43 protein-coding genes are annotated in these 40,718 nt (G+C 67.8%); 23 read left to right on the forward strand and 20 right to left on the reverse strand.

The genetic code is table 11. The features are described from left to right. From A5733_RS03250 to egtE, 12 genes are all read left to right on the forward strand, one after another. Window positions 1-754, forward strand: a 754-nt coding sequence (locus A5733_RS03250) for an aspartate kinase (protein ID WP_142253784.1), incomplete at its 5' end; no start/stop codon positions are given. 33 nt (window positions 755-787) lie between these two features. After that, window positions 788-1,822, forward strand: a complete 1,035-nt coding sequence (locus A5733_RS03255; RefSeq protein WP_076239063.1) for an aspartate-semialdehyde dehydrogenase — start codon at window positions 788-790, stop codon at window positions 1,820-1,822. 5 nt (window positions 1,823-1,827) lie between these two features. Next, entirely contained in the window at window positions 1,828-2,946 is a 1,119-nt protein-coding gene (locus A5733_RS03260) for a DUF4185 domain-containing protein (RefSeq protein WP_142253785.1), read from the forward strand. Between the two features lie 166 nt (window positions 2,947-3,112). Further along, window positions 3,113-3,577 carry a hypothetical protein gene (locus A5733_RS03265; protein ID WP_067766186.1) on the forward strand — a complete coding sequence of 155 codons (465 nt, stop codon included), beginning with the start codon at window positions 3,113-3,115 and terminating at the stop codon, window positions 3,575-3,577. A 50-nt stretch (window positions 3,578-3,627) separates the two neighbouring features. Then, on the forward strand, window positions 3,628-4,068 hold the full coding sequence (locus A5733_RS03270) for a Fur family transcriptional regulator (protein WP_067766190.1): 441 nt from the start codon (window positions 3,628-3,630) through the stop codon (window positions 4,066-4,068). A gap of 121 nt (window positions 4,069-4,189) precedes the next feature. After that, entirely contained in the window at window positions 4,190-4,711 is a 522-nt protein-coding gene (locus tag A5733_RS03275) for a hypothetical protein (protein WP_076239064.1), read from the forward strand. Between the two features lie 5 nt (window positions 4,712-4,716). Then, window positions 4,717-5,370: a sensor domain-containing protein gene (locus tag A5733_RS03280; RefSeq protein WP_076239065.1), complete on the forward strand. Its 654-nt coding sequence runs from the start codon at window positions 4,717-4,719 to the stop codon at window positions 5,368-5,370. Window positions 5,371-5,443: 73 nt separating this feature from the next. Next, on the forward strand, window positions 5,444-6,715 hold the full coding sequence (gene egtA, locus A5733_RS03285) for an ergothioneine biosynthesis glutamate--cysteine ligase EgtA (RefSeq protein WP_076239066.1): 1,272 nt from the start codon (window positions 5,444-5,446) through the stop codon (window positions 6,713-6,715). Window positions 6,716-6,726: 11 nt separating this feature from the next. Further along, a complete protein-coding gene (egtB, locus tag A5733_RS03290) occupies window positions 6,727-8,031 on the forward strand; it encodes an ergothioneine biosynthesis protein EgtB (protein ID WP_369830897.1) in 1,305 nt (434 codons plus the stop codon). Then, a complete protein-coding gene (egtC, locus tag A5733_RS03295; protein ID WP_076239068.1) occupies window positions 8,031-8,723 on the forward strand; it encodes an ergothioneine biosynthesis protein EgtC in 693 nt (230 codons plus the stop codon). Before egtB ends, egtC begins: the two co-directional genes overlap by 1 nt. Continuing rightward, window positions 8,720-9,685 (forward strand): L-histidine N(alpha)-methyltransferase, encoded by a 966-nt coding sequence (gene egtD, locus A5733_RS03300; protein WP_076239069.1) that lies wholly within the window; start codon window positions 8,720-8,722, stop codon window positions 9,683-9,685. Before egtC ends, egtD begins: the two co-directional genes overlap by 4 nt. After that, window positions 9,682-10,797 carry an ergothioneine biosynthesis PLP-dependent enzyme EgtE gene (gene egtE / locus A5733_RS03305; RefSeq protein WP_076239070.1) on the forward strand — a complete coding sequence of 372 codons (1,116 nt, stop codon included), beginning with the start codon at window positions 9,682-9,684 and terminating at the stop codon, window positions 10,795-10,797. Before egtD ends, egtE begins: the two co-directional genes overlap by 4 nt. Window positions 10,798-11,264: 467 nt before the next feature. On the opposite strand, the gene A5733_RS03310 is transcribed toward egtE, so the two are convergent. Both A5733_RS03310 and A5733_RS03315 read right to left on the reverse strand, forming a co-directional pair. Further along, window positions 11,265-11,948 carry a class I SAM-dependent methyltransferase gene (locus A5733_RS03310; protein ID WP_076239071.1) on the reverse strand — a complete coding sequence of 228 codons (684 nt, stop codon included), beginning with the start codon at window positions 11,946-11,948 and terminating at the stop codon, window positions 11,265-11,267. Between the two features lie 18 nt (window positions 11,949-11,966). Then, complete coding sequence (locus A5733_RS03315; protein WP_076239097.1) at window positions 11,967-13,436, reverse strand: glutamate--cysteine ligase; 1,470 nt, start codon at window positions 13,434-13,436, stop codon at window positions 11,967-11,969. Window positions 13,437-13,513: 77 nt separating this feature from the next. On the opposite strand from A5733_RS03315, the gene A5733_RS03320 reads away from it, so the two are divergent. Together A5733_RS03320 and A5733_RS03325 are read left to right on the forward strand one after the other, a co-directional pair. Next, the gene (locus A5733_RS03320; RefSeq protein ID WP_076239072.1) at window positions 13,514-14,311 is read left to right on the forward strand and encodes an MBL fold metallo-hydrolase; all 798 of its coding nucleotides are present in this window, start codon (window positions 13,514-13,516) and stop codon (window positions 14,309-14,311) included. A gap of 4 nt (window positions 14,312-14,315) precedes the next feature. After that, complete coding sequence (locus A5733_RS03325; protein ID WP_076239073.1) at window positions 14,316-15,461, forward strand: acyltransferase; 1,146 nt, start codon at window positions 14,316-14,318, stop codon at window positions 15,459-15,461. On the opposite strand, the gene A5733_RS26930 is transcribed toward A5733_RS03325, so the two are convergent. From A5733_RS26930 to A5733_RS03345, 4 genes are read right to left on the reverse strand one after another with little or no spacing between them, the layout of a single operon-like run. Then, entirely contained in the window at window positions 15,433-16,599 is a 1,167-nt protein-coding gene (locus A5733_RS26930; RefSeq protein WP_076239074.1) for a lysophospholipid acyltransferase family protein, read from the reverse strand. The two genes, A5733_RS03325 and A5733_RS26930, sit on opposite strands and share 29 nt — an antisense overlap. Then, window positions 16,596-17,501, reverse strand: a complete 906-nt coding sequence (locus tag A5733_RS03335; protein ID WP_076239075.1) for a phosphatidate cytidylyltransferase — start codon at window positions 17,499-17,501, stop codon at window positions 16,596-16,598. The genes A5733_RS26930 and A5733_RS03335 overlap by 4 nt, the downstream gene beginning before the upstream one ends. Continuing rightward, window positions 17,501-18,082 (reverse strand): CDP-alcohol phosphatidyltransferase family protein, encoded by a 582-nt coding sequence (locus A5733_RS03340; protein WP_076239076.1) that lies wholly within the window; start codon window positions 18,080-18,082, stop codon window positions 17,501-17,503. The genes A5733_RS03335 and A5733_RS03340 overlap by 1 nt, the downstream gene beginning before the upstream one ends. A gap of 1 nt (window position 18,083) precedes the next feature. Further along, a complete protein-coding gene (locus tag A5733_RS03345; RefSeq protein ID WP_076239098.1) occupies window positions 18,084-18,848 on the reverse strand; it encodes a class I SAM-dependent methyltransferase in 765 nt (254 codons plus the stop codon). 58 nt (window positions 18,849-18,906) lie between these two features. Between A5733_RS03345 and glpK the strand changes: the two genes are divergently transcribed. Continuing rightward, on the forward strand, window positions 18,907-20,421 hold the full coding sequence (gene glpK / locus A5733_RS03350) for a glycerol kinase GlpK (RefSeq protein ID WP_076239077.1): 1,515 nt from the start codon (window positions 18,907-18,909) through the stop codon (window positions 20,419-20,421). Here glpK and A5733_RS03355 read toward each other — a convergent pair. From A5733_RS03355 to A5733_RS03365, 3 genes are all read right to left on the reverse strand, one after another. Then, a complete protein-coding gene (locus A5733_RS03355; RefSeq protein ID WP_076239078.1) occupies window positions 20,418-21,101 on the reverse strand; it encodes a hypothetical protein in 684 nt (227 codons plus the stop codon). The genes glpK and A5733_RS03355 overlap by 4 nt on opposite strands. Before the next feature lie 199 nt (window positions 21,102-21,300). Then, window positions 21,301-22,038 carry a PadR family transcriptional regulator gene (locus tag A5733_RS03360; RefSeq protein ID WP_076239079.1) on the reverse strand — a complete coding sequence of 246 codons (738 nt, stop codon included), beginning with the start codon at window positions 22,036-22,038 and terminating at the stop codon, window positions 21,301-21,303. Between the two features lie 69 nt (window positions 22,039-22,107). Next, window positions 22,108-22,623 (reverse strand): PadR family transcriptional regulator, encoded by a 516-nt coding sequence (locus tag A5733_RS03365; RefSeq protein WP_076239080.1) that lies wholly within the window; start codon window positions 22,621-22,623, stop codon window positions 22,108-22,110. 57 nt (window positions 22,624-22,680) lie between these two features. On the opposite strand from A5733_RS03365, the gene A5733_RS03370 reads away from it, so the two are divergent. Continuing rightward, entirely contained in the window at window positions 22,681-24,006 is a 1,326-nt protein-coding gene (locus A5733_RS03370) for a carotenoid oxygenase family protein (RefSeq protein WP_076239081.1), read from the forward strand. Window positions 24,007-24,073: 67 nt separating this feature from the next. Here A5733_RS03370 and lfrA read toward each other — a convergent pair whose 3' ends face one another. The 3 genes from lfrA to A5733_RS03385 are packed head-to-tail and all read right to left on the reverse strand — an operon-like array spanning window position 24,074 to window position 27,084. Beyond that, complete coding sequence (gene lfrA / locus A5733_RS03375) at window positions 24,074-25,588, reverse strand: efflux MFS transporter LfrA (RefSeq protein ID WP_076239082.1); 1,515 nt, start codon at window positions 25,586-25,588, stop codon at window positions 24,074-24,076. Window positions 25,589-25,612: 24 nt separating this feature from the next. Beyond that, window positions 25,613-26,197: a TetR/AcrR family transcriptional regulator gene (locus tag A5733_RS03380; protein WP_067769688.1), complete on the reverse strand. Its 585-nt coding sequence runs from the start codon at window positions 26,195-26,197 to the stop codon at window positions 25,613-25,615. 53 nt (window positions 26,198-26,250) lie between these two features. After that, window positions 26,251-27,084 (reverse strand): RDD family protein, encoded by an 834-nt coding sequence (locus tag A5733_RS03385; protein ID WP_076239083.1) that lies wholly within the window; start codon window positions 27,082-27,084, stop codon window positions 26,251-26,253. 31 nt (window positions 27,085-27,115) lie between these two features. Between A5733_RS03385 and A5733_RS03390 the strand changes: the two genes are divergently transcribed. Further along, the gene (locus A5733_RS03390; RefSeq protein ID WP_076239084.1) at window positions 27,116-28,108 is read left to right on the forward strand and encodes a stage II sporulation protein M; all 993 of its coding nucleotides are present in this window, start codon (window positions 27,116-27,118) and stop codon (window positions 28,106-28,108) included. A 77-nt stretch (window positions 28,109-28,185) separates the two neighbouring features. Here the strand turns inward: A5733_RS03390 and A5733_RS03395 are convergent, their stop codons facing one another. From A5733_RS03395 to A5733_RS03415, 5 genes are read right to left on the reverse strand one after another with little or no spacing between them, the layout of a single operon-like run. Further along, window positions 28,186-29,508: a DUF58 domain-containing protein gene (locus tag A5733_RS03395; protein ID WP_076239085.1), complete on the reverse strand. Its 1,323-nt coding sequence runs from the start codon at window positions 29,506-29,508 to the stop codon at window positions 28,186-28,188. Next, a complete protein-coding gene (locus A5733_RS03400; protein WP_233152606.1) occupies window positions 29,508-30,428 on the reverse strand; it encodes a MoxR family ATPase in 921 nt (306 codons plus the stop codon). The genes A5733_RS03395 and A5733_RS03400 overlap by 1 nt, the downstream gene beginning before the upstream one ends. A gap of 44 nt (window positions 30,429-30,472) precedes the next feature. Then, a complete protein-coding gene (locus A5733_RS03405; protein WP_076239087.1) occupies window positions 30,473-31,582 on the reverse strand; it encodes a DUF4350 domain-containing protein in 1,110 nt (369 codons plus the stop codon). Next, complete coding sequence (locus A5733_RS03410) at window positions 31,579-32,166, reverse strand: DUF4129 domain-containing protein (RefSeq protein WP_076239088.1); 588 nt, start codon at window positions 32,164-32,166, stop codon at window positions 31,579-31,581. Before A5733_RS03410 ends, A5733_RS03405 begins: the two co-directional genes overlap by 4 nt. A gap of 7 nt (window positions 32,167-32,173) precedes the next feature. Continuing rightward, window positions 32,174-33,154, reverse strand: coding sequence for a hypothetical protein (locus A5733_RS03415; RefSeq protein WP_076239089.1), 981 nt, complete (start codon window positions 33,152-33,154; stop codon window positions 32,174-32,176). 39 nt (window positions 33,155-33,193) lie between these two features. On the opposite strand from A5733_RS03415, the gene A5733_RS03420 reads away from it, so the two are divergent. The 3 genes from A5733_RS03420 (at window position 33,194) to A5733_RS03430 (ending at window position 35,324) form a co-directional block, all read left to right on the forward strand. Next, window positions 33,194-33,871, forward strand: coding sequence for an SIMPL domain-containing protein (locus A5733_RS03420; RefSeq protein WP_067769705.1), 678 nt, complete (start codon window positions 33,194-33,196; stop codon window positions 33,869-33,871). 20 nt (window positions 33,872-33,891) lie between these two features. Then, complete coding sequence (locus tag A5733_RS03425) at window positions 33,892-34,356, forward strand: GatB/YqeY domain-containing protein (protein ID WP_076239091.1); 465 nt, start codon at window positions 33,892-33,894, stop codon at window positions 34,354-34,356. 74 nt (window positions 34,357-34,430) lie between these two features. Then, a complete protein-coding gene (locus A5733_RS03430; protein ID WP_076239092.1) occupies window positions 34,431-35,324 on the forward strand; it encodes a manganese catalase family protein in 894 nt (297 codons plus the stop codon). Window positions 35,325-35,393: 69 nt separating this feature from the next. Here A5733_RS03430 and A5733_RS03435 read toward each other — a convergent pair whose 3' ends face one another. Further along, window positions 35,394-35,978, reverse strand: coding sequence for a hemerythrin domain-containing protein (locus tag A5733_RS03435; protein WP_076239093.1), 585 nt, complete (start codon window positions 35,976-35,978; stop codon window positions 35,394-35,396). Window positions 35,979-36,082: 104 nt separating this feature from the next. Here A5733_RS03435 and A5733_RS27645 point away from each other — a divergent pair, with 104 nt between their 5' ends. Continuing rightward, window positions 36,083-36,220: a hypothetical protein gene (locus tag A5733_RS27645; protein WP_198938718.1), complete on the forward strand. Its 138-nt coding sequence runs from the start codon at window positions 36,083-36,085 to the stop codon at window positions 36,218-36,220. A gap of 15 nt (window positions 36,221-36,235) precedes the next feature. On the opposite strand, the gene A5733_RS03440 is transcribed toward A5733_RS27645, so the two are convergent. Beyond that, complete coding sequence (locus A5733_RS03440; protein ID WP_076239094.1) at window positions 36,236-36,898, reverse strand: phosphodiesterase; 663 nt, start codon at window positions 36,896-36,898, stop codon at window positions 36,236-36,238. 42 nt (window positions 36,899-36,940) lie between these two features. Further along, window positions 36,941-37,738 (reverse strand): acyl-CoA thioesterase II, encoded by a 798-nt coding sequence (locus A5733_RS03445; protein WP_067769713.1) that lies wholly within the window; start codon window positions 37,736-37,738, stop codon window positions 36,941-36,943. Between the two features lie 118 nt (window positions 37,739-37,856). On the opposite strand from A5733_RS03445, the gene A5733_RS03450 reads away from it, so the two are divergent. Together A5733_RS03450 and A5733_RS03455 are read left to right on the forward strand one after the other, a co-directional pair. Further along, the gene (locus tag A5733_RS03450) at window positions 37,857-39,206 is read left to right on the forward strand and encodes an aldehyde dehydrogenase (RefSeq protein WP_076239099.1); all 1,350 of its coding nucleotides are present in this window, start codon (window positions 37,857-37,859) and stop codon (window positions 39,204-39,206) included. Between the two features lie 50 nt (window positions 39,207-39,256). After that, window positions 39,257-40,411: a serine/threonine-protein kinase gene (locus tag A5733_RS03455; protein WP_076239095.1), complete on the forward strand. Its 1,155-nt coding sequence runs from the start codon at window positions 39,257-39,259 to the stop codon at window positions 40,409-40,411. The last annotated feature ends 307 nt before the right edge of the window (window positions 40,412-40,718 follow it).

Consider the following 40,718-nt stretch of genomic DNA (forward strand, 5'->3'; position numbering starts at 1 on the left):
GATCTACACCGACGTCGACGGTATCTTCACCGCCGACCCGCGCATCGTGCCCAACGCCCGCCACCTCGACACCGTCACCTTCGAGGAAATGCTGGAGATGGCGGCGTGCGGGGCCAAGGTGCTCATGCTGCGCTGCGTCGAATACGCCCGCCGGTACAACGTTCCGATTCACGTGCGGTCGTCGTACTCGGACAAACCCGGCACCATCGTCAAAGGATCGATCGAGGACATCCCCATGGAAGACGCCCTTCTGACCGGAGTAGCCCACGACCGCGGGGAGGCCAAGGTCACCGTGGTGGGCGTGCCCGACGTACCCGGCTACGCCGCCCGGGTGTTCCGCGCCGTCGCCGACGCCGACGTGAACATCGACATGGTGCTGCAGAACATCTCCAAGGTGGAGGACGGCAAGACCGACATCACCTTCACCTGCCCCATGGACAACGGACCGGGCGCGGTGCAGAAGCTGACCTCGCTGCAGGACGAGATCGGCTTCAGCCAGGTGCTGTACGACGATCACATCGGCAAGGTCTCGTTGGTCGGTGCGGGTATGCGCAGCCATCCCGGCGTCACCGCGAAGTTCTGCGAGTCGCTGGCCGAGGCCGGGGTCAACATCGATCTGATCTCCACCTCCGAGATCCGCATCTCGGTGCTGGTCAAGGACACCGACCTGGACACCGCCGTGTCCGCACTGCACGAGGCCTTCGGTCTTGGTGGCGATGACCAGGCGGTCGTCTACGGCGGGACAGGGCGATAGACGTGGGGCGAGCGAAGCGACGGGGTAAATAGCATGGTTTCGATCGGTGTAGTCGGTGCCACCGGCCAGGTCGGCCAGGTCATGCGCACCCTGCTGGAACAACGGAACTTCCCCGCTGACTCGGTGCGGTTCTTCGCCTCGGCCCGGTCCGAGGGCAAGAAGCTGACGTTCCGCGGCCAGGAGATCGAGGTCGAGAACAGCGAGACCGCCGACCCGTCCGGTCTGGACATTGCGCTGTTCTCCGCGGGCGCGACGATGTCGCGGGTGCAGGCGCCGCGGTTCGCCGCGGCCGGCGCCGTCGTCGTCGACAACTCGTCGGCCTGGCGCAAGGACCCTGACGTCCCGTTGATCGTCAGCGAGGTGAACTTCAAGCGCGACGCCGGGCGGCGACCGAAGGGCATCATCGCCAACCCGAACTGCACCACCATGGCCGCGATGCCTGTGCTCAAGCCGTTGCATGAGGAAGCCGGCCTGACCCGACTGATCGTGTCGAGCTACCAGGCAGTGTCGGGCAGTGGCCTGGCCGGGGTCGAGGAGCTCGCCTCTCAGACGCGCGCCGTGATCGACGGGGCCGAGCAGCTGGTGCACGACGGTTCGGCGGTCGATTACCCCGCGCCGGTGAAATACGTTGCGCCCATTGCCTTCAACGTGGTGCCACTGGCCGGCTCACTGGTCGACGACGGCTCCGGCGAGACCGACGAGGACCAGAAGCTGCGCAACGAGAGCCGCAAGATCCTCGGCATCCCCGAGCTCGCGGTGAGCGGTACCTGTGTGCGCGTCCCGGTGTTCACCGGGCACTCACTGTCGATCAATGCCGAGTTCGCCCAACCGCTTTCGGTCGAGCGTGCCCAGGAGCTGTTGGCTGCGGCCCCCGGCGTGAAGCTGGTCGACGTGCCGACCCCGTTGGCCGCTGCCGGTGCCGACGAGTCCCTCGTCGGCCGGATTCGTCAGGATCCGGGCGTGCCGGAGGGGCGTGGTCTGGCCCTGTTCGTGTCTGGTGACAACCTGCGAAAAGGTGCGGCGCTGAACACGATTCAAATCGCTGAGCTGCTGGCCGCCGAACTCTAGACCCCTTGCGCCGAAACCGCATTCCAACAGGCGTTCTCTCGGTTTTTCTCTGTTGGAATGCCATTTCGGCGGTGCCTGAGGCGGCTGCCGACGCGGGGGTGTCGCCGTTGGCTCCCGGACAGGTTCTGCGGATCGGGCCGAGCGCCGGAACCGGTACTCCCACGCGCGATTACGGTATCGGCGCCACCGACCTGTGTGAGTTCATGGAGTTCCCCAGCCGCGTGCTGCAGGTCTGCGGGGACAGCTTCGCCGGCCAAGCCGTCGGCTTCGGCGGCTGGTATTCACCGGTGGCCCTGCACGTCGATGCCGATTCGATCGACGACCCGGCCGGGGTGCGGTACCGCGGCGTCAGCGGGGTGGACAAACCACTGCTGGCCGATGCGGCCCCGCCCGGTTCCTCCCAGTTGCCTGCCGGTGTGGTGTCGATCAACCGCGAGAACTACATGTTGGTGACGACCACCTACAACCTCAAGCCGTACAGTTCCCGGCTGGTGAAAGCCGATGCGGCCCGGCCCAATTGGCCGACGGTGCCCGGTTCGGTGCGGGAGGCGAAGTTTTCCGGTGGCGCCCAGTCGCAGATCACCGGCTACTACGACCCGATCCCGGCCCCGGACTCTCCGAGTGGATGGGTCTACATCGTGGCGAACAACTTCGACCGCAGCAGCCCGCCGTTCCTCTACCGATCCACACCGCAGACGTTCACCGATCGGGCCGGCTGGCAGGGCTGGTCGGCCACCGGCGGGTGGGGCAAGCCTCCGACGGCGTTGTTCCCCGACCGGGTGGGGGAGATGAGCATCCGGCAGATCGACGGCAAGCCCGTGCTGTCGTATTTCAACGCCACCACCGGGAATATGGAAGTGCGGGTCGCCTACGACCCGACCGGACTCGGCGCGGCGCCGGTGACCACGGTGGTGTTCGCCAGTGCCTGGCCGGACCCGGTCGAATCCCTGCCCCCGCCGGAGATCAACCAGTTGGCCCAGCCCTACGGCGGCTACATCTCACCGGGGTCCACGCTCGATTACGTACGTGTCTTCGTCAGCCAGTGGAACACCATGGCCCGCGGCGGCTCGCCTTATCGGGTGATCCAATACGCGGTGAATCCGTTCAAGCCGTGGGAGCTATAGCTCGCTTTCCCGTCACACCTCTGCGCCGGTTTCTACCGCAGGGCTGTGGTGCGCGCCCGGGAGCGACCATGGTGCAGAAAAGGGCGACCGGTGTCCCGGGGCTTTCATAGCCGATTCATAGTCAATTCTTGATCGGCACCTCAGCAGCGCTTGCATGCTCGTAGGTATGACTGACACACCCCCTCCGCCCGATCCTGCGACCGAGCCGGTGGGCGCAGCCGAACCGGTCGCGGTCACGCCGGCACCGGTGGCGGCCCAACCTGTCGAGAAAAAATCCAGCCGCCTGTTCCAGGCACTTGCCTGGGTGGGCATCGCCGCCGGCATCGTCTTCATCGTCGCCGTGGTCTTCAGCATCGGCTTCTGTCTCGGTGCCCACTCCGACGGCCATCACCACCGCGGCGGCCACGATCGCGGCGGGATGATGACGTTCCACCACGGCGGACCAGGCGGTGGACCGGGGCAGATGGGACCGGGACGTCACATGATGCCGCCGTTCGGCCCCGGAGGTCCCGGAGGACCCGGCGCGTTCGGCCCTGGCGGACCCGGCGGCCCCGGTTGGGGGCCTGGCCCGGGTAACGGATCGGAGCGTCCTGAGACGCCGCCCACTCCGACCCCGCCGGCGCGACCATAATCACACCCTGCTCTTTTGGATTGACTCCAAAAAGTGCGCATACTGGAACCGTGACCACGGTGCATGAACACGACCCCAAGGCCCTGTTGCGGGCCGCAGGGTTGCGCGTGACGGCACCGCGGGTCACGGTTCTCCAGGTTCTGGCCGATCATCCGCATTCGACTGCAGACGATGTGGCCGGTCTGGCCCGCGAAACCCTCGGTTCGGTCTCCACCCAGGCCATCTATGACGTGCTGCGGGCCTGCGTGAACGCGGGTCTGGTGCGTCGTATCGAACCTGCCGGCTCCTCTGCCCGGTATGAGACCCGCGCCGGCGACAATCACCATCACCTGGTGTGCCGGGTGTGTGGCACCGTGGCCGACGTGGACTGCGCCGTCGGCGACACCCCCTGCCTCGAGCCTTCTGATCTGGCCGGCTTCGCGGTCGACGAGGCCGAGGTGGTGTTCTGGGGCATCTGCGCCGATTGCCAGGGTGCCTCCGTCCCCAACTAGACAACTCTGCAGCCCCAGACGCCCCGGTCACTTCCCCTTGGTGACCGGGGCGCCCGGCTTTTCGACCCGGTGTGCCCAAGCCCTGGGCGCGTCATGGGGAAACGTGAGATTCTCGCTAACCATGACCCGCAAACGGCTTCTGGTCGCCGCGCTGCTCGCAGTGGCGGCGCTGACGGCCGGGTGCGGCATGGGTGGAAAAGCCCCAGAGCGCAGCGCGGCCATGGTCTTCTCGGTCGGCGATTGCGTCAGCGTCCCGGCCACCACGCCGGCCGCGCCCGCGGTGTCCCGCGCCGCCAAGGTGTCCTGCGGAGTCGACCCGAGTTACACCGTCGGAGCCATCGCCGACGCCACCGGGGCCTGCCCGAGCGCCGAATATCAGCATCTACCGGCCGAGGGCGCCGATCCGTCGACCGCGCGGCTGTGCCTGGTGCCGAACCTGGTGGCCGATCACTGCTATGAACTGGGTCTGCCGGCGGGGCTGGTCGAACTGGCCAATTGCACCGATCGGGGCGCCGGCGTCATGGTCCAGGTGACCCGGCGCCTGGACGTGCGGGACGGGTCGGCCTGTTCTGCCGAGACGGGCCACCACGCCTGGCCGTACCCGTCACCGGCCCGCACCTATTGCACGCGGACGGTGTACTGACTGGCATGATCGTGGGCATGCGTGCCCTGACTGTCGGTTTCGGGCTGGCCGGTCTTGCGCTGGCGTTGGCTGCACCTGCCGGTGCGCGTCCCTCGGATCCGGGTGTGGTGTCCTACGCGGTCATGCCCAAGGGTTCGGTGGGCAACATCATCGGTGCCCCGATGGGGTGGGAGGACCAATTCACCGCCCCGTTCCAGGGGTTCTCGGTGGACATCCCGGTGTGCAACAACTGGGCGGACATCGGCCTGCCCGAGGTGTTCAACGATCCGGACCTTGCCTCGTTCAACGGCGCCACCACTCAGACCGCGGCCGACGATCAGAACCACTACGTCAAGCAGGCGATCGGTGTGTTCGCCACACCGGAGGCTGCCGACCGGGCATTCCACCGCGTGGTGGACCGCACCAACGGCTGCTCGGGGCAGACCACCGCGATGCACCTGGACAACTTCGTCACGCAGGTGTGGACGTTCACCGGTGGCGCGGTCGGCGATACCAACGCCGACTGGGTCAAACAGGAAGCCGGAACCGACCGGCGCTGTTTCAACACCACCCGCAAACGGGAGAACGTGCTGCTGCAAGCCAAGGTATGCCAATCCGGCAACGGCGGCCCCGCGGTCAACGTCCTGGCCGGTGCGATGCAGAACACGCTGGGGCAGTGAACATGTCGGTCCGATCTGGATGATGGAACAGAACCGAGCCGTTTGATAGCGGTGAGGATCGGGAGGTGGCGCCATGGCAGTACCCGTGTGGACTGATGCCTCTGGCCTGTCTCCTGTCGAGTTCACCAGTGCCGAACATGCCGCGGCGTACATCGAGGCCCGCTGTCTCGACGACGGCCCGCTCGGACAGGTCGGCCTGGAGATCGAGGCGCACTGCTTCGACCTCGACAACCCGTCGCGCCGCCCGGGCTGGGAGGAGCTGTCCGCAGTCATCGCCTCGGCACCGGCCATGCCGGGTGGCAGCCGGATCACCGTCGAACCCGGCGGTGCGGTCGAACTGTCCGGACCACCGGCCGACGGCGCGTCAGCGGCCGTGGCCGCGCTGCAGGCTGACCGCACCGTGTTGCGCGCGACATTCGCCCGCCACGGTCTGGGCCTGGTGCTGCTGGGCGCCGATCCGGTGCGGCCCACCCAGCGCGTCAACCCCGGCCCGCGGTATCAGGCCATGGAGGCGTTCTTCGCAGCAAGCGGGTCCGCCGAGGCCGGCGCGGCGATGATGACCTCGACCGCGTCGGTGCAGGTGAACCTCGACGCCGGCCCGCGGGACGGCTGGGCCCGACGGGTTCGGCTCGCGCATGCCCTCGGCCCGACGATGATCGCCATCACGGCCAATTCGCCGATGCTCGGCGGCGAGTTCACGGGTTGGAAGTCCACCCGGCAGCGGGTGTGGGGTCAGCTGGACGCGGCGCGCTGCGGGCCGGTGCTGGGTGCCGACGGTGACGCCCCGGCCAGTGACTGGGCGCGCTACGCGCTGCGCGCGCCGGTGATGTTGGTCAACAGCCCCGATGCCGTTCCGGTGACCAATTGGGTTCCGTTCGCCGACTGGGCCGACGGACGCGCCGTACTCGGCGGCCGCCGTCCCACCGAAGCTGATCTCGAATACCACCTGACCACGTTGTTCCCGCCGGTACGGCCGCGTCGCTGGCTGGAGATCCGTTACCTCGACAGCGTCCCCGACGCCCTGTGGCCGGCGGTGGTCTTCATGCTGACCACGCTGCTCGACGATCCGGACGCCGCTGCGATTGCCGAGGAGGCGACGGCTCCGGTGGCCACCGCCTGGGACCGGGCCGCGCGGATCGGACTGGGGGATCGACGGTTGCAGGAATCTGCGCTGAGCTGCGTGTCGGCTGCCGCGCAGCGGGCTCCGACGGAACTCGCGGAATCGATGGCACGGTTGACGCGTTCGGTCCAACAGGGGCGGTGCCCGGCCGACGATTTCGCCGATCACGTGGTGGGGCACGGGATCGTCTCTGCGATGAGCCAACTGGTGAAAGGCGAGCTTTGAGCACACGCGAGATGCTGGCGCAGCAGCTCACCCGCGCGCGGGACCGCACGCTACGCCTGGTCGACTTCGACGATGCCGAACTGCACCGCCAGTACAGCCCGCTGATGAGCCCGCTGGTGTGGGATCTCGCCCACATCGGCCAGCAGGAGGAGTTGTGGCTGCTGCGCGGCGGCGCGACGGACCGCCCGGGCCTGCTGTCTCCGGAGGTGGACCGGCTCTACGACGCCTTCGTGCACTCACGGGCCAGCCGCGTGGATCTACCCCTCCTGCCGCCCACCGATGCCCGCACATACTGCGCGACAGTGCGATCAAAAGCCTTGGACGCCTTGGACGTTCTCGACCCCGATGACTGCGGCTTCAACTTCGCCCTGGTGATCAGCCACGAAAATCAGCACGACGAAACCATGCTGCAGGCATTGAATCTGCGGGCCGGCCCGCCGTTGCTGGATCGCGGTGCCGCGCTGCCGGCAGGCCGGCCCGGGCTGGCCGGTACATCCGTGTTGATCCCCGGCGGTCCGTTCGTGCTCGGCGTGGACGAACTGACCGAACCGTATTCACTGGACAACGAGCGGCCACCGCATGTCGTGGACGTTCCCAGCTTCTATATCGGCCGGGTACCGGTGACCAACGCCGAATGGCGCGAGTTCATCGACGACGGTGGCTATCAGCAACGGCGGTGGTGGTCGGAGCGTGGGTGGGCGCATCTGCGGGAGGCGGGCTTGTCCGCGCCGCAGTTCTGGGGCCCGGACCACACGCGGACCCGCTTCGGCCACGTCGAGACCATCCCGACCGACGAACCGGTCCAACACGTCAGCTTCTTCGAAGCCGAGGCGTATGCCGCCTGGGCGGGCGCCCGGCTGCCCACCGAGATTGAATGGGAGAAGGCCAGTGCCTGGGACCCGGTGGCCGGTTCTCGCCGCCGATTCCCCTGGGGTGCAACCGAACCCACCGCGGCGGTGGCCAACCTCGGCGGTGAGGCGCGTCGGCCCGCGCCGGTGGGGGCCTACCCGGCCGGTGCGTCGGCCTACGGCGTCGAGCAGATGCTGGGCGATGTGTGGGAGTGGACCACCTCGCCGTTGCGGCCGTGGCCCGGCTTCACCCCCATGGTGTACGACCGCTACACCGAACCCTTCTTCGAAGGTAATGGGGCCGGTGACTACCGCGTCCTGCGTGGCGGCTCATGGGCGGTGTCCGCCGACATCCTGCGGCCCAGCTTCCGCAACTGGGATCACCCGGTCCGGCGCCAGATCTTCTCCGGCGTGCGCTTGGCCTGGGACGCCGGCGATGAGCCGCTTGCGCGAAGAAAATTCAGCTGATGTGCCGGCATCTCGGATGGCTCGGCGCGCCGCGTTCGGTGTCGTCTCTGGTATTGGATCCCCCGCAGGGCCTGCTGGTGCAGTCCTATGCCCCGCGCCGGCAGAAGCACGGTCTGATGAACGCCGACGGTTGGGGCGCCGGATTTTTTGACCGTGGCGTGGCGCGCCGCTGGCGCAGTGAGAAGCCGCTGTGGGGTGATGCCTCGTTCGCCTCGGTGGCCCCGGCGTTGCGTAGTGAATGCGTGGTCGCCGCGGTGCGTTCGGCCACCATCGGGATGCCGATCGAACCCTCGGCCTCGGCGCCGTTCACGGATGGCGAATGGTTGTTGTCGCACAACGGGATCGTGGACCGGGCGGTGTTGCCGCCCCGTTCGGTCGCCGAATCCACGGTGGACAGCGCGGTGTTGGCCGCCCTGATCTTCGAGCGGGGCCTGGACGTGCTCGGCGAGACGGTGGCCGAAGTCGGAGCCCTCGACCCGAACGCGCGGCTGAACATCCTGGCGGCCAACGGTTCCCGTATGGTGGCCACCACCTGGGGTGACACCTTGTCGATGCTACGACTGCCGGACGGCGTCGTCCTGGCCAGCGAACCGTACGACGACGATCCGAACTGGTCGGACATCCCCGACCGGAATCTGGTCACCGTGGCCGGCTCTGACGTCGAGCTCACACCTCTGAAAGGTTCGGTATGACGCTCACCCTGTCCAACTATCTGGCCGCCGACTCGGCCGCCACCGCATTGCGTCGTGATGTGCGCGAGGGGCTGACCCAGTCACCGAAGACCCTGCCGCCCAAGTGGTTCTACGATGCCGTGGGCAGTGACCTGTTCGATCAGATCACCCGGCTGCCCGAGTACTACCCGACGCGCACCGAGGCGCAGATCCTGCGGGAGCGCTCTGCGGAGATCGTCACCGCCGCCGGTGCCGACACATTGGTGGAGCTCGGCAGCGGAACCTCGGAGAAGACGCGGATGCTGCTCGACGCCATGCGCGAGGGTGGGCAGCTGCGCCGATTCATCCCGTTCGACGTCGACGCCGGCGTGCTGCGCACGGCGGGTGAGGCGATCGGGCACGAGTATCCGGGGGTGGAAATCAACGCCGTATGCGGTGATTTCGAGGAACATCTCGGGAAGATCCCGGCGGTGGGACGTCGGTTGGTGGCCTTTCTCGGGTCCACGATCGGCAACCTGACGCCGGGCCCGCGTGCGGAGTTCTTGGCGGCGCTCGCCGAGGCCATGCAACCGGGTGACAGCCTGTTGTTGGGCACCGATCTGGTCAAGGACGCGGGCCGGTTGGTCCGTGCCTACGACGACAGCGCCGGCGTGACCGCCGCGTTCAACCGCAATGTGCTGTCGGTGGTGAACCGCGAGCTCGACGCTGACTTTGCGCTCGAGGCGTTCGAGCATGTGGCGAAGTGGAATGCTGCCGAGGAGCGCATCGAGATGTGGCTGCGCGCCTGTGCGCCGCAGCGGGTGCGGATCGCCGGTTTGGATCTCGACGTCGACTTCGCCGCCGGCGAGGAGATGTTGACCGAGGTGTCGTGCAAGTTCCGGGTTGACGGGGTAGCCGGCGAGGTGGCGAAAGCCGGTCTGCGGCAAACGCATTGGTGGACCGATGGCGCGGGAGACTTCGGCCTGTCCCTGGCGGTGAAATGAGCCTCGCGCAGCAGTGGGCGGACGCTCGCCCCAAAGTCGCCGGCCTGCACCTGGACAGCGGCGCCTGCTCACGGCAGAGCCTCGCGGTGATCGATGCCGTTGCTGCCCACGCCCGTCACGAAGCAGAGGTCGGCGGCTATGTCGCCGCCGATGCGGCGGCACCCGTACTGGATGCCGGCCGGGCCGCGATCGCGGCGCTGACCGGGCTGGATGCCACCGGCGTGGTCTATACCTCCGGCTCCAACCGTTCGTTGGATCTGTTGCTGGGCAGCTGGGCGGGGGAGCGGACGGTGGCTTGCCCACCGGGTGAGTACGGACCGAACCTGGCGGTGATGGCGGCCAACGGTTTTCAGGTGCGCGCGGTGCCGGTGGACGCTGCTGGCAGAGTGGATGTCGATGCGGCTGCTCGGATGCTCGCGTCTGATCCGCCGGCGCTGCTGCACTTGACCCCGCTGGCCAGCCACCGAGGGGTGGCCCAGCCGCTGGCGGAGATGGTCACGCTGTGCCGCGACGCCGGTGTTCCGATCATCGTGGACGCCGCGCAAGCCTTCGGGCATCTGGACTGCGGGGTGGCTCCCGACGCGATCTACTCGTCGTCACGCAAATGGCTGGCCGGGCCACGCGGGGTCGGATTCCTCGCGGTGAGCGCCGGCCTGGTTGCGCAGCTGCAGCGCCGGGTGCCGCCGCCGAACTGGGATGTGCCGATGACCGTGCTGCAGAGCTTCGAGCACGGTGAGCACAATGCCGCCACCCGCGTGGGATATTCAGTGGCGCTTGGCGAATATCTCGCTGTCGGGCCGGAATCCATCCGCAGGCGGCTCGCCGAGGTGGGACGTGCGACGAGAGAGGCGTTGGCCGGGGTACCGGGTTGGCGGGTGGTGGAACCCGTCGAGGAGCCCACGGCGATCACCACGTTGGAACCCGTCGACGGTGCCGATCCCGCTTCGGTGCGCACCTGGCTGATCGCCGAACGCGGCATCGTCACCACGGCGTGCGAATTGGCGCGGGCCCCATTTGAGATGGCCACGCCGGTGCTGCGGGTCTCACCTCACGTCGACACGACCGCTGAGGATCTCGAGCAATTCGCCTCGGTATTGCGGGCAGCGCCGTAGTCGGCGCGGGTGGACGGTGGCCGGGCGCTGACCGGCGGGTTGAGCCGTCACCGCGTCGCGGACGGAAAGCACCTGACGATCTGCCCGCTTAATAGCGACAATCGAGCGACAATCGCCTCCTGAACATCTGAGGCACCGCTGGCCACAAGGTCATGAGTGCAACTGTCACTTGAGTCGCCAAAAGCCTCACGTGCCACGGATTTTGGATTGTTCACCTATTAGCGACGGAGTCGCTCGTATGCGGGCGCTGGACGGGTGATGCTCATGGGGCCCATGGTGTGAGAGTGGCAAAACCGCCGAGCGACAATGGGTTTGGTGAGGTGCGTGATGACCAGTGTGGCGATTGTCGCTCGATTGTCGCTATTAGGCGGGCGCATCGGATACCCGTCCGAAAGCTGCGATTGACTTGGCCAGAATGCTGCCGAATCACCGGACCCCGACGCCCGGCGGTTTCAGGGAACGGGACGTCAGCCGGCCTTGTGCGCACTCAGCAGGAACGCCGGGAACTTGATCCGGCCCTTTTCGTCGAAACCGTGTTTGGGCATCTCGAACGGCACGTCGGCAGGCATCGCGACGGCGTTGGCGTGGATGAACGCCGGCCGGATGTCGTCGACCTCCCAGTACTTCGACACCGCCTCGCGCAGTTCCACTTCGGACACCTCGTTGGGCTTGGTCTCCAACTCGGCGGGGAACGCGCCTTTCGCGAACACCAGCACGTAGTAGCCGGCGCCCGGCGCCGACGCCCGGTGGATCGAGCGCAGGTACCCGTCGCGCCCCTCCACTGGCAGTGAGTGGAACAGGGTGGAATCCACCACCGTGTTGAACCGGCCGTCGTAACCGGTGAACGACGTGATGTCGGCCTGGGCGAAGCTGGCCGTCGACAGCCCGCGAAGCTGTGCGGCATTGTTTGCCGCGGCGATCGCCGTCGGGCTCAGATCCAGACCCACCACGGTGAAGCCGTCGGACGCGAGGGCCAGGGACAGCTCGGCATGACCGCAACCCGCGTCGAGCACATCGCTGCGGAACTTCCCGGCCCGGTGCAGCGCGGCAAGCTCGGGCTGCGGCTCACCGATGTTCCATGGCGGCGGCCCCTCGAAACCGCCCTCCCCCTTGTATGCGCCATCCCAGTCCAAGACCTGTTCAGATGTCATGACTCAAAAGTACGCGTCTCAATCCCAGGTGTGGACCGGCTCGTTGCTGTGCATCAGCTGGACGTAGCGTCGCAACATCTCGGCCAGTGCCTTCGGCCGCGTCAAGCCCTGTGACTGCAGCTCCTCGACCGTCGTCACCTGCCACGTCGCCCCGGTGCGGCGGGTCTTGGCGCGGCCCTCGATCACCCCGAGATAGCGGTCGCTGACCTCGCTCGCCACCCCCCACCGGCGCAGCCCGTCGTGCGCCAGCGGCAGTAACTGTCGCAGCACCAGCTCGTCGGCAGTCACCTCGCCGAGTCCGGGCCAGTACAGCCGGGCCTCGATCCCGTGCTGCGCGCCCGCGGTGAAGTTGTGATGGGCCGCCGCAAAGCTCATCTTGGTCCACAGCGGCCGGTCCTCCTCGGACAACGTCCGCAGCAGGCCGTAGTAGAAGGCCGCATTGGCCATCATGTCCACCACGGTCGGGCCGGCGGGCAGCACCCGGTTCTCCACCCGCAGATGTGGACGCCCGTTCACCACGTCATAGACCGGGCGGTTCCACCGGTAGATGGTGCCGTTGTGCAGCCGCAGCTCCGCCAGCTGTGGGGCCCGGCCGGCCGCCAGCTCGGCCACCGGATCCTCGTCGGAAAGCTCGGGCAGCAGCGACGGAAAGTACCGTACGTTCTCCTCGAACAGATCGAAGATCGAGGTGATCCACCGCTCGCCGAACCAGACCCGCGGGCGTACCCCTTGGGCCTTGAGCTCGTCGGGGCGGGTATCGGTGGCTTGGGTGAACAGCTCGATGCGGGTCTCGGCCCACAACTGGTGGCCGAAGAAATACGGTGAGTTGGCGCCCACGGCGAGTTGCGGGCCGGCCAGTACCTGAGCGGCGTTCCAGTTGCGGGCGAAGTCCGCGGGGGAGACCTGCAGGTGCAATTGCATGCTGGTGCACGCGGACTCGGGCGCGATGGACGCCGACTGCAGGCTGAGCCGTTCGGGGCCCGAGATGTCGATCGGCATGTCCTCGCCGCGGGCGGTGAAGATCGAGTCGTTGAGCGCCTGATATCGCGTGGACTCGCTCATCCAGCCGTTCGAGAGATGCTCGGGCATCAGGGTCGGCAGGATGCCCACCATCACGATGTGCGCGCCGTCCTCATGGGCTTTGGTCTCGGCGGCGTTGAGGCTCAGCCGCACCTCCTCCTCCAGGTCCAGCGCGGCCCGGCCCGGCAGCGGGCGCGGCGGCACGTTGAATTCGATGTTGTAGGCACCCAATTCGGTCTGGTAGGCCGGATCGGCGATGGCGGCCAGCACCTCTTGGTTGGACATCGCCGGTTGGTACTCGTTGTCGACGAGGTTGCACTCGATCTCCATGCCGGTGAGCGGGCGTTCGAACTCGAAGCTCGACTGGGCCAGCATGGTCTCGAACACGTCGAGGCACAGTTGCACCTTGCGCCGGTACTCCTGCCGGTGCGATCGGCTGAACTCGGTGTTCTTGACCTCTTCGCCCACACCGCGATGCAACACGCCGCGTGGGGCCGGCGCAACCGAACACGCATAATCTCTGCACCACGGGGTAGCCGGGCGGAATGGAAATCACCGTCACGTTCGTCGGCAATGCCACGACGTTGATCGCGGTCGACGGCATCACCCTGCTCACCGATCCGAACTTCCTGCACCGGGGCCAGCACGCCTACCTCGGATACGGCCTGCTCTCCAAACGGTTGAAAGAACCAGCGTTGACCATCGAAGAGCTGCCACCGGTGGATGCGGTGTTGCTCTCACACATGCACGGCGACCACTGGGACCGGGTAACGCAGCGCAAGCTGGACCACACCCTGCCGATCCTGACCACTCCGCACGCCGCCAAACGGCTCGAGCACCGCGGCTTCGGTCAGGCCGTCGGGATGACCACGTGGCAAAGCCACCGCATCGTCAAGGGCGACACCACGGTGACCGTCACCTCGCTGCCCGGACGCCATGCCCCCACCCCGTTGGACCGGTTGTTGCCGCCGGTGATGGGCTCGATGGTGGAGTTCGCCAACGCGGGCGCGACCCGGCGGCTGTATATCTCGGGTGACACCCTGTTCGTCGACGAGCTACGTGAGATCCCGGTGCGGTTCTCGTCGATCGACCTCGGGGTACTGCATCTGGGCGGCACTCGCCTGCCTGCCGGGCCGAAACTGCCGGGTCTCACCGTGACGATGGACGCGCGCCAGGGCGCCGACCTGGTGGAGTTGTTGGACCTGCCGAAGATGATCCCGGTGCACTTCGACGACTACAGCGTCTTCGCATCGTCATTGAACGACTTCCGGGCCGAGATGGCCCGACGCGGGCTGGGGGAGCGGGTCATCGAGCTGGACCGGGGAGCATCCGTCGCATACTGACGCGGTGACGTCGTCGTCGAACGACACCGAGCAGGGCGGTCTCGAACAGGTTTCGCGTGCCGATCGGGTCGCCGCGCTCACCGGGGTACGCGCGGTGGCGGCGTTGACGGTGATGGGCACCCACGCGGCGTATGGCACCGGCCTGCTGTCGCAGGGATATCTGGGGTTGATGAGTGCCCGCCTCGAGGTCGGGGTGGCGATCTTCTTCGTCCTGTCCGGTCTGTTGCTGTTCCGGCCCTGGGTGCACGCGGCTGCCTCTGGAGGGAAAGCGCCCAGCGTTGGGCGCTATGCGCGAAATCGGTTCCGCCGCATCATGCCGGCCTACGTCGTCACCGTCCTGATCGTCTACGGCATCTACGAAATCCGGCCGGTGCAACCGAATCCGGGACACACCTGGACCGGCCTGCTGCGCAACCTGACCCTGACCCAGATCTACAGCGACAACTACTTCACCGCGTATCTGCACCAGGGGCTGAGTCAGATGTGGAGCCTGGCGGTGGAGGTCGCGTTCTATGCGGTGCTGCCCGCGTTGGCCTATGTGTTGTTGGTCCTGCTGTGCCGCAGGCGTTTTCGACCGGTGGTGCTGTTGACCGGGTTGGCGGTCCTGGCCCTGGTCAGCCCGGTGTGGCTGCTGTTGTTGCACAACACCGACTGGCTTCCGGTCGGCGGTGGGACCTGGCTCCCGCACTATCTGGTGTGGTTCGTCGGGGGGATGATGCTCGCCGTGTTGGGCACGGTGGGTGTGCGCTGCTATGCGTTGGCAGCATTACCCTTGGCGTTGGCGTGCTATCTGGTGGTGTCCACCCCGATCGCGGGCGTGACCACCGCCGTCTCTCTGGATTTGACCGAAGACCTCGCCAAGACCCTGTTCTACGCCATCATCGCGACCCTGGTGGTGGCGCCGCTGGCGTTGAACGGCAACGGTGTGTACGCCGCGGTGATGGGCAGTCGGCCGATGGTGTGGCTCGGCGAGATTTCCTATGAGATCTTCCTGTTGCACGTGGTGGCCATGGATCTCGTCATGGAATTCGTGCTGGGCTGGCACGTGTACACCGGCTCGGCGACGGTGTTGTTTCTCGTCACGTTGCTGGCGACGCTGCCGTTCGCGTGGCTGTTGCACGTCACGACCAGGCCGCAACGATCGCGCTGAGCGCCACCGCGAACCCGATGCCCACCAGCACCAGGTAAGTGCCGTAGAGCCGCCGTAGCCACGGATGCAGCAGTCGGGCCAGCCACCAGATCACCAAACCCCACAAGCAGATTCGCAGTCCGCGTTCGACCAGGGTCCAACCCGTCAAGGCCCACAGACCGATCCCGTGTTCACCGGCGGCGCGGGCGTACACCTTCACCGGGACACCCGACAGTGCCTGGTTCAGCATGGCGTGCGGGCCGGCGGCGAGTTGCTCGTAGGCGGTGGCGGCCATACGCGTCGTCGTCCACGGCGCCGGCAACAACACGCCCCGAGAGGCCAGCCAGGCCGTGGTCACCACGCCGAGCACGGACCCGGCCGTCACCGCCAGCGCCCACGGCATCACCCGGCGCGGCACTGCCGCCGCCAAGGTGATCAACGCCATTTCGGCGATGATGGGCCAGCTCAACGCCTCGGCGAAACCCCACAGCAGCGCCAGGAGCACGCCCAGCCGCGCATCGACCACGCGGGCGATCGCCGACCAGACCCGCGAGGTGCGGGTGCGGACCGGCGCCGCATCGCGGGCGGTGACGACCGTCTCGCGCAGCGCGGTGGCGTCGAGCGTGTTCGGGTCGAGGGGCTCGCCGATGCGGACCTCCATGGGCCCGGGATGGAACGCGCCGTTCTTGGGTAGGACGTCGCGGGTGCCCAACAGCGCGACGGGTATCACCGGTACTCCACAGTCTCGGGCCAGATGCAATGCCCCGGAACGGAACTCGCCGACATCGCCGGTGCAGGAGCGGGTGCCTTCGGGGAAGACGACGACGGCGCGGCCGGCGGCGACGGCGGGCCGCACCGCCTCAAGGAGCCCCGCGTAGGTGCTGGACGCGGTCCGGCGCACGGGCAGGGCGCCGGCCAGAGTGGTGATCAGGAAGCGGCGTACCGGCACGTCGAACCAGTAATCGGAGGCCGCGGCGAACACCGGTGCCGCCGACGGCGGCAGCGCCGCGAGCAACGCCGCGGTGTCGGCGTGCGAGCCGTGATTGGCCACGACGATGCAGCCGCCCGGATGCTGCCAGCGCCCGGTGACGGTCAGGCCGCCGGACAGGCTGCACGCCACGCGCCACAGGTGATGCCGGAACCGGCTGCCGATACTCATGACAGCAGATACGCCAGAGGCAGCACCAACAGCAGGGAGTCGATGCGGTCGAGCAGCCCACCGAACCCGGGCAACCAGTCGCCGGCATCCTTCACATTGGCCTGGCGTTTGACCATCGACTCCAACAGATCACCCAACACCCCGCCGAACGCCACCGCGACGAGAAGCCCCACCGAGATCGTGCCCAACAACGTCAGCACGAGGAAGGCGCCGAGCACCGCGCCGACGATGCCGCCGACGGTTTTGTTCGGGCTCAACGGGGACAGCGGGCGGCGGGCCCAACCGAAGCGGCGCAGCCCCTTGCCTCCGCACCAGGCGGCGACATCGGTGGCGGCCGCGGCGAAGCAGACCAGAAAAGCGTTCTCCCACAACATCACCAGATGCGCCAGCGACCAACAGATCCACACCGAACCGAACCCGGTGAAGGCGGCGCGGCGGCTGCCGTCGGCGACGTCGCCGCCGAGCACCGCCGGCAGCGCGCACAACAGCACGCCGATGGCGGCCAGCCCCAGCCAGGACGGGTGCAGCCAGGCGGTCAGCGGGTAGAGCACCGCCAGACCGAGCAGCACCGAGGTGTCGACACGGTTGAGCTTGACCAGGCGGGCGTACTCGCAGACGGCGATGACGGCCAACACCGCGGCCAACACCGCCGTCGGCCCGCGTCCCAGCCAGATCGGGATGCCGACCACCGGCAGGATCAGCACCCACGTGGTCCACTTCTGGATCAATTCCCGCTTGCGAGAGGCGAATACGGCGATGCCGGCCAGCGCCAGGATGATGAGCGTGACCCACAGGTAGAACACCGACCGGCCCACGATGTGAATGTCGAACGGGCCCCAGTCGATCACCAAGGGCAGGTTGCGGTCCCAGTGCAGCAGCCGCAGATACTCGTCGACCAGCATCAGGCGGCCAGTTCGCGATGTGTGCCGACCAACCGGGTCGCGGTGGTCAACACAGAACCGGCCACGATCACGATGCAGACCCAGTCGAGGATTGCGGGCAGTGCGCACGCCACCACAACCGCAAGGCAACGCTCGGTTTTGCCGAACGGGCCGCCGTTGCGCCGCGTCGCACCTGCGCCCGCGGCGGCCAACGAGGCGAACGTCGGCAGCGTCGCGGCCAGCGCCGCCACCAGCACCCACACGACCGACCCGCCGGTGCGGGCCGCCAATGCCGCCAACCCGGCGAACACCACCAGGTCCGAGGTCCGGTCACCGATCTCGTTGAGCACGAAGCCCCACGGCCGGCTCACCCCGCGGGCCCGGGCCACCGCCCCATCGAGGTTCGCACCGGCCAACCGCGCGCCCAGCAGCACGATCACCAGCGGCCACCAACCGTAGGCGACGGCGACGGCGGCGGCGGCCGCGGCGATCACGCCGGCGACGGTGAAGACGTCCGGGGAGATGCCGCGCGTCACCGCGGCGTCGACGATGCCGCCGAGACGGCGGGTGTACCACGGCTTGAACGCGTACAGACCTTGCATGTCAACGGCTTCTGCGGGCGATGACGATCTGCGGCGAGGCCGGGCCGCCGCGCAGGTCGACCTCGATGGACGGGTCGGCATGGCGGGCCAGGCTGCGCAGGGCCGAGGGGCTGTAGGTGCGCAGTGAGCTGATCACCCCGTCGTGGGCAAACGGCAGTACCAGGGCGGCGGGCAGCATGGTGGCCAGCTGCAGCAGGTGCAGCGGCACCGGCGGTCGGGGCAGGTCGATGATCAACAGCGTCGTGGCCACCCGGGTGCCCTCGGCGAACACGCGGGCGGCCAGGGCCGGGCGCAGATGGTGAAAGGACAGGGCGAACAGCACCAGGTCGTAGCTGTCGTCGGCGGCGTCGATCGCGGTGGCGTCCATCTGCCGGACCTCGGCGCGGGGGTGGCTGCCGAGGTCGCTTTCGGCGATGCGGGCCACCGACTCGGCGTCGATGTCGGTGACGGTGACGCGGGCCGTCGGGTGATCGGCCAGCAGTTGCCGGGACACCCCGCCGTGGCCGGCGCCCAGTTCGAGGATGCGTGGATCGGGCACCTCGGCGACGAGATCGAGCGTGATCGCGGCGAACCGCTGATGGTTCTTGAAGAACCGGCCGGTCCAATCCAGTGCGCCGATCACCTGGCGCTTGACCGACACGTCGACATCGTCGCGGTCCAGATACTCCTGCCGGTCGGTTTCCAGCAGCCGATCCAGGCACGACGCCCGGAACCCGCCCCTTGGCATCCGGTCGATATCGGTCGGCTCACGGTCCATGTAGGCCATCATGGACGATTGCGACAGGTTCCCGGCACAGTAGTTCTACCTGTATGGAGGAAAGACGTTGGCCGACTTCGTAGCCGCGATCGACCAGGGCACCACCAGCACGCGCTGCATGATCTTCGATCACAGTGGTGCCGAGGTGGGGCGTCATCAGCTCGAACATGAGCAGATCCTGCCCAAGGCCGGGTGGGTGGAGCACAACCCGGTCGAGATCTGGGAACGCACCGCCGCGGCCATCATGACCGCGCTGAACAAGACCAACCTGTCCGCCGGTGACGTCGCGGCGCTGGGCATCACCAATCAGCGCGAGACCACCCTGGTCTGGAATCGGCACACCGGCCGTCCGTACCACAACGCCATCGTCTGGCAGGACACCCGCACGGACCGCATCGCCGCCGCGCTGGACCGGGACGGCCGCGGCGACGTGATCCGGCGCAAGGCCGGATTGCCGCCGGCCACGTATTTCTCGGCGGGCAAGATCCAGTGGATCCTGGAGAACGTCGACGGCGTGCGGCGGGATGCGGAAAACGGTGACGCCATCTTCGGCACCGCCGACAGTTGGGTGACCTGGAATCTGACCGGCGGCTACCGCGGCGGTGTGCACGTCACCGACGTCACCAACGCCAGCCGCACCATGCTGATGAACCTGGAAACCCTGGACTGGGATGACGAGCTGTTGTCGTTCTTCGACATTCCGCGTCAGATGCTGCCCGAGATCAAGCCGTCGTCATATCCGAAGTCGTTCGGGATCACCCGCGACGACGGGCCGCTGGCCGGGCAGGTGCCGGTGACCGGCATTCTGGGTGACCAGCAGGCCGCCATGGTGGGGCAGGTGTGCCTGGCCCCCGGTGAAGCCAAGAACACTTATGGCACCGGCAATTTCCTGCTGCTCAACACCGGCGAGAAGATCGTGCGCTCGTCCAACGGCTTGCTCACGACGGTGTGTTACCAGTTTGGAGATGCGAAACCCATTTACGCCCTTGAGGGTTCGATCGCGGTGACCGGCTCGGCGGTGCAGTGGCTGCGGGATCAACTGGGCATCATCAGCGGTGCGGCCCAGAGCGAGGCGCTGGCCCGGCAGGTCAGCGACAACGGTGGGGTGTACTTCGTACCCGCGTTCTCCGGGCTGTTCGCCCCGTACTGGCGTTCCGACGCCAGAGGCGTCATCGTCGGGCTGTCGCGGTACAACACCAACGCACACCTGGCCCGCGCCACCCTCGAGGCGATCTGCTATCAAAGTCGCGACGTGGTCGAGGCCATGGAGGCCGATTCCGGTGTGCACCTTGAGGTTTTGAAGGTCGACGGCGGCATCACCGCCAACACGCTGTGCATGCAGATCCAGGCCGACGTGCTCGGTGTCGAGGTGGTCAAGCCCGTGGTGGCCGAGACCACCGCGCTGGGTGCGGCGTATGCGGCCGGGCTCGCGGTCGGGTTCTGGGAGAGCCCCGAGGACCTACGGGCCAACTGGCAGGAAGGCCAGCGCTGGAGCCCACAATGGGATGACCAGGCCCGGCAGTCCGGCTACGCCGGCTGGCGCAAAGCCGTTGAGCGCACGCTGGATTGGGTGGAGATCTAGCGAGTAACCGAGATCTGACACGTCGTCAGAATGGACTTGAGTTCGTTCTGATACTGCGTACCGAGCAACGCGTGGTCGGCCTTGCGGCCACTGCCGGCCGCATCGACGATCTGTCCTGCGAGCTCACCCATCCGGTGTGCGTGCTGGGCGACCTCGCCTTTGGTCACCTGGTCGGCCTGCTCGCGGATGATCTTGGCCCAGTCCTGGTAGTCACCGGCCGTCGGTCCCTGGTTGGGGCCGACGGCCGGCATGAGGGCGCCGGTACTCACCAGGCTGGACTGCACGAGCGGATCGACCTGGCGGCAACCTGCGCTCCGGACGTAGGTGAGGGCCGTCGAGCCCACCACCGCCAGGACCGCCGAGAGAGCCGCGGCCGTCGCGATGGCCTGGATCTTCGGCTCGGCGTCGGGGACCCGGCGCCGCCACATCACGTGGGCGAGTACGACGGCGGCGACCCCGACCGCGGCCATCACGACCGCCTGCCACAAGCTCCCGACCCCAGAGGCCGAGCCGGTGGCGCCCATCGTCGCGACCGCCGCGAGCAGGACCAATAACCACTGCCAGATGCCGCGCCGGCGCTCATAGGCGTCGACATCACGGAATTCGAGTCCGATGACGGCGCCGGCTGCGGTCAATACTGCGACGAGCGCCGGTACGACGACGGCGACGAGACTGTCCACGAGGGCAGCCTACGGGGTGGCCCAAACCGGCCGGATTCGTTGACGGCTGCCGCTGGTGTATCGCGTTCTAGTTCGGGGCCGGCTCTATGTGGAGGATTACGGTCAGTATTGAGCAGTAACCCGCCACATAGAGTCTGTCTAAGCATCGTGAATAGCATTGCGCCTCACCTGTTCGCGCGAACAAGCGAGCTAGCCGCGGCTACTCCTCGGCCAGGACCTGGTAGATCTCGCGGCGGGCGTTGTTGACGATGTCGAGGATGCGTTGGCGCTGCTCCTCGGTGGCGGCATAGGCCGACTGACCGACGGCCGTCATCAGCTGCGCGGCGGCCCCGTGCAGGTTCTGGTGGCCGGGGGTCTCGTCTTCCTGATCCGCCAAAATCTGCTCCCACGGCGGGGTGTCGATCTCGGCGGCGGCCTGACGGCCCTCTGCCGTCAACTCGAAAGTCTTCTTGCTGCCCTCGGTTTCGGCCGGGGCAATCAGGCCCTCGTCGACCAGCAGTTGCAGGGTCGGGTACACCGAGCCGGGGCTCGGCTTCCACAGGTTGTTGCTGCGGGCGGCGATCTCCTGCGTCATCTCATAGCCGTGCATGGGCCGCTCGGCCAGCAGGGTCAGGATGGCGGCACGGACGTCACCGCGGCGGCCCCGTCGGCCACCCCGGCCGCCGCGACCCCGCGGGCCACCGAAAGGTCCGCCGAACGGTCCGCCGCCGAAGGGGCCCGGACCGAAGCCGAAGCCGAAGCCGCCGCGCGGTTCGAATCCGGACCCGGCCTGGCAGGTGGGATCGATGCGTTGCTCGCGGGCGGCGTGGGCCTGGGCGCGCATCTGGTCACGGAGATCGCGACGGGCGGTGCGGGCCTGGCGGAACATGGCGCGGGCTTCTTCGCGGCCAAAGGGCACGAATCCGAAGCCGCCTGGTGGGTTGAATGGGTTGGTCATTGGAATGACTCCTTCGTTGTCGTAGGGAGCGCGGTGCGCGCTTCCGATGCGTCAACGATATATCGGGATCTATCGCTTGTCGATAGTCTTCGTGAGCCACCGGGCCCACTCGGCCTGCATGGTGTTGAGGCGCAGGCCGTATTCCAGGACGGCGTGCCCGTAGAGGTCGTCGGCATCGGGCCAGGGGATGGATGCCTCCAGTTCTTTGAGGCGTGCGACTTCGGCGTCGGCGTGCGCGGCCATTGCCTCCAGGTGGGCGAGTGCCAGCTCACGGGGTATTTCGCCGAGCAGGAACAACCGCAGCAGGGCGGCGCTGCGCTCGGGTGGGTCGTCGGCGGGGTGGGTGATCCAGTGCTGCAACTCGCTGCGGCCGGCGGGCGTGATCCGGTACTCCTTGCGGCCGCGTGGCCCGACGGCCGAGACCTCGATCAGGCCGGCGTCGGCGAGCTTGTTGAGCTCGCCGTACAGCTGGCTCTGGGTGGCCGGCCAGACGTTGGCCATCGACTTCTCGAACCGCTTGAGCAGGTCGTACCCGCTGCCCGGGTGCTGTGCCAACAGGCCAAGTGTCGCCGTCCGCAGACTCATGAGGGCAGTCTACAGTCCACTATTGACATGTCAGTTTTGGAATGTCACCGTGAATGCATGACTTCCGCACTGCCCATCGGTCAAACCGACTTCTTCCGGCGCGGCAATTACGCGCCCGTCGCCGACGAACTCACCGAATACGACCTGCCCGTCGATGGCGCGATTCCCGCCGAACTCGACGGCTGGTACCTGCGAAACGGGCCCAACCCGCGCCAGGCGGGGCAGCACTGGTTCACCGGCGACGGAATGATCCACGGTGTCCGCATCGAGAACGGCGCGGTCAAGTGGTACCGCAACCGCTGGGTGCGCACCGACAGCTTCATCGAGGACTTCCGGTTGTACAACGCCGACGGCACCCGCAACCTGCGCGCCTCCGTCGCCAACACCCACGTCGTCAACCACGCGGGCAAGACCCTGGCGCTGGTGGAATCCTCACTGCCCTACGAGATCACCAACGACCTGGAAACCGTGGGCGCCTACGACTTCGGCGGCAAGCTCGTCGACTCGATGACCGCGCATCCCAAGATCTGCCCGACGACCGGCGAGCTGCACTTCTTCTCCTACGGCAGCATCTTCGAGCCCTACGTCACCTACCACCGGGCCGACGCCGATGGCGACCTGATCGTCAACCGACCGGTGGATGTCAAGGCGCACACCATGATGCACGACTTCGCGATGACCGCGAGCCACGTCATCTTCATGGATCTGCCGGTGGTCTTCGACCTGGACGTCGCAGTGGCCGAGGGCGAAAGCGGCATGCCCTACCGCTGGAGCGATGACTACGGTGCCCGGTTCGGTGTGCTGCGTCGCGACGATCCGGACGCCTCGATCCGGTGGTTCGACATCGATCCGTGCTACGTGTTCCACGTCGTGAATAGTTACGAGGCAACGCCTCCGAATGACAATTCGATTGTGCTGCAGGCGGTTCGATACTCCGAGATGTGGCGCAATAACGGTGGTTTCGATGTCGAAGGCAAGCTGTGGGAGTGGCGGATCGACCTGGCGGCCGGAACCGTCCGCGAACGCCAGCTCGACGAACTCGGGGTCGAGTTCCCCCGCATCGATGATCGGCTGGCCGGTCTGCCTGCCAAGTACTCGGTGTCCGTCGCGGACAAGGCCTGGATCCGCTACGACCTGCGCACTGGTGCAGGCGTCCGTCACGAGCTCGGCTCCGGCGGACCGGGGGAGGCGGTGTTCGTGCCCGGGGCGGGCCAGGCCGACGAGAGCAATGGCTTTTACCTCGGCTATGTCTACAACCCGGAGCGCGACGGCAGCGACCTGGTGATCCTGGATGCGTCCGACTTCTCCGGAAAGCCCGTGGCGACCATCAAACTGCCGCAGCGTGTGCCCTACGGGTTCCACGGGAACTGGATCAGCGCCTGAACTCCCGCGAAAGTGACGCTATGGTCGTTACGCGTCGAAAGTTACGACCACAGCGTCACTTTCGCGATCACCCCCTGCGAAATGCCGTCGCCACGATCCCGGCGGCCGCCAATGCCAGCACTGCCGCGATGATCGCCGTGGGCGCGATACCCGAATCGAACGCCGTGCGGGCCGACTCCAGCAGCTGGGCGGAGGTCGCCGCAGGCACGTCTGCCGCCACCGAAACCGCCCCGCCGATGCTCTCACCGGCGTCGGCGGCCTGCGTCGGGGTCAACCCCGCCGGCACCTGAATGTTGTTGCGGTAGAACGCCGTGAAGATCGTGCCCAGCGTCGCGGTGCCCACCACTGCGCCGAGCTCGTAGGCCGTCTCCGAGACAGCCGATGCCGCACCGGCTTTGGCGGCCGGAACGGACGCGACGATCGTGTCGTTGGACACCGTCTGCGAGATGCCCACGCCGAGTTCGAGCACGACGAAGGACACGATCACCGCGACCACCGAGAGATCGTGGCGGAACAGCAGGATCAGGAGGAACCCGGCCGCCACGAAAATCAGCCCGGTGATCATCAACGTCTGCGGGGCAAAACGTTTCGCGGCCTGGACCACCGCGATGCCGGCGATCATCGACACCACCGCACCGGGCAGCGTCACCAGACCCGCGGTCAACGGCGACAGAGCCAGCACCAGTTGCAGGTGCTGCGAGATGAAGAAGATGAACCCGATCAACCCCACGATGGACAGGAAGTTCGCCAGGATCGACGAGCTGAAGGGTCCGTAGGAGAACAGCCCGATGTCGAGCATCGGGGTGGCGCTGCGCCGCTGCCGGCGAACGAACAGCGCCGCTGAGCCGATACCGGCGACGAACGCCGCCGCGACGACGACGGAGAAGCCGTCATGGGCAGCGGTTTTGATCGCCCAGACGAACGGCAGCATCGCGGTGAAGGACAACACCACGCTGGTCAGATCGAGCGGGCCGGGATTGGGGTCACGCGATTCGGGCACCAGCTTGGGACCCAGGATCAGCAGCGGAAGCAGGATCGGTACGGCCACCAAAAAGACCGAGCCCCAATGGAAATGCTGCAGCAGCGCACCGCCGACGATCGGACCCAGGGTCGATCCGGCGGTGAAGCAGGAGGCCCAGATCGCGATCGCGAGCCGGCGGGCCGACGCGTCGGTGAAGATGTTGCGGATCAGCGACAGCGTCGACGGCATCAGCATGGCGCCGAACACGCCGAGCACGGCGCGCGCGAGCACCAGGTGCTGAGCACTCGGCGCAAACGCGGCCGCGACGGACATCACCGCGAAACCGGTGGCGCCGATCAACAGCAGCCGCCGCCGGCCGAACCGGTCGCCGAGACCACCCATGGCGACCAGCAGCGCAGCCAACACCAGGGAGTACACGTCGACGATCCAGAGTTGGGTGGAGGCCGGGGGCCGGAAATCCTCGGCGATCGACGGCAGCGCGAACGCCAGCACGGTGTTGTCGATCGCGATCAACAGCACCGGCAGCGTCAGGACGGCCAGGGCCAGCCAGGCGCGTTTGGGGGTGGTGGTCGACGGCGAGCCGTCGAGGCGGGTGGACATTCGAGGAGCTCCAGAAGAGTGGGGTCAGCCGCGCGGGAGATGCACGGTGCCCGCGGTGAGGCTGGTCATGATGGCGTCGACGATTTGATGGCGCGGGGTGCCGTCCTGCTTGGCGGCTTCATAGCCGGCATCCAGCAGGGCCCAGAACACGCGGCGGGCCCAGCCGGGCGGGTACGGCGGGTACTCGGGCCGGTCCACCGAGGCTCGGTTGAGTACCTCGACGATGGCCTCGTCGCCGGTGTCGAGGTGCGCCGCCAGTTCACGGTCGGCCAGGATCGACGGCTCGCTGTAGACGAACAGCACGATCGGGCCCAGGTCGAGTTGGCTCTCGACCACGCGGCGCAGCGCGTCGTAGGCCGGCCCATGCGTGGGATCCGCACGATCGATGGCCGCGTTGCTGAGTTCGTGCACGTGGCGGGCCAGGGCGCGCAACAGGTCCGTGCGTTCCGGGTAGTACCGGTGCACCGTGCTGCGGCCGACGTCGGCGGCGGTGGCGATGTCGGTCAGTGACGCCGACGGATTGTCGGCCAGCGCCGTCATGGCGGCATCGAGGATCGCCCTGCGGGTGCGTTCCCGCGCCCCGCTATGCACCACTGCCGAACTGGTCATGCGTGAAAATCTAACATATCTGGGCCAAAATGAGACAGTGATGTCCCACAGATCTACCCCGGCAGCGTGAACCCGCTGGTCGGCGGTGGGGGCGGATAGCTGGGGTACGGCGCCGGGAACGCCATCGGTTGGGCCGGTGGCAGTAACCGGGCCAGGGCGCGGCGGTGCCGTTCGGCCAACACCGCGGCCAGCACGTACTCCACCGGCGCGCCCGGTGGCGGTGGCGGCGAGATGCGAGAGGCAATCTCGGCGAAGATCCGCTGGCCCATCTCGTGGCGGATCTGCGGATCGAGCTGTGCCGAGCGGGACAGGAACTGCCGTGCCAGTTCGGCCTGCTCGGGGCCGAGGCCGGACAGTTGAAGTGAGGACGCCCACCAAGCCAGGGGCGGCGGCATGACCGGTGGCGGATTCAGCTTCGGTCCGCGTTCACTGATCACCACGGTGCCGGCGAAGATGTCGCCCAGCCGCTTGCCCTTGGCGGACAACAGACTGCAGATCACCGCGGGACCGCCGGTGAGCATCCAGATCTCGACGAAGCCGGCCAACCCGCGAAACAGGGCCTGGCGGAAGCGTTCCGGGCCGCCGTCGTCGGCCACGACCCGCAGCCCCAGCGCCATCTTGCCCAACGACCGGCCCCGCGTCGCGGTCTCCATCACCACCGGATAACCGACCAGGGCCAGCACCGTGAAGATGATCAGGATCGCCGCCGACAGCGCGTCGTCGAGCTGGCTCAGCGTGATCGACCACAGCACCACGCCGATGACATAGCCGACGACGACCACCACGATGTCGATCAGGGCGGCCAGCGTGCGCACCGGCAACTGGGCGATCGCGACGTCGAGGACGACGGCGTCCCCGGTCACCACCGGCGCGGGCTGCGAGACCATAAAGCCCCACGCTACCGATAGGCTCGACCGGGTGGATGTCGATGCGTTCGTCGTGGCCCATCGCCCCACCTGGGACCGGTTGGAGCAGTTGGTAAAACGACGCCGACAGTTGAGCGGTGCCGAAGTCGACGAGCTCGTGGACCTCTATCAGCGGGTCTCCACGCATCTGTCGATGGTGCGTTCGGCCTCCGGCGATGCGGTGTTGATCGGTCGGTTGTCCGGTCTGGTGGCCCGGGCCCGCGCCGCGGTGACCGGTGCGCACGCCCCGCTGTGGCGCGAGTTCGTCCGGTTCTGGACGGTGTCTTTCCCGGTGGTGGCCTACCGGTCCTGGCGGTGGTGGCTCGGCTCGGCGGTGGCGTTCTTCATCGTGACCGCGGCGCTGGCGCTGTGGGTGGCGGGCAATCCCGAGGTGCAGGCCGCCATCGGAACGCCCAGCGCGATCGACGAATTGGTCAACCACGACTTCGAGTCGTACTACAGCGAGCACCCAGCCGGATCGTTCGCCTTGCAGGTCTGGGTGAACAACTCCTGGGTGGCCGCCCAGTGCATCGCCTTCGCGATCCTGCTCGGATTACCCATCCCGTACGTGCTGTTTCAGAACGCGGCCAACCTCGGGGTGATTGCCGGGCTGATGTTCAGCGCAGGCAAGGGCGATCTGTTCCTCGGGCTGATCACCCCGCACGGGCTGCTCGAGCTGACCGCGGTGTTCCTGGCCGCGGCGGTGGGAATGCGGTTGGGGTGGACGGTGATCGCGCCCGGGGACCGACCCCGCACCCAGGTACTGGCCGAACAGGGACGTGCGGTGGTCGCAGCCGCGATCGGTCTGGCGGTCGTGCTGTTGGTCTCCGGCCTGGTGGAAGCCCTCGTGACGCCATCTGCGCTGCCCACGTGGGCGCGGATCGCCATCGGCGTCGCCGTCGAGGTCGCCTTCCTGGGCTACGTGTTCCACTTCGGCCGGAAGGCCGTCCGGGCCGGGGAGACCGGCGACCTCGAAGACGCCCCAGACGTGGTCCCGACGGGCTGATTTCTTCGCCGAGCAGACGTAAAAACGTACTTTTCGCAGCGAAAATTGACCGGTTTGCGTCTGCTCGCGGAAGAAAACTAGAGCTTGCCGGCCGCCTTCATCGCCAGGTAGTGATCGGCCAGGGCGGGCGCGAGATCTTCGGGGCGGGCATCGACCACATCGACACCGTGGCCGCGCAGCCGCGACGCGATGGCCCGGCGGTCATTGCGGGCCCGTTCGGCAGCGGCGGCGTCATACACCTGGGCGGCATCGGAACGGCCCGCCGCCAACTGGTCCACCCGCGGATCGGCCACCGCTGCCAGCAGCACCTGATGGCGTGCCGACAGCTGCGGCAACACCGTCATCAAGCCCTCGTCCAGCGCCGAGGCGTTCAGATCGGTCAGCAACACCACCAGGGCGCGGCCCCGCACCCGGCGCGACACCGCCGACACCATGGCCGTGGCGTCGGATTCCACCAGGGCGGGCTGCAGCGGCGCCATTGCCGCGACCAGCGCGGCCAGCAGTTCGGCGCGCGAGGCATTGAAGACGCCGGCGCGGGTCTCCCGGTCGATGGCCAGGAAGTCAAGGTGATCGCCGGCCCGCGACGCCAGGGCGGCCAGCAGCAGCGCGGCGTCCATCGACCAGTCCAGCCGCGGCCAGCCGCCCGGGTCCCGCGCGGTGGGGTCGACACCGACGCGGCCGGCCGAGGTACGGCCGGTGTCCAGCACGATCACCACCCGACGGTCGCGTTCCGGGCGCCAGGTGCGCACCACCACGTCGGCCCGGCGGGCAGTGGCGCGCCAATCGATCGAACGCACGTCGTCGCCGACGACATACTCACGCAGCGAGTCGAATTCGGTGCCCTGGCCGCGGATCAGCACCGGGATGGCGCCGTCCAACTGCCGCAGCCGGGCCAGCCGCGACGGCAGGTGCTTGCGGGACAGGAACGGCGGCAGGACACGCACCTGCCCGGACAGCGATTGTGAGCGTTGTCGCGCGGCCAGACCCAGTGGGCCGATCGAACGTATGGTGACCAGCTCGCAGCGTTGATCGCCACGCCGTACCGGATTCAGTCGGGTGATCAACCGAACCTGTTGGCCCGCATCGATGTTCACCTGGTGGGCGCGCGGTTGCGCTGTGGCGCTGGGCGGCCAGGCGTCGCGGATGGCGCCGCGGACCCGGCGCCGGCCGGTGTTGCGCACGGTGATGACGGCATCCACGGTCTGACCGAGCCGCGCCGTGGCCTCGCCGCCGCGGGCCAGATGCAGCCCTCCGATACCGCCGGCCAGTGCGACATCAGCGATCACCGCGACGACCAAGAGCGCCGCCAACACCGCGAAAGCCGTTGCCGGCCAAGGAGCCAACGCGATCGGCAGCACACAGATCAGTGCCACCAGACCCACGCGGCCGGTGAGAACCATCAGCGCGGCACCGGTACGGCGGCCAGGATGCCGTCGAGCACACCGTCGGGCGTGGCGCCTTCCAGCTCGGCTTCCGGACGCAGTGCCACCCGGTGGCGCAGTGTGGATCGGGCCATCGCCTTGACGTCGTCGGGCGTCACGTAATTGCGGCCGGACAGCCAAGCCCAGGATCGCGAGGTGGCCAGCAGCGCGGTCGCCCCGCGCGGTGACACGCCAAGTTGCAGCGACGGCGAATGCCGGGTGGCGCCGACGATGTCGACGATGTAGCCCAGCACTTCGTCGCCGGCCAGCACCTGACGCACGGCTTCGCGACCGGCCGCCAGCTCGGCGGCCCCGGCCACCGGTTGCACCGCGGACAGATCACGCGGGTCGAAACCGTGCGCATGCCGGCCCAGGATCGCGATCTCGGCATCGCGCGGAGGCAGCGGCACGGTCAGTTTGAGCAGAAAGCGGTCCAGCTGTGCTTCGGGCAGCTGATAGGTGCCCTCGTACTCGATGGGGTTCTGGGTGGCCGCCACGATGAACGGGTCCGGCAGCGGACGGGGCGTGCCGTCGACACTGACCTGTCGCTCTTCCATCGCTTCCAGAAGTGCGGCTTGGGTTTTCGGTGGGGTCCGGTTGATCTCGTCGGCCAGCATCAGGTTGGTGAACACCGGGCCGGCCCGGAACTCGAACTCGGCGGTGCGTGCGTCGTACACCAGCGAACCGGTGACATCGCCGGGCATCAGGTCCGGGGTGAACTGCACGCGTTTGAAATCCAATTGCAGGGCGGCGGCCAGGGTGCGCACCAGCAGGGTCTTGGCCACCCCGGGCACACCCTCCAGTAGCACGTGGCCGCGGCACAGCAGCGCGACGACGAGCCCGCTGACCACGGCATCCTGCCCGACCACCACTTTGGCGATCTCGGCACGCAGCGCCATCAGGGCGTCGCGGGCCTTGTCGGTGTTCTCGTTGCTGGGCTGAGTCACGAGTGCGCGACCTGCCTTTCGATGTCGTCGAGTTGGTGGGCGAGGGAGACGAGTTCGGCATCGGTCTGCGGGGCGGGCCCGAACAGCACCTGACCCGCGGAGTTCGTCGCAGTACCGCAGCGCGCGGCGACGGCGGCCGCGACGGTCTGCGGGGCGGCCCCCGGGCTCAGGCCGAGTCGGGGGAGGAGTCGCCCCAGTGTGGCGGCGCGCAACGCGTCGGCGGCCCGGTCCCGCGCGCGCCGCGACCGGTAGAGCCGCCCGCGGCCCTCGACGGTCTCGGAGGCACGGACCACGACCGGCAGCGGTTCGGAGACCAGCGGGCCCAGCCGCCGAGCCTGGGCCACCGCCAGCACGGCCACGACCAGACACAGCTGCAGCACGATCCAACGCACCTGCGGCGGCACCAGTTCCGACACCGTGCCGTCGCCGGACGAGCCGGCTTCGAAATGCTGTGGGGCATACCAGATCATCCGTGGGGAGGCGCCGGCCAGGTTCATCGCCAGTGCGGCGTTGCCGTCCTTGAGCAGGCGCGAGTTCATCATGAAGTCACCGGTGCCGACGACCGTCACGGTGCGGGCCCCATCGTGGTAGCGCACCAGCGCGCCGCCGTAGCACGACGTCAGCTCGACGTCCCGGGCGGTGTAGGTGTCGGTGCTGCCCAGCTGGGTGCGGCCGGCCCGGTTCGCTTCGGGCAGTGCGCAATCCGGCTGATCACCGCCGAACTCCGTCGGCTTGTCGAGCTTGAGCTGCGGGGCCAGCTTCTCGCGGGTGAGTGCCGTCGGTGCGACGAGCAACAGATCGCCGGGGACGTCGGCCAGCTTCGCCATGGTGTCCTCACCGGACAGAAAGACCGTCTGTGCCACCACCAGCAACGTGTGAGGCCGGGCGGCGCGTTGCACATCCTCGGTCGTGGCGGCGGTGATCACCTCGACGCCATGGTCACGCAACAGGCTGATCAGGGCGTGCGTCCCGTCCGGCGAGGTGGAGTCAGGATCCATCGCCCCGCCGGGGCGCGGCGCGGTCAGATAGACGGTCGCGACAGCCACCGCGACGATGACCGCGAAGGCCAGCAGCACCCAACGCGTCGTGCGTAAGCGTCCCTTCATCGCACCCCGGCCTCATCGAGCGCGGCAATGGCCCGGTAGGCGGATTCAGTACCCGGCTGTTCGCCGTACGTGACGTCGTTGAATGTGGTTGCTGCGCTGAACAGTTCACTCGACAAGCCGGGGAGCGCGGCGGCGGCGTCGCGGGCGAGTTCCGTCGCGGTGCGTCCCGGAACCGGATCGAGGAGGCCGGTCTCTTCGAAACGGCGCGCCAGTGCGCGGAGCCGATGACGAATGGCTGACGACCAGTCGCCTTGTGCCGCATACTGTTCGGCGATCGAGCGGTGCTGTGCGGCACTGAGCGTCGCATTGTCGAACAACGCGGGGTCGGTGCTGCGGTCAGTGCGCATGGTGCGTCGGGCAATCCGCACCGCCACCACCACGGCCACCACGACCAGGATCGCCAGCACCGAGATCGTGAACCAGCCACCGGGCATCCGCGAGCCCGCCGAGGCGACCTTGTACAGCAGGTCGTTGAGCCAGTCACCGATCTGATCGGTCGGTGTGGCCCGCGGATAGATCGGTTTGCTCAGCTCGTTCTGCGCGGCGTCATGCGCAGCGTCCCGGTCGATGTCGATGGTCGTCATCTCGGCACTACCGCGGCAACCACAGTCGATCGGCGGTCTCGGCGGGGGCCACGGCCCCGGTCTGCAACATCAGATCGAACGCCTCGGCCCGGAAGCGGCGGTCGGCATACAACAGCACCACCACGCCCGCGCTGAACGGCGCCGTGACGATCTGTCCGATGGCCGCGCCGACCGAGCCCAGGACCAAGCCGGGGAGCGACGGTCCGTCGGCCATGAAAGACATGGTCTCGCCGGCGATGTTGAACGGCGCACCGACACCCCAGGCGATGATCGAGGCCACGAAGGTGGCCAGCACCCAGATGCCGAACACCCGCCAGAAGTCCTTCTTCACCAAGGCGAATGACCGGGCGATCGCCGCAACGATGCCACGTTGCTCCAACACGATCACCGCAGGCGCGAACAACAACACCGTCGACACGTAGAGCACCGCGACGAGCGTGAGGAACACCAGGGGCGCACCGACCGCGAACGCTGCCAAGGCGCCGACGGCGGCACCCGCGCCGGCGATCATGACGGCCACCGCCGCGATGACCACGACCAGTGCCAGACCTTGCAGGATGCTCAGCCCGATGAGCGCGGGCAGCCGGCCGCGCAGCCGCTGCCAGGCCTCACCGATGGTGATGGTCCCGCCGAACACCGAGCGGCCGATCACCACGGTGAGCATTCCGCTGAGCAGAAGCGAGGCCAGCGTGGTGACGACGACGCCGGCGAACGCTCCCCCGGCGAAGACCGCCACCGTGCCAGCCGACGGCGGCTCACCCTGCAGCGTGGAATCGAATTCACCGAGGGCCGACATCGGCCCGACTTGCAATGCGAGCGTGATGATCTGCGCGCCCAGCACGACGATGGTGGCCAGCCCGAGCGTCGCCTTCGGATTCGTCCGGACGTAGGCCACGGCGCCGTTGAAGATGTCGGTCAGGCTCAGCGGACGAAGCGGGATGACGTCACCTGCCGAGAAGTGGGCAAGGTGTGGCCGACCGCTCGTCATACGTTCACCGTAGTTGCCGGCAGCAACTACGGTGAGGGCATGCCGACCGAGATCATCGTGCGTGGGTCCTTTTCCGCTTTTCAGCCGCCCGAACGTGCGACGGCGCATGTCACGCTCGGTTACGAAGGCCCGGCGATCGAGCCGGTGTACGAGCGGTTGGTACGCGATCTGGATGCCGTGAAAACCTCGATCGCCCCGCTGCACGATCCCGCGGCCGGGCCGGTCACCTGGTGGTCCACCGGGCAGGTCCGCACCTGGGCCAACCGGCCCTGGAACAACGAGGGCAAGCAGTTGCCGCTCGTGCACCACGCCAGCGTCGGCCTTGAGGTGAAGTTCAGCGATTTCACCGCCCTGTCGCGGTGGGTCGGCGGGCACGTCACCGAGACCGGCGGATTCTCGTTGTCCCGCATCGGATGGGCGTTGACGGCCGAGCATCGCGCCGAACTCGTCGCCGACGTGCACACCCGCGCGGTGCAAGACGCCGTCACGCGCGCCCAGCGTTACGCCGACGCATTGGATCTCGGGCCGGTGCGACCGGTGACCATCGCCGACGCCGGCATGCTCGGCCGCAGCCCACTGTCGTCGTCGGGCCCGCCGATGCTGCGCGCCGCGGCCGCCCCCGGTGGGATGGGCGGAGCACCCGAACTCGATTTCACCCCGGCCGACATCGAGGTCGCGGTCTCGGTGGACGCGAAATTCGTGGCGGGCGCGGACTGATCGCGGCGTAGGTTGACGCTATGGCCGACCTCAAGGACACGCTGCGTGCCGATCTGACCGACGCGATGAAGTCTCAGCACAAGCTGCGCACCGCCACGCTGCGCATGGTGCTGGCCGCGATTCAGAGCGAGGAGGTCTCGGGTAAGCAGGCCCGTGAGCTGTCCGACGCCGAGGTGATCGCCGTGCTGGCTCGGGAGTCGAAGAAGCGCGGTGAGGCAGCGCAGATCTACACCCAGAACGGTCGGGGTGAGTTGGCCGCCAACGAGCATGCCGAGGCGCGCGTCATCGACGAGTACCTGCCGACGCCGCTGACCGACGCCGAGCTGGCCGACGTCGCCGACACGGCGATCGCTCAGGTGGCCGAGCAGATCGGAGAACGTCCCGGCATGCGGCAGATGGGTCAGGTGATGAAGGCTGCCACGGCCATCGCCGCGGGCAAGGCGGACGGCGCACGGCTCTCCGCGGCGGTCAAAGCCCGGCTCTGAAGACGTTTGGGACGGCGGTGCCCGGGTACCCGCCGCCGATCCGACCCGTTACTCAGCCCTTGGAGGTACCCGGGATGTTCGTTCACAACAAGGATCTGCAATTCGAGGTTCGGGTCACCGAGCCCGACCCACGCTTCGCCAGCCTGCTGCAGGAGCAATTCGGCGGTGCGAACGGCGAATTGAAGGCCGCCATGCAGTACTTCACGCAGGCGTTCGTGCTGCGCGAGAAGAGCCCCAAGATGTACGACCTCTTCATGGACATCGCCACCGAGGAGTTGTCTCACCTGGAGATGGTCGGCTCGATGATCACGATGCTGCTCGACGGGCTCAACGACGACCTGAAGATCGCCAACGAGCGATGTGACTGGATGCCCGCGGTGGGCAACGCCGACGGCCGGGACCAGATCATCCACAGCGTCGCCGTCAACCCGCTGTACTTCGCGCTCACCGGCGGCGGGCCCGATATGAAGGATTCGGCGGGCGTGCCGTGGAGCGGCTCCTACGTCAACTCCAACGGCGATCCGTCGGTGGATCTGCGCAGCAACCTGGCCGCCGAGTCTCGGGCCAAGATCGTCTATGAATATCTCAAGCAGTTCACCGACGATCCGGGCGTACAGGACACCCTGACCTTCCTGATGACCCGCGAGGTGGCCCACTTCCAGCAGTTCACCGCGGCGCTCAACGAACTGCCGGTGAACTTCCCGCCCGGGCAACTGCCGGGCGACGACCGGTTCCAGAACGTCGCGTTCAACATGTCCAACGGCACCGGCGATGCGCGCGGTCCGTGGAACCAGGGCCAGGGACCGTGGCCCGAGGGTATGAAGTGGAAGTACGTCAACAAGCCGCAGGAAGAGTGGCTCGGCGGCAAGCTGCGCCAGAACCAGGGGGCGAAGAAGAATCCCGAGGGCAGCCCCGCCGTGGACAGCGAAAAGCCGTTCACCCACGAACAGCATTCTGCTGCTTTGTAATTCGACGAATTCTACGATTGACGGCCGACGCTCCCGGGGGCGTCGGCCGTCAGCGATGGTTCGGGGCTGTCAGTGGACCTGGGGGTCTGGTGGGTTGTCCTCGTCCCGGCCGGTCGCGGCGTCTCGGACGTGGTCCATCATCGCGGCCGCGGCGCCCATCGTCTTCTGGACTGTTGAGTTCGACGGGGTGTCCGGGTGCGGCCGGGTGGGTGCGATCTTCTTGGCCTGCTCGAGCTTGGCGCCGAGTTTCTCGCGTTCCTCGGCATCGACGGCGGCCTCGAACTTCGGCCACACCACCTCCTCCTCGAACGCGATGTGCTCGCGGCCCACTTTCACGAATTCGCGGAGTGCGTCGTGATAATCGGGTTCGCCGGGTTCGCCGTCTTCGAGCCGCTGCAACAGCTCCTTGCCGGCCTCTTCCTGCTCGATCGCCTCATCGGCCAGCTCGTCGCCGTTGTCGAGCACGTCGCGGACCATGGGCCAGAATATCTGCTCTTCGATGGCCTCGTGCTGGGATTCGGCGATGATCAGGTTGGTCACCATGGTGGCCAATCCGCTTTCCTGCGCGCCCGGGCCGGTCGGCGCGCCGTCGAGGACCTCGAGCATGCCCAGCACGCTCTTGTGGTCCTGACGCAGAAATGTCAGTGCATCCATAATTCGTTGCCCTTCGTGGTCGGGACTCTTCGTGTCGGGAGAATTCGGGGCGCATACCCGCGGGGGTGGGGTTGAAACGCGCGCCGACGGGTATGTGAAGGCACATGCCAACGGGTAAGGGGATCTACGACGAAGAGCACCGTGACAACAGCGGTGACAAGCCCGATCGGAAGAAAGAGGTTCCGGAGGACACCCCGGACGTCCAGAGCGCCAAACACAACACGCAGGAGCCTCCCGACTGAGTTGCCGGCGCGTCGCTACTCGGCGTCCCGCCCGATCCGGCTCTTGCGGTAGGCGACGCGGCGAACGTCGGCCAGCCAATCGGGGACGAGGGTGACCCCGGCCGCGCGGTGCAGTACCGGATCGAAAGCCACATCGCGATCGTGCGGCAGCTTCTGACGCAGGGACAGCCGCGCCAGCGGCTCGAATTCGCCGCTGGCGGCGCACTGTTCGATGTCGAACTCCATGCCGCCGCGTTCCAACTGGCTGCTCACGCTGTCCAGGCACAGCCCGGCGCCGTCGAACTCGGTACGCAGCTTGGCCCGCAGCCACCACACCTTGCCCTCGTACCGCAGCGGCATCACGCTGGAGAACGTGATGCCCGACCAGGAGTTGGCGGGCCACAGCAGGAAACGATTGCCGCCCAACGTGGAAGCCAGCAGCACATCCCACGGTGTGCCCGTCAGCTGCGGTGGCATGCGCCAGGCCAGGCCGACGATGTCGGGCACCGAATCCGGTGTCCCCACTCCTTTCGACAGCCGCCCGATGACGTCGCACGAATACAGCGGCAGGCCTCTGCCGTCGGGCGCGGTCCGGTTGAGCGAGCCCCGTGCCAGGACACCGGTCGGGTGGAACAGGCGCCGGTGCCGCACCGCGGCGCCGAACTCGACTGGCCAGGCTGCGACATCGGAGATCTTCATTGCCACCGACTGCCCGCCGTGACGGTGTTGCAAACGTGCGGGCTAATCCTGGGCGATTCGCCAGAGCGCTTCCTGGTTGACACTGGCGATCAGCGTGCCCGCCTCGTCGTAGAGCGAGCCGCGGGCCAGCCCGCGGGAATCGTTGTGGTTGGCCGGCCGCAATTCGTAGCGGTGCCAGTGATGCGGCCGAAACGGTCGGTGAAACCAGATCGAGTGATCCAGGCTGGCGGCGAATCCGAGATCGGCCCGCAGGGTGACGGTCGGCGGCAGCGCCGAGGGCACCGGCCCGAGGTCGGACAGAAAGGTCAGAGTGCAGGCCCGGATCAGCGGGTCGTCTTCGATCTCCTGCTGGGTGCGGATCCAGAACGGGGAGACCGCGAATTCGGAGTCGTCGGCGGGCATGGTGCGCAGGTCGAACTTGTCACCGAAATCCATCACCTCGGATTTGGGGACGGCCGCGTCCAGCTCCAGGGTGGGCGGAGCATCGGGATACCAATCCAACCCGGGCTCGGGTTGATGGAACGAGACCATCATCTCCAGGATGACCGCCCCGTCCTGGCTGGCGGTCACATGGCGGGTGGCGAACGCGCGTCCGTCGCGGGTGCGGTCGACGTGGAACTCGACGTCGGCGTCGTAGCGCCCGCCGCGGACGAAGTAGGTGTGCAGCGACTGGGGCAACTTGCCGTCGTCGATGGTGGCGCCGGCCGCGGCCAGCGACTGCGCCGCGATCAGGCCGCCGAACAGCCGCTCGACCGCGCCCCGACGCGGTTCGCGGATACAGAAGTCGTCGCCGTCGCGGTCAAACTGCAACAGTTGGGCGATCCAGCTCAACGCGGCCATCCGGCGACGCTATCAACCGCTTGGTTGGGCGGATCGGGTGGGATTGGAACCGCTGCCAAAGGGTACGCCCCAGACCGTGACTTCGACATTGAGGACATTGAGGACATCGAGCGACCGCATCACCGTCCGCGATCCACACACCGGCGAGGTCGTGAGCCGCGTTTCCGTCACCGAGCCCGCCGCCGTCGACCGGGCGGTCAGCCGTGCCGCGAAAGCCCGCTCGGAATGGGCCAGGACAGCGCCGGCGGACCGGGCCGCCGCGGTGGCCACCGCCGCCGAGGTGGTTCGGGCGGCGGCCGACGAACTCGCCACGCTCAACGAACGTGAGACCGGCAAGACCGCTGCCGATTCCCTCGGTGGCGTACAGGCCGGGGTGGGCACGCTGCGGCAGTACGCCGAACTCGGCCCGCTGCACCGCGGTTCGACCCTGCAGGGCGGTTGGTCGGCCACCGACCTGATGGTTCCCCAGCCGCGTGGCGTCGTGGCGGTGCTGACGCCGTGGAACGATCCGGTGGCAGTGGCTGCCGGTCTGCTCGGCGCGGCCTTGGTGACGGGAAATACCGTGGTGCACAAGCCAAGTGAGCGTTGCCCGCAGACCGGCCGGCGGTTCGCCGAGTTACTGGCGACTCAACTGCCCGACGGTGTGCTGGAGATCGTCGACGGGGACGGTGAGGTCGGCGCCCAGCTGGCGGCCTCGCCGCAGGTCGACGTCGTCGCGCACGTCGGCAGCAGCGCGACCGGCCGGCAGATCACACTGGCCTGCGCGCAGCGCGGGGCCAAGGCCCTGCTGGAAAACGGCGGCAACGACGCGTTGATCGTCGACGCCGACGTCGACCCACAGTGGGCGGCCGAGCAGGCCGCGCTCGGAGCCTTCGCCAACGCCGGGCAGATCTGCGTCTCGGTGGAGCGCATCTTCGTCGTCCAATCACTGGCCGAGCCGTTCATCGAGGCGCTCGTCGCGCAGGCGGGGGAGTGGGCCGAGAAGATCGGCCCCCTCGTCGACGAACGGCACTGCCAACAAGTCCACGCCCAGGTCACCGACGCGGTCGATCGCGGCGCACAGGTGCGCGCCGGCGGTGAGCCCAGGCAGGGGCCCGGCAGTTTCTATCCGCCCACGGTGTTGACCGAATGCACCCCACAGATGCTCGTGATGAGCGAGGAGACGTTCGGCCCGATCGCCCCGGTACGCGCGGTGCCCGACTTCGCCACCGCATTGACCGAAGCCGCCGACGACCGGTACGGCCTGGCCGCCACCGTGCTCACCAACGACATGAGCCACGCTCAAGAAGCCTGGCGGGCCCTGCCGGTCGGCACCGTGAAGATCAACAATGTCTTCGGCGGCGCGCCCGGCGGTGCAGCCGAGCCGCGACGGGCCAGCGGATCCGGCTTCGGTTTCGGCCCCGAACTGCTCGACGAGATGACGGCGATGAAGGTCGTCCATTGGTCGGCGCCGGAATCCGGTGACTGATCGAGCGGCGGTAACCCGGCTCACACGCAGGCGTGTGCGATAGTCGCCCTATGGGGAGCGCCGATCACCTCCTCGCCAACCGCTACGAATTACGCGGCGTTCTCGGTCGCGGCGGCATGGCCGAGGTGCGCGATGGCTGGGATACCAGGCTGTCGCGGCCGGTGGCGATCAAACTGCTCCAACCGGGCCTGGCCGCCGATGTGGTGATGCGGCGCCGGTTCGAAGACGAGGCTCGCGCCGCCGCGGCGCTGAACCACCCCAACATCGTCGTCGTGCACGACACCGGGGAGCATCACGGCACCCCGTTCCTCGTGATGGAGCGGTTGCCCGGGCCGACCCTGGCCGACGAGATCGCGGCCGGGCCGCTGACGAGTGACCGGGTGCGCTGGGTGCTCGCCGACCTGCTCGGTGCGTTGACCGCCGCGCACGGCGCCGGCATCCTGCATCGCGACATCAAGCCGGGCAACGTCCTGATCTCTGCCACCGGCAACGCCAAGCTTTCCGACTTCGGCCTCGCCAAGACCGTCGGCGCGGCCCACACCCAGGCCGGCATCGTGTTCGGCACCCCGGATTACCTGAGCCCGCAACGGATCACCGGCCAACCGGCGTCGGTGTCCGACGACCTGTATGCGCTCGGAGTGCTCGGCTACGAGGCGCTGACCGGGCGGCGACCCTTTGACCGGGGGAATCCGATCGCCACGATGCGTGCGGTTGTCGACGAGGCGGCGATGCCGCTGCTGATGGTGCGCCCGGATGTCGATCCGGCGCTGGCCCACGTGCTGGAATCCGCGATGTCCCGGGACCCGGCCTATCGCTTCCCCGATGCCGCTTCCATGCGGGCTGCGCTTTCAGGGGCCTCGCCTCCGCGGCCCGCCACCCTGGTGTTACCCACGCCGCTGCCGCCTCGTCGCTCCAGGCTGCGCCTTGCGCTCGGGACCCTCGCGGTCATGGCTGCCGTCATCCTCGGTGCCGTTCTGCTCATCGCCGACCCGCCACCTCAGCGGGCACCCGTCACTCCGGGGACTCCGTCGGTCGCGCCAGCGGCGCCTGTCGCGCCTGTTGAGCCTGTTGAGCCGACCGTGCCGGTGGCCACGAGCATCCCGACCGTGCTACCGACCATGCCCGAGGACGCTGGGGATCACGGCAACGGCAAGGGGCGCGGCCACGGCAAGGGACACGACAAGAAGAACCGCCCGCATGAGTGACGTCGTTGCCGCGGACGTCAGCTCAACCCGTTCGAGCAATTGCGTGTGTGCGGCACCGGATTTTTTCGGCGGCGCGAAAACGGGGGCCTCATTCGGCGGGACGATGTGACCGATGACATGGCTGTGCCGCGTGATTGCAGTACGTCGTCCCCGTCTCGACGTCGGCCAGAACGTATGTCGAGTTCTGGCTGCAGCTGACCCACTGTCACCGTCTTCATGAAGTCGACGCGGGGTTAATGGCCAAAATGTGTGTACAGAATCGCTGATTTATGACCGTTGACCTCCCCTGATAGGGGTCCGAACATGC

The organism is Mycobacterium sp. NS-7484, from assembly GCF_001953975.1.
GTDB lineage: Bacteria > Actinomycetota > Actinomycetes > Mycobacteriales > Mycobacteriaceae > Mycobacterium.

Coding starts and splice junctions, on each gene's coding strand:
- A5733_RS03360 (WP_076239079.1), bottom strand. CDS start 22,038: ATGACCAACCCATTCAACCCACCAGGCGGCTTCGGATTCGTGCCCTTT.
- A5733_RS03440 (WP_076239094.1), bottom strand. CDS start 36,898: ATGAAGATCTCCGATGTCGCAGCCTGGCCAGTCGAGTTCGGCGCCGCG.
- egtD (WP_076239069.1), top strand. CDS start 8,720: ATGACGCTCACCCTGTCCAACTATCTGGCCGCCGACTCGGCCGCCACC.
- lfrA (WP_076239082.1), bottom strand. CDS start 25,588: ATGTCCACCCGCCTCGACGGCTCGCCGTCGACCACCACCCCCAAACGC.
- A5733_RS26930 (WP_076239074.1), bottom strand. CDS start 16,599: ATGAGTATCGGCAGCCGGTTCCGGCATCACCTGTGGCGCGTGGCGTGC.
- egtE (WP_076239070.1), top strand. CDS start 9,682: ATGAGCCTCGCGCAGCAGTGGGCGGACGCTCGCCCCAAAGTCGCCGGC.
- A5733_RS03255 (WP_076239063.1), top strand. CDS start 788: ATGGTTTCGATCGGTGTAGTCGGTGCCACCGGCCAGGTCGGCCAGGTC.
- A5733_RS03370 (WP_076239081.1), top strand. CDS start 22,681: ATGACTTCCGCACTGCCCATCGGTCAAACCGACTTCTTCCGGCGCGGC.
- A5733_RS03420 (WP_067769705.1), top strand. CDS start 33,194: ATGCCGACCGAGATCATCGTGCGTGGGTCCTTTTCCGCTTTTCAGCCG.
- A5733_RS03445 (WP_067769713.1), bottom strand. CDS start 37,738: ATGGCCGCGTTGAGCTGGATCGCCCAACTGTTGCAGTTTGACCGCGAC.
- A5733_RS03335 (WP_076239075.1), bottom strand. CDS start 17,501: ATGCTGGTCGACGAGTATCTGCGGCTGCTGCACTGGGACCGCAACCTG.
- egtC (WP_076239068.1), top strand. CDS start 8,031: ATGTGCCGGCATCTCGGATGGCTCGGCGCGCCGCGTTCGGTGTCGTCT.
- A5733_RS03425 (WP_076239091.1), top strand. CDS start 33,892: ATGGCCGACCTCAAGGACACGCTGCGTGCCGATCTGACCGACGCGATG.
- A5733_RS03275 (WP_076239064.1), top strand. CDS start 4,190: ATGACCCGCAAACGGCTTCTGGTCGCCGCGCTGCTCGCAGTGGCGGCG.
- A5733_RS03385 (WP_076239083.1), bottom strand. CDS start 27,084: ATGGTCTCGCAGCCCGCGCCGGTGGTGACCGGGGACGCCGTCGTCCTC.
- A5733_RS27645 (WP_198938718.1), top strand. CDS start 36,083: ATGCCAACGGGTAAGGGGATCTACGACGAAGAGCACCGTGACAACAGC.
- A5733_RS03365 (WP_076239080.1), bottom strand. CDS start 22,623: ATGAGTCTGCGGACGGCGACACTTGGCCTGTTGGCACAGCACCCGGGC.
- egtA (WP_076239066.1), top strand. CDS start 5,444: ATGGCAGTACCCGTGTGGACTGATGCCTCTGGCCTGTCTCCTGTCGAG.
- A5733_RS03430 (WP_076239092.1), top strand. CDS start 34,431: ATGTTCGTTCACAACAAGGATCTGCAATTCGAGGTTCGGGTCACCGAG.
- A5733_RS03310 (WP_076239071.1), bottom strand. CDS start 11,948: ATGACATCTGAACAGGTCTTGGACTGGGATGGCGCATACAAGGGGGAG.
- A5733_RS03410 (WP_076239088.1), bottom strand. CDS start 32,166: ATGACGACCATCGACATCGACCGGGACGCTGCGCATGACGCCGCGCAG.
- A5733_RS03265 (WP_067766186.1), top strand. CDS start 3,113: ATGACTGACACACCCCCTCCGCCCGATCCTGCGACCGAGCCGGTGGGC.
- A5733_RS03320 (WP_076239072.1), top strand. CDS start 13,514: ATGGAAATCACCGTCACGTTCGTCGGCAATGCCACGACGTTGATCGCG.
- egtB (WP_369830897.1), top strand. CDS start 6,727: ATGCTGGCGCAGCAGCTCACCCGCGCGCGGGACCGCACGCTACGCCTG.
- A5733_RS03280 (WP_076239065.1), top strand. CDS start 4,717: ATGATCGTGGGCATGCGTGCCCTGACTGTCGGTTTCGGGCTGGCCGGT.
- A5733_RS03340 (WP_076239076.1), bottom strand. CDS start 18,082: ATGCAAGGTCTGTACGCGTTCAAGCCGTGGTACACCCGCCGTCTCGGC.
- A5733_RS03395 (WP_076239085.1), bottom strand. CDS start 29,508: ATGGTTCTCACCGGCCGCGTGGGTCTGGTGGCACTGATCTGTGTGCTG.
- A5733_RS03345 (WP_076239098.1), bottom strand. CDS start 18,848: ATGGCCTACATGGACCGTGAGCCGACCGATATCGACCGGATGCCAAGG.
- A5733_RS03435 (WP_076239093.1), bottom strand. CDS start 35,978: ATGGATGCACTGACATTTCTGCGTCAGGACCACAAGAGCGTGCTGGGC.
- A5733_RS03380 (WP_067769688.1), bottom strand. CDS start 26,197: ATGACCAGTTCGGCAGTGGTGCATAGCGGGGCGCGGGAACGCACCCGC.
- A5733_RS03415 (WP_076239089.1), bottom strand. CDS start 33,154: ATGACGAGCGGTCGGCCACACCTTGCCCACTTCTCGGCAGGTGACGTC.
- A5733_RS03455 (WP_076239095.1), top strand. CDS start 39,257: ATGGGGAGCGCCGATCACCTCCTCGCCAACCGCTACGAATTACGCGGC.
- A5733_RS03400 (WP_233152606.1), bottom strand. CDS start 30,428: ATGGCGCTGCGTGCCGAGATCGCCAAAGTGGTGGTCGGGCAGGATGCC.
- A5733_RS03405 (WP_076239087.1), bottom strand. CDS start 31,582: ATGAAGGGACGCTTACGCACGACGCGTTGGGTGCTGCTGGCCTTCGCG.